Annotated in this window: 47 protein-coding genes and 1 pseudogene (2 of these 48 only partly in view); 25 read left to right on the top strand and 23 right to left on the bottom strand. The window is 68.8% G+C overall.

Going from position 1 to position 56,959, the window contains the following annotated elements:
• On the top strand, positions 1-694 hold the final stretch of the coding sequence (locus tag FOZ74_RS14635) for an ArnT family glycosyltransferase (RefSeq protein ID WP_146913745.1). The gene continues 884 nt to the left of window position 1, outside the view; only the last 694 of its 1,578 coding nucleotides appear in the window; the start codon falls outside the window, past its left edge; it ends in the stop codon at positions 692-694.
• Here FOZ74_RS14635 and FOZ74_RS14630 read toward each other — a convergent pair.
• On the bottom strand, positions 611-1,003 hold the full coding sequence (locus FOZ74_RS14630; RefSeq protein ID WP_146913744.1) for a GtrA family protein: 393 nt from the start codon (positions 1,001-1,003) through the stop codon (positions 611-613). The two genes, FOZ74_RS14635 and FOZ74_RS14630, sit on opposite strands and share 84 nt — an antisense overlap.
• Positions 1,000-1,983: a glycosyltransferase family 2 protein gene (locus tag FOZ74_RS14625; RefSeq protein ID WP_146913743.1), complete on the bottom strand. Its 984-nt coding sequence runs from the start codon at positions 1,981-1,983 to the stop codon at positions 1,000-1,002. Before FOZ74_RS14625 ends, FOZ74_RS14630 begins: the two co-directional genes overlap by 4 nt.
• Positions 1,984-2,527: 544 nt before the next feature.
• Here FOZ74_RS14625 and proV point away from each other — a divergent pair.
• The 6 genes from proV (at position 2,528) to FOZ74_RS14595 (ending at position 9,148) form a co-directional block, all read left to right on the top strand.
• Positions 2,528-3,817: a glycine betaine/L-proline ABC transporter ATP-binding protein ProV gene (gene proV, locus FOZ74_RS14620; RefSeq protein WP_146913742.1), complete on the top strand. Its 1,290-nt coding sequence runs from the start codon at positions 2,528-2,530 to the stop codon at positions 3,815-3,817.
• Positions 3,818-3,835: 18 nt separating this feature from the next.
• Positions 3,836-4,912, top strand: a complete 1,077-nt coding sequence (gene proW / locus FOZ74_RS14615) for a glycine betaine/L-proline ABC transporter permease ProW (RefSeq protein ID WP_146913741.1) — start codon at positions 3,836-3,838, stop codon at positions 4,910-4,912.
• 83 nt (positions 4,913-4,995) lie between these two features.
• Entirely contained in the window at positions 4,996-6,006 is a 1,011-nt protein-coding gene (gene proX / locus FOZ74_RS14610) for a glycine betaine/L-proline ABC transporter substrate-binding protein ProX (protein WP_146913740.1), read from the top strand.
• A 104-nt stretch (positions 6,007-6,110) separates the two neighbouring features.
• Positions 6,111-6,524 (top strand): SH3 domain-containing protein, encoded by a 414-nt coding sequence (locus FOZ74_RS14605; protein ID WP_146914222.1) that lies wholly within the window; start codon positions 6,111-6,113, stop codon positions 6,522-6,524.
• A gap of 123 nt (positions 6,525-6,647) precedes the next feature.
• On the top strand, positions 6,648-7,373 hold the full coding sequence (locus FOZ74_RS14600; protein ID WP_146913739.1) for a response regulator transcription factor: 726 nt from the start codon (positions 6,648-6,650) through the stop codon (positions 7,371-7,373).
• The gene (locus tag FOZ74_RS14595) at positions 7,370-9,148 is read left to right on the top strand and encodes an ATP-binding response regulator (protein WP_146913738.1); all 1,779 of its coding nucleotides are present in this window, start codon (positions 7,370-7,372) and stop codon (positions 9,146-9,148) included. The genes FOZ74_RS14600 and FOZ74_RS14595 overlap by 4 nt, the downstream gene beginning before the upstream one ends.
• A gap of 321 nt (positions 9,149-9,469) precedes the next feature.
• Here FOZ74_RS14595 and FOZ74_RS14590 read toward each other — a convergent pair whose 3' ends face one another.
• The 7 genes from FOZ74_RS14590 to FOZ74_RS14560 form a co-directional block, all read right to left on the bottom strand.
• Entirely contained in the window at positions 9,470-9,718 is a 249-nt protein-coding gene (locus FOZ74_RS14590) for a DUF2249 domain-containing protein (protein ID WP_146913737.1), read from the bottom strand.
• Positions 9,719-9,815: 97 nt separating this feature from the next.
• Positions 9,816-10,790 (bottom strand): patatin-like phospholipase family protein, encoded by a 975-nt coding sequence (locus FOZ74_RS14585; protein ID WP_146913736.1) that lies wholly within the window; start codon positions 10,788-10,790, stop codon positions 9,816-9,818.
• Positions 10,790-12,868 (bottom strand): NAD-dependent DNA ligase LigA, encoded by a 2,079-nt coding sequence (gene ligA, locus FOZ74_RS14580; protein WP_146913735.1) that lies wholly within the window; start codon positions 12,866-12,868, stop codon positions 10,790-10,792. Before ligA ends, FOZ74_RS14585 begins: the two co-directional genes overlap by 1 nt.
• On the bottom strand, positions 12,868-13,968 hold the full coding sequence (locus tag FOZ74_RS14575; RefSeq protein WP_146913734.1) for a cell division protein ZipA C-terminal FtsZ-binding domain-containing protein: 1,101 nt from the start codon (positions 13,966-13,968) through the stop codon (positions 12,868-12,870). The genes ligA and FOZ74_RS14575 overlap by 1 nt, the downstream gene beginning before the upstream one ends.
• Before the next feature lie 11 nt (positions 13,969-13,979).
• Positions 13,980-17,492, bottom strand: coding sequence for a chromosome segregation protein SMC (gene smc, locus FOZ74_RS14570; RefSeq protein ID WP_146913733.1), 3,513 nt, complete (start codon positions 17,490-17,492; stop codon positions 13,980-13,982).
• Positions 17,493-17,672: 180 nt separating this feature from the next.
• On the bottom strand, positions 17,673-20,822 hold the full coding sequence (locus FOZ74_RS14565; protein WP_146913732.1) for a bifunctional diguanylate cyclase/phosphodiesterase: 3,150 nt from the start codon (positions 20,820-20,822) through the stop codon (positions 17,673-17,675).
• Positions 20,823-20,921: 99 nt separating this feature from the next.
• The gene (locus FOZ74_RS14560) at positions 20,922-21,815 is read right to left on the bottom strand and encodes a LysR family transcriptional regulator (protein WP_146914221.1); all 894 of its coding nucleotides are present in this window, start codon (positions 21,813-21,815) and stop codon (positions 20,922-20,924) included.
• Between the two features lie 132 nt (positions 21,816-21,947).
• Between FOZ74_RS14560 and FOZ74_RS14555 the strand changes: the two genes are divergently transcribed.
• The 3 genes from FOZ74_RS14555 to mmsB all read left to right on the top strand — a co-directional run bounded on the left by FOZ74_RS14555 (position 21,948) and on the right by mmsB (position 25,934).
• Positions 21,948-23,468, top strand: coding sequence for a CoA-acylating methylmalonate-semialdehyde dehydrogenase (locus FOZ74_RS14555; RefSeq protein WP_146913731.1), 1,521 nt, complete (start codon positions 21,948-21,950; stop codon positions 23,466-23,468).
• A 254-nt stretch (positions 23,469-23,722) separates the two neighbouring features.
• A complete protein-coding gene (locus FOZ74_RS14550; protein ID WP_146913730.1) occupies positions 23,723-24,883 on the top strand; it encodes an acyl-CoA dehydrogenase family protein in 1,161 nt (386 codons plus the stop codon).
• Between the two features lie 154 nt (positions 24,884-25,037).
• Positions 25,038-25,934, top strand: coding sequence for a 3-hydroxyisobutyrate dehydrogenase (gene mmsB / locus FOZ74_RS14545; RefSeq protein ID WP_146913729.1), 897 nt, complete (start codon positions 25,038-25,040; stop codon positions 25,932-25,934).
• A gap of 51 nt (positions 25,935-25,985) precedes the next feature.
• On the opposite strand, the gene FOZ74_RS14540 is transcribed toward mmsB, so the two are convergent.
• From FOZ74_RS14540 to FOZ74_RS14530, 3 genes are all read right to left on the bottom strand, one after another.
• Positions 25,986-26,621, bottom strand: coding sequence for an ATPase (locus FOZ74_RS14540; protein ID WP_146913728.1), 636 nt, complete (start codon positions 26,619-26,621; stop codon positions 25,986-25,988).
• A 61-nt stretch (positions 26,622-26,682) separates the two neighbouring features.
• Positions 26,683-27,048 carry a type II toxin-antitoxin system Phd/YefM family antitoxin gene (locus FOZ74_RS14535; protein WP_186764610.1) on the bottom strand — a complete coding sequence of 122 codons (366 nt, stop codon included), beginning with the start codon at positions 27,046-27,048 and terminating at the stop codon, positions 26,683-26,685.
• A gap of 102 nt (positions 27,049-27,150) precedes the next feature.
• Positions 27,151-27,855 carry a uracil-DNA glycosylase family protein gene (locus FOZ74_RS14530; protein WP_222434172.1) on the bottom strand — a complete coding sequence of 235 codons (705 nt, stop codon included), beginning with the start codon at positions 27,853-27,855 and terminating at the stop codon, positions 27,151-27,153.
• Between the two features lie 184 nt (positions 27,856-28,039).
• Between FOZ74_RS14530 and FOZ74_RS14525 the strand changes: the two genes are divergently transcribed.
• The 7 genes and pseudogenes from FOZ74_RS14525 (at position 28,040) to FOZ74_RS14500 (ending at position 36,528) form a co-directional block, all read left to right on the top strand.
• On the top strand, positions 28,040-29,557 hold the full coding sequence (locus FOZ74_RS14525) for a TolC family protein (RefSeq protein WP_146913725.1): 1,518 nt from the start codon (positions 28,040-28,042) through the stop codon (positions 29,555-29,557).
• Positions 29,554-30,621: an HlyD family secretion protein gene (locus FOZ74_RS14520; protein WP_146913724.1), complete on the top strand. Its 1,068-nt coding sequence runs from the start codon at positions 29,554-29,556 to the stop codon at positions 30,619-30,621. Before FOZ74_RS14525 ends, FOZ74_RS14520 begins: the two co-directional genes overlap by 4 nt.
• 116 nt (positions 30,622-30,737) lie before the next feature.
• Positions 30,738-32,792 (top strand): annotated as a pseudogene (locus FOZ74_RS16415) (ABC transporter permease); the annotation flags it as partial.
• A 207-nt stretch (positions 32,793-32,999) separates the two neighbouring features.
• Positions 33,000-34,322 (top strand): fumarylacetoacetase, encoded by a 1,323-nt coding sequence (gene fahA / locus FOZ74_RS16410; protein WP_255437863.1) that lies wholly within the window; start codon positions 33,000-33,002, stop codon positions 34,320-34,322.
• A gap of 11 nt (positions 34,323-34,333) precedes the next feature.
• Complete coding sequence (gene maiA / locus FOZ74_RS14510; protein WP_146913722.1) at positions 34,334-34,981, top strand: maleylacetoacetate isomerase; 648 nt, start codon at positions 34,334-34,336, stop codon at positions 34,979-34,981.
• A 44-nt stretch (positions 34,982-35,025) separates the two neighbouring features.
• On the top strand, positions 35,026-36,054 hold the full coding sequence (gene hemH / locus FOZ74_RS14505) for a ferrochelatase (RefSeq protein ID WP_146913721.1): 1,029 nt from the start codon (positions 35,026-35,028) through the stop codon (positions 36,052-36,054).
• 42 nt (positions 36,055-36,096) lie between these two features.
• Positions 36,097-36,528, top strand: a complete 432-nt coding sequence (locus FOZ74_RS14500) for an RNA-binding S4 domain-containing protein (RefSeq protein WP_146913720.1) — start codon at positions 36,097-36,099, stop codon at positions 36,526-36,528.
• A 57-nt stretch (positions 36,529-36,585) separates the two neighbouring features.
• Here the strand turns inward: FOZ74_RS14500 and FOZ74_RS14495 are convergent, their stop codons facing one another.
• From FOZ74_RS14495 to FOZ74_RS14470, 6 genes are all read right to left on the bottom strand, one after another.
• On the bottom strand, positions 36,586-37,437 hold the full coding sequence (locus tag FOZ74_RS14495; RefSeq protein ID WP_146914220.1) for an alpha/beta fold hydrolase: 852 nt from the start codon (positions 37,435-37,437) through the stop codon (positions 36,586-36,588).
• A complete protein-coding gene (locus FOZ74_RS14490; RefSeq protein ID WP_146913719.1) occupies positions 37,437-38,528 on the bottom strand; it encodes a branched-chain amino acid ABC transporter permease in 1,092 nt (363 codons plus the stop codon). The genes FOZ74_RS14495 and FOZ74_RS14490 overlap by 1 nt, the downstream gene beginning before the upstream one ends.
• A 17-nt stretch (positions 38,529-38,545) precedes the next feature.
• Positions 38,546-39,529 (bottom strand): branched-chain amino acid ABC transporter permease, encoded by a 984-nt coding sequence (locus FOZ74_RS14485; RefSeq protein ID WP_146913718.1) that lies wholly within the window; start codon positions 39,527-39,529, stop codon positions 38,546-38,548.
• 70 nt (positions 39,530-39,599) lie between these two features.
• A complete protein-coding gene (locus FOZ74_RS14480) occupies positions 39,600-40,325 on the bottom strand; it encodes an ABC transporter ATP-binding protein (protein WP_146913717.1) in 726 nt (241 codons plus the stop codon).
• A gap of 118 nt (positions 40,326-40,443) precedes the next feature.
• Positions 40,444-41,217: an ABC transporter ATP-binding protein gene (locus FOZ74_RS14475; RefSeq protein WP_146913716.1), complete on the bottom strand. Its 774-nt coding sequence runs from the start codon at positions 41,215-41,217 to the stop codon at positions 40,444-40,446.
• 150 nt (positions 41,218-41,367) lie between these two features.
• Complete coding sequence (locus FOZ74_RS14470) at positions 41,368-42,558, bottom strand: substrate-binding domain-containing protein (RefSeq protein WP_146913715.1); 1,191 nt, start codon at positions 42,556-42,558, stop codon at positions 41,368-41,370.
• Between the two features lie 356 nt (positions 42,559-42,914).
• Between FOZ74_RS14470 and FOZ74_RS14465 the strand changes: the two genes are divergently transcribed.
• The gene (locus FOZ74_RS14465; protein ID WP_146913714.1) at positions 42,915-44,249 is read left to right on the top strand and encodes a glycoside hydrolase 5 family protein; all 1,335 of its coding nucleotides are present in this window, start codon (positions 42,915-42,917) and stop codon (positions 44,247-44,249) included.
• 192 nt (positions 44,250-44,441) lie between these two features.
• Here the strand turns inward: FOZ74_RS14465 and FOZ74_RS14460 are convergent, their stop codons facing one another.
• On the bottom strand, positions 44,442-45,998 hold the full coding sequence (locus FOZ74_RS14460) for a class I adenylate-forming enzyme family protein (protein WP_146913713.1): 1,557 nt from the start codon (positions 45,996-45,998) through the stop codon (positions 44,442-44,444).
• A 167-nt stretch (positions 45,999-46,165) separates the two neighbouring features.
• Positions 46,166-46,630 (bottom strand): MarR family winged helix-turn-helix transcriptional regulator, encoded by a 465-nt coding sequence (locus tag FOZ74_RS14455; RefSeq protein WP_146913712.1) that lies wholly within the window; start codon positions 46,628-46,630, stop codon positions 46,166-46,168.
• Positions 46,631-46,718: 88 nt separating this feature from the next.
• Between FOZ74_RS14455 and FOZ74_RS14450 the strand changes: the two genes are divergently transcribed.
• Entirely contained in the window at positions 46,719-47,681 is a 963-nt protein-coding gene (locus tag FOZ74_RS14450; protein WP_146913711.1) for an MDR/zinc-dependent alcohol dehydrogenase-like family protein, read from the top strand.
• A 53-nt stretch (positions 47,682-47,734) separates the two neighbouring features.
• On the opposite strand, the gene ahpF is transcribed toward FOZ74_RS14450, so the two are convergent.
• Together ahpF and ahpC are read right to left on the bottom strand one after the other, a co-directional pair.
• Complete coding sequence (gene ahpF / locus FOZ74_RS14445; RefSeq protein WP_146913710.1) at positions 47,735-49,297, bottom strand: alkyl hydroperoxide reductase subunit F; 1,563 nt, start codon at positions 49,295-49,297, stop codon at positions 47,735-47,737.
• A 96-nt stretch (positions 49,298-49,393) separates the two neighbouring features.
• On the bottom strand, positions 49,394-49,969 hold the full coding sequence (gene ahpC, locus FOZ74_RS14440) for an alkyl hydroperoxide reductase subunit C (protein ID WP_146913709.1): 576 nt from the start codon (positions 49,967-49,969) through the stop codon (positions 49,394-49,396).
• A 209-nt stretch (positions 49,970-50,178) separates the two neighbouring features.
• Here ahpC and bfr point away from each other — a divergent pair, with 209 nt between their 5' ends.
• From bfr to FOZ74_RS14410, 6 genes are all read left to right on the top strand, one after another.
• Positions 50,179-50,655 carry a bacterioferritin gene (bfr, locus tag FOZ74_RS14435; protein WP_146913708.1) on the top strand — a complete coding sequence of 159 codons (477 nt, stop codon included), beginning with the start codon at positions 50,179-50,181 and terminating at the stop codon, positions 50,653-50,655.
• Positions 50,656-50,796: 141 nt separating this feature from the next.
• Positions 50,797-51,342, top strand: a complete 546-nt coding sequence (gene phaR, locus FOZ74_RS14430) for a polyhydroxyalkanoate synthesis repressor PhaR (protein ID WP_146913707.1) — start codon at positions 50,797-50,799, stop codon at positions 51,340-51,342.
• 93 nt (positions 51,343-51,435) lie between these two features.
• Positions 51,436-53,580 carry a 5-histidylcysteine sulfoxide synthase gene (gene ovoA, locus FOZ74_RS14425; RefSeq protein ID WP_146913706.1) on the top strand — a complete coding sequence of 715 codons (2,145 nt, stop codon included), beginning with the start codon at positions 51,436-51,438 and terminating at the stop codon, positions 53,578-53,580.
• Positions 53,581-53,725: 145 nt separating this feature from the next.
• The gene (locus FOZ74_RS14420) at positions 53,726-54,649 is read left to right on the top strand and encodes a L,D-transpeptidase family protein (RefSeq protein WP_255437647.1); all 924 of its coding nucleotides are present in this window, start codon (positions 53,726-53,728) and stop codon (positions 54,647-54,649) included.
• Positions 54,650-54,726: 77 nt separating this feature from the next.
• Positions 54,727-55,809, top strand: coding sequence for an ADP-ribosylglycohydrolase family protein (locus tag FOZ74_RS14415; RefSeq protein WP_146913704.1), 1,083 nt, complete (start codon positions 54,727-54,729; stop codon positions 55,807-55,809).
• An 18-nt stretch (positions 55,810-55,827) separates the two neighbouring features.
• Positions 55,828-56,526: an FAD-dependent oxidoreductase gene (locus FOZ74_RS14410; protein ID WP_146913703.1), complete on the top strand. Its 699-nt coding sequence runs from the start codon at positions 55,828-55,830 to the stop codon at positions 56,524-56,526.
• A 244-nt stretch (positions 56,527-56,770) separates the two neighbouring features.
• Here the strand turns inward: FOZ74_RS14410 and FOZ74_RS14405 are convergent, their stop codons facing one another.
• Positions 56,771-56,959 carry the 3' portion of a hypothetical protein gene (locus tag FOZ74_RS14405; protein ID WP_146913702.1) on the bottom strand. Its footprint extends 48 nt past the window's final position, so the window shows 189 of its 237 coding nt (coding positions 49-237); its start codon lies off the right edge, out of view; its stop codon occupies positions 56,771-56,773.

Here is a 56,959-nt window from a genome sequence, read left to right as displayed (position 1 = left end):
GGATACGGGAGCAAACCAGCTGCGCGTGCTGTGCTGGATCTGGGTGGCGGTCATCGTCGTGTTCTTCTCGCTGCCGCGCTCCAAGCTCGCTGGCTACGTGCTGCCGGTCACCCCGGCGCTGGCGCTGCTGGCCGCGCTGGGCTGGCAGCGCACCATGGCCACGCGCCGCCATGGCGAGCGCTGGTTCGCGCTGCTGGCGCTGCTGCCGGCCGCGGCCGCCCTGGCGCTGACCCTGGGACCGGGGCGCGACACCAGGCGCCTGAGTACCGACGTCGCCCCCGCCCTGGCCGCCCGGCTGCAGCCGGGCGACGCCGTCTATGTCTGCGGCGGCTATCCCTACGACCTGCCCTTCCTCGCGCGGCTGCACGCTCCGCTCATCGTGGTGCAAGACTGGCCGCTGCTGCGCAGCCGCACCGGCGACAACTGGCGGCGCGAGCTGTTCGAGGCCGGCGACTTCGAGCCCGAAGCCGCCCGGCGCATCCTGCAGACGCCCGCGCAGTTCGCCGCCCGCGATCGCCACCAGCGCGCCTGGCTGCTGGCGCCCAGCGGCCAGGCGCCGCCCCCCGGCTGGCGCAGCGTGCGCGCGGGGCTGCGCTGGACGCTGCACGCCTCAGCGCCGGAAGGCCCAGTAGCGCCCGAGCACGAAAGTCTGCCCTGCGGCGACCAGCATGGCGGCAAGCAGCGCCAGCCATGAAGGCCAGTGCGCCAGGCGCAGCAGCGCGGAGAACACCAGCTCGTTGACCGCAAAGCCCGCGAGCGCCGTCAGCGCAAAGCGCAGCAGGCTCTGGCCCATGCCGGTGGCGGCATCGCGAAAGCTCAGCCAGCGGTGGCCGGCAAAGCTGACGAAGAACGCAACGATGAAACCCAGCGCGTTGGCCAGCTCGGCCAGCAGCGCGTGCTGCGCCAGCCAGAACACCGCCGCGTGCGTGGCGGCCGCGCCCGCGCCCACCGCGATGAACCAGGCGCCTTCGCGCGCCGGCGCGGGCAGCGGCTGCACCCTCATGCGCCGCCCTGCTCCCGAGTCGGCGGCGGCAGGCCGGCCCCGGCCTCGTCGGCCACGATGTAGAGCGGGCGCTGCTTGACCTCGTCGTAGATGCGCGCCACGTATTCGGACAGCAGGCCTATGGACATGAGCTGCACGCCGCTCAGGAACATCATGCCCACGACCAGCGTGGCATAGCCCGGCACGTTGATGCCGCGCAGGAAATACTCCCCTATCACCCACAGCCCGTAGCCGATGGACGACAGCGACAGCACGCCGCCGACCAGCCCGAGCAGGCGCAGCGGCACCGCGGTGAAGGCGAACAAGCCGGTGGTGCCCAGGCTGAGCGCGCCGCGCAGGCCGAAATGGCTCTCGCCGGCCTGGCGCGGCAGCGGCTCGTAGTCCAGCGCCACGCTGGGAAAGCCGACCCAGGCGTACAGGCCCTTCATGAAGCGGTGGCGCTCGGGCAGGCGCAAAAGCGCCTGCACCACGCGCCGGTCCATCAGGCGAAAGTCCCCGGCATTGCGCGGTATGCGCACCCGCCCGCCCCAGTTGACGACGCCGTAGAAGCCGGCCACCAGGCGCCGGTGCAGCGCCGACTGGTCGTCGCGCGTGCGCCGCACCGCATAGACCACATCCACGCCCTCGCGCCAGTGGCGCAGCATCTCGGGCAGCAGGCTGAGCGGGTGCTGGCCGTCGGCGTCCATCAGCACCACCACCTCGCCGCGCGCGGCGGCCAGGCCGGCGCTCAGCGCCGCCTCCTTGCCGAAATTGCGCGACAGCTGCACCAGGCGCAGCGCCGGCTCGCCGGCGCACAGCCCGCGCAACACCGCCTCGGTGTCGTCGCGGCTGCCGTCGTTGACCACCACCAGCTCCACGCGCGGCGACAGCGCACGCAGCGCCTGCAGCGTGCGGGCAATGAGCTCCGGCAAGCTGGCCGCTTCGTTGTAGGCCGGCATGACGCAGGAAATCGACGGTGGCGTGTCCGCTCTCTGGTGCATGGGATACCCTGGAAACAAAAGGCCTGCACGATGCGCGCAAGCCGCAGCCCGATTTTGGCCGAGCACGCGTGCCGCTGCCGGCCGGCATGCGACAAACCCGTGCTTTGACTGCGCTTCAGATTCGGTATTTATAATCACGACGTGTCTTACAACCTGCAACGCAGGTCGCTCATGCCCGTGGTGCCTTTTGCACGCCGGCATGGAACACGGTCAGGCGCCTTGCCCCACGGGCACTTGCCGCCAGCCACGGCCGAAGCCTCGGCCTCGATGCTCCGGATGGGCCTGCCTGGCGTCTGACGCCGCGCCCCCGTCCGCGCACCGGCTCTTGCGCACCCCTTTGCAGCGTGCCATTCGAGCCAACCGGCTACCCCGGAAGGTAGTCACTATCCCCGGCAGCGTTCTCCGTGTGCGTCCCGACAAGGGCATGCACTTTGGGCGATGTCATCGCATCGGGGTTGGGTGATTTTCATGCTTCGGCCCTTTCGTGCCCTGCGCCCACCAGCGTGCGCGGGGCGAGTTCAATCCACAAGAAAGAACCCACCAGGTGGCCAAGTCAATCACTATCGACAAGGTATTCAAGGTCTTCGGCGACGCGCCCGAACAGGCGCTGCGCCTGGCCCGCGCCGGTGTTTCCAAGCAGCAGATCCTGGAGCGCACCGGCCAGTCCATCGGCGTGTTCAACGCCAGCTTCGACATCGCCGCCGGCGAGATCTTCGTCGTCATGGGCCTGTCGGGCTCGGGCAAGTCCACGCTGGTGCGCATGCTCAACCGGCTGATCGAGCCCACCAGCGGGCGCATCCTCGTCGATGGCGAGAACATCAACGACTATGGCGACAAGCGCCTGCGCGAGCTGCGCCGCAAGGACATCTCCATGGTGTTCCAGTCGTTCGCACTGATGCCGCACCTGTCGGTGCTGGAAAACACCGCCTTCGGGCTGGAGCTGGCGGGCGTGCCGCGGGCCGAGCGCGAGCGCGCCGCCACGGAGGCACTGGCGCAAGTGGGCCTGGCGGGCTGGGAGGCGAGCTACCCGGACGAGCTCTCCGGCGGCATGCAGCAGCGCGTGGGCCTGGCCCGGGCGCTGGCGGCCGACCCTTCCATCCTGCTGATGGACGAGGCGTTCTCGGCGCTCGACCCCATCATCCGCACCGAGATGCAAAGCGAGCTGCTGCGCCTGCAGGAGAGCAAGCGCCGCACCATCGTCTTCATCTCGCACGACCTGGATGAGGCCATGCGCATCGGCGACCACATCGCCATCATGAAGGACGGCCACGTGGTGCAGGTGGGCACGCCCGACGAGATCCTGCGCGCGCCGGCCGACGACTACGTGCGCGACTTCGTGCGCGGGGTGGACGCCGCCGCCGTGTTCAAGGCCAGCGACATCGCGCGCCAGGCGCTTACCGTCATTTCCGAGCAGGGCGACCGCGGCTGCCGCGCGGCGCTGCGCATCCTGGAAGATTCCGACCGCGACGTGGCCTACGTGCTCAGCCCGCGCAAGCACTACCTGGGCACGGTGTCCTCGCAGTCGCTGCGCGAGGCGCTGCGCGGACACCAGGGCGCACTGGGGCTGAAAAACGCCTTCATGCGCGAGGTCGTGCCGCTGGAAGCCAACGCGCCCGTGGCCGAGCTCTACGGCGCCATGGTGCATGCGCCATGCCCGCTGCCGGTGATCGACGACGCCGGCCAGTACCTGGGCGTGGTCAGCCGCACCACGCTGATGCGCTTCCTCGACCGCGACACCCCCCCGGTGCTGCCCGAGCAGCCCGAAGTGGCCCCGCTGCAGCTCAACCCGCAGTTCCCGCACCAGGCGGCCGAGCCCATCGTGCGGGCCGCATGACAAGAAAAGGACAAGACCATGGCCGATGAAGCCACGACCGACCCCTGGAGCGCCGCCAGCGCGCCCCCCGCCACCCCCGCCGAACCCGACGCCTGGGGCAGCGCCATGGACGGCGCGCAAGGCGGCGCGGGCTGGCTGGACGCACCCGCCGGCGCCGCCGCGCCCGATGGCGGCGGCAGCCTGGCCACGCTCTGGCAGCAGATCAGCACCGACGGCCTGCCGGTGCAGGGCCCGATCAACGACGGCCTGGCCTGGGTGGTCAGCCACTTCAGGCCCTTCTTCCAGGCCGTGCGCACGCCGATCGACGCGATCCTCTCGGGCATCACCGACGGCCTGCTGGCCGTGCCCTGGCCGCTGATGGTGCTGCTGATCGCGCTCGTCGCCTGGCAGTTTGCCGGGCGCTGGCTGGCGCTGGGCACCGCGCTCTCGCTGCTGGCGGTGGCGCTGCTGGGCATCTGGGGCGACACCATGGTGACGCTGGCCCTGGTGTTCACCTCGCTGCTGTTTTGCGTGCTCATCGGCCTGCCGCTGGGCGTGCTGCTGGCGGCCAGCGACCGCGCGCAGCGCATCACCCGCCCGATTCTGGACGCGATGCAGACCACGCCGGCCTTCGTCTACCTGGTGCCCGTCGTCATGCTGTTCGGCATCGGCAACGTGCCGGGCGTGATCGTCACCATCGTCTTCGCGCTGCCGCCGCTGGTGCGCCTGACCAATCTGGGCATACGCCAGGTGCGCCCCGATCTGATCGAGGCCAGCCGCGCCTACGGCGCCTCGCCCGCGCAGCTGCTGCTGAAGGTGCAGTTGCCGCTGGCCATGCCCTCCATCATGGCCGGCATCAACCAGGCACTGATGCTGAGCCTGTCCATGGTGGTGATCGCCTCGATGATCGCCGTCGGGGGCCTGGGGCAGATGGTGCTGCGCGGCATCGGCCGCCTGGACATGGGCCTGGCGACCGTCGGCGGCCTCGGGATCGTGCTGCTGGCCATCGTGCTCGACCGCATCACCCAGGCCATGGGCGAGCCGCGGCGCGGCGGCCAGCGCTGGTACAGCGGCGGGCCGCTGGGCCTGTTGCAGCGCAAACCTTCAAAAACATAGCTGTCAGCGCTTGCCCAGCAAGCGTTTGAGCCCTGTTTCATTCATATTTTCATTTCCACTTTTCACCCAAGAAGGAGCATCCCATGTCCCGTCTCTCCCCTCTTCGCCGCCTGCTGGTGCTGGCCACCGCGGCCAGCACCTTCGCCATCGCCGCCAGCGCGGCCGACCTGCCCGGCAAGGGCGTCAAGGTCTTGCCGCTCAAGAGCTCGATCGCCGAGGAAACCTTCCAGACCCTGCTGGTGATGAAGGCGCTGGAAAAACTCGGCTACGAGGTGCAGCCCATCAAGGAGGTGGAATACCCCACCGCGCACATCGCCATCGGCAATGGCGACGCCACCTTCCTGGCCGACCACTGGAACCCGCTGCACGCCGACTATTACAAGAACGCCGGCGGCGACGCCAAGCTGTTTCGCGAGGGCATCTTCTCGCCCAACGCCGCCCAGGGCTATCTGATCGACAAGAAGACCGCCGACGCGCACAAGATCACCAACATCGCGCAGCTCAAGGACCCGGCGATCGCCAAGCTGTTCGACAGCGACGGCGACGGCAAGGCCGACCTCACCGGCTGCAACCCCGGCTGGGGCTGCGAGGCGGTGATCGAGCACCAGCTCACCGCGTTTGACCTGCGCAAGACCGTCACGCACCAGCAGGGCAGCTATTCGGCGCTGATCGCCGACACCATCACGCGCTACAAGGCCGGCAAGCCCATCCTCTACTACACCTGGACGCCCTACTGGGTGAGCAACGAGCTCAAGCCCGGCAAGGACGTGGTCTGGCTGGAAGTGCCGTTTTCCTCGCTGCCCGGTGAGCAGAAGGACATCGACACCAAGCTGCCCAACGGCAAGAACTACGGCTTCGTAGTGAACAATCAGCAGATCGTGGCCAACAAGGCCTGGTGCGACGCCAATCCGGCCGCGGCCAAGCTGTTTTCCATCATGCAGCTGCCGATTGCCGACATCAACGCGCAAAATTACCTGATGAGCCAGGGCCAGAACAAGGCCGCCGACATCGAGCGCCACACCGACCAGTGGATCAAGGCGCACCAGGAAACCTTTGACGGCTGGATCGCCCAGGCCCGCGCCGCCGCCCGCTGATGCCTGCCCCGCCGGCCCGTGGGCCGGCCGTGTTTCGCCCCCGACTGGAGTTTTGCCGCGTGCACCGCTTTCTTTCCGTCCTGCTTCACCTCTTCCTGGCGCTGATGCTCGGCGCCGCCACGCCGCTGGCCGCGCAGGCGGCGGAGTTCGTCAGCATCAAGGGCAACGCCGTCAACGTGCGCGCCCAGCCCAGTACCCGCGCGCCGGTGCAGTGGGAACTGGACCAGGGCTACCCGCTGCGCGTGCAGCAAAAGAAGGGCCGCTGGCTCAAGGTGGCGGACTTCGAGGCCACGCTGGGCTGGGTGTACGCACCGCTGACCGAGCACACGCCGCACCGCATCGTCACCGCCTCCAGGGCGCGGCTGCGCGCGGGCCCGGGCACGGGCCAGCGCATCCTGGCGACGCTTGCCGGCAACGAGATCGTGCGCACGCTGACCACGCGCGGCGGCTGGGTCCAGGTACAACGCAGCAACGGCCAGCGCGGCTGGGTGGCCAAGCGCCTGACCTGGGGCTGGTAGCGCCTGCCTGCGCCCGGCCGCTGCGGCGCGGCGCGGCCCATGACTTCAGGCACTGGACAAGCCGGCGTTTTTCGGGGCCAATTCAGGCACCCGGCCGTCCGCCCCCGCCCTGCCGCCACCGCCATGATCCGCTGCGCCGACACACCCACCTCCGACAACCCCGATCTGTCCGGCGCGGCACGGCCCGCGCGCGCCATTTTGCTGGTGGACGACCACGAGTTGGTGCGCCTGGGCTTTCGCGCCCTGGTGGCGGCCCGGAGCGGCGAAGCGGGTGAACCGCCGCTGTACGTGCTTGGCGCCACCACGCTGGCCGAGGCGCTGCAATGCTACGAGCAGCAGCGCGCCTGCATCGCCGTGGTGGTGCTGGACCTGAACCTGCCCGACACCGAGGGCCTGAGCGGCCTCATCCGCTTTCGCCAGGCCTGTCCGCAGGCGCCCGTCGTCGTGCTTTCGGGCACCGCCAGCGCGCAGATGGCACAGGACGCGCTGACGCTGGGCGCACTGGCCTTCTTCGAGAAGTCGGGCGACCTCGGCGCCATGCTGGGCTTCGTGCATGCCTGCGCGCATGCAGATGCGCCGCACCCGGGCGGCCCGCGCCCGCACCTTGCCCACCCGGGCAACGTGCACGGCACCGCGTTTGCCGGTGCCCATGCACGCCGCGACGCGCTGGCCCAGCTCACCACGCGCCAGCTGCAAATTCTGCAATGGGTACTCGAAGGCAAGAGCAACCGCGAGATCAGCGAGATTGCCCACCTGACCGAGGGAACCGTCAAGAACCACGTCTCCATGCTGCTGCTCACTTTCGGCGTGCGTTCGCGCACCCAGCTCATCATCAAGCTGCACGCATGAGCGCAAGCACCAGCGCGCCCGCCGCGCCGCCATCGCCTTACGCCGAAAAGGTGCTGCGCGAGCAGGTAGCCATGCTGTATTCCACCATCCGCACCGCCACGCTGGGCGACTTCCTGCTGGCGCTGGCTTTCGGCAGCGCGATGTACTGGCAAATGCGCGCCTGGCCCATCCTGGCCTGGATGCTGCTGCACCTGTACAACACCTCGCGCATGCCGCTGCTGACGGCCTACTTCAAGGACCCGCAGGCCGACCAGCGCCTGCAGCACTGGGCCGACACCTATTGCCGCGAACTGCGCCTGAACAGCCTGACCTGGGGCTTGGCCCCGCTGCTGTTCCTGCCCGACAGCCTGCCGCTGACGGCGCTGATGATGCTGGTCATGATGGGGCTGTGCGCCGCCGGCGTGTCGGCGGTGTCGCCGCTCGCGCGGGCCGCACGCCATTACCTCATTCCCATGCTGGTCTGCCTGATGCTGGCGCTGCTGATCCGCCCCAGCGCCATGCACGTTTTTCTGGCGGTGTGCTGCGCCATCTTCCTCGGCTCGATACTGCGCTTTGCGCGCGCGCAATCCGAGCTGCTGGTGCAGGCGCTGCACGCCCGCTTCGAAAAAGAGGCGCTGGCCGCGCAACTGGCACGCCAGATGCGCGCCACCGAGGAAGCCAGCCAACAGAAAACGCGGTTTCTCGCCTCGGCCAGCCACGACCTGCGCCAGCCGCTGCACGCCATCGCGCTGCTGGGCGCGGCGCTGCAAAAGCAGCTGGCCGGCCATGCGCAGGAGACCACCGCCGAGCGCCTGATGCAGGCCGTTGGCACACTCACCCATTCATTGGACGCGATGCTGGACGTCTCACGCCTGGACGCCGGCGTCGTCGCGGCCAAGCGCCGGCCGATCGCCCTGCAGGAGATCTTCCAGTCGCTGGGACAGAGCTTCGTCAACGCCGCCAGCGAAAAGGACATCACGCTGCGCCTGCGCGCCACCGAGCTGTGGGCCGACAGCGACCCGCAGCTGCTGCGCCGCCTGCTGTCCAACCTGCTGGACAACGCCATCAAGTACACCCGCGAGGGCGGCGTGCTGGTGCTGGCGCGCGGGCGGGCCACGCAGGTCTGGATCGAGGTCTACGACACCGGCATCGGCATCGCGCCCGAGCAGCAAGGCCGCGTCTACGAGGAGTTCTACCAGGTGGGCAACCCGGGGCGCGACCGCGCGCTGGGCCTGGGCATAGGCCTGTCCGTCGTCGCCAGGCTGGCGCGGCTGCTGGAGCATTCGCTGCAGCAGCGCTCCACGCTGGGCAGGGGCACCCGCTTTCGCCTGGTGCTGCCGCGTGCCACGCCGCTTCGCACCCGCGCGGGGCCCGCCCTGCCGCCCGCCACCGCATGGAGCGTAGCCGCCGGGACGCGGCCGCTGCCCCGGCGCGTGCTGCTGCTCGACGACGAGGCCGACGTGCGCAGCGCCATGACGCAGCTGCTGCAGGCTTACGACGTCGATGCCCACGCCGTGGCCGACGAGGCGCAGGCGCGTGCGCAGCTGATGCAGGCGCAGGCCGCGGGCAAGCCCTTCGCGCTGCTGATCTGCGACTTTCGCCTCGCCGGCGACGCCGACGGCCTGCAGGCGGGCGAAGCGCTGGCGCGCGAATTCGCGCCCCTGGCGCTGCTGCTGGTCACCGGCGAGACCGCACCCGAGCGCCTGCGCCACGTGCGCAGTGCCGGCGTGCCGGTGCTGTTCAAGCCGGTGGGGAGCGAGCAGCTGCTGCAGGCCATCGCGGACACCCGCGGCTGAGGCGCGGCGCGGCGCTGGCCCGGAACAGCGCCCATCCATGCATGACTTTGGTCACTGGTGGCGCCGCGCTGCAGCTGGCATGCTCGGACCCGCAGCGATACAAGAAGAGCGAGGGAGGGAGAAGAGCCGCCGCCGTGGCCATGTTCCTGGTGGGGAAGGTGGCTGGCAGACCCGGGGCCGGGCGCAGAGGCCCGGCCCCGGGTTTTGCGCCGGCCTCGGCTCGCGCCGGCGCCACCAGAGTCCGGAAAATGCCAAGGGCGCCGCCCGCTGCCGGGAGGGCGCCCTTTCCCTGTGCGGCTGCCGTCGGCGCCGCAGCGGCGACTACTGGCGCAGGAAATCGATCACGATCTCGCCGGGCTCGCGCTGGCGGTATTCGATGGCCACGCCCTCGCCGTAGCGCATCTCGATCTGGCTCAGCAGCGGCAGCGGGTCGTGGTCGTTCATGAAGCGCATGGTCTCGCCCGGGTGCAGCGCATCGAGCGCGCCGAAGATGGCCGAATGGCGAAAGCGCCGCGCAATGCCGCGGGCATCAAAGGGGTAGATCGCTTCAGCGCTGGTGTGGTCGTGCATGGAATTGAAGGTGCATTTGAAATGACACTTCAGTGTAGGCCGGCGCCCCGCCCGGCACCAGCCGTGGCCCTGTTGCAAATGCGGGCAAAGGCCGGCCTCACTGCATGAAGCGGCGCAGTTGCGGCAGGCCCGCGTGCGCGGCGCGCCGGCCCTCCTCGATCGCCTCGGCGGCGCGGTGAAAATCAAGCAGTCCCAGGTGCGCAAGGCTGGGTGCGATGACCACCTCGGGCGGATCGCCCGCCATGCGGCTGCGGGTGATGCGCATCTGCATGATGCTCACGCTGGTCATGACCACGTCCAGCACCGACGGTGGCTTGGCCCGCGCCGGCGCACCGCTGGCGTGCCATGCGGGCAGCCAGGCGCGCAGACGCTCGCGCCAGTGGGGTGGCGCCATTTCGGCCGGCACCGGGACTTCGGGCTCGGCCGGCCCGGGCTCGGGCTGCGTGGCTTGGGCTTCAGCCTCGGGCGCAGGCGCCATCACGGCCAGCGGCTGCATGTGCCGGTGCAGGATGTCGGCATTCAGGTCCACCGCGATCACGATGTCCGCGCCCATGGCGCGCGCCAGCGAGGTGGGCACGGGGTTGACGATGCCGCCGTCCACCAGCAGCCGCCCGTCGCTGCGCTGCACCGGCGTGAACAGCCCGGGCAGCGCGATCGAGGCGCGCACCGCGTCGGCGATCGAGCCTTCGCGCAGCCAGACCTCGGCGCCCGAATGCAGATCGGTGGCCACCGCGCCGAAACGCATGGGCGAGTCTTCGATGTTGAAGTCGGCAAAGTGGCTGCGCCAGAAATCGATCAGCCTCTCGCCCTTGAGCATGCCGCCCGAGAGGCGAAAGTCCATGAAGCCGAAGACCTCGCGCATGCCCAGGCTCTGCACCCAGTCGGCAAAGCGCTCCAGCTCGCCGGCCGCATAGGCCGCACCCACCAGCGCGCCGATCGAGGCGCCGCAGACCACGTCCGGGCGCACGCCCTCTTCCTGCAGCACCTGCAGCACGCCGATGTGCGCCCAGCCGCGCGCCGAGCCGCTGCCCAGCACCAGGCCCAGGCGCGGAGTGCGGCGCGCGAGCGCCATCAGAGCCTGCCTTCGAGCAGCGCGTGCAGGCCGGCCTCGTCCAGCACCGTGAGGCCCAGAGCCTGCGCCTTGACCAGCTTGCTGCCGGCGTCCTCGCCGGCGACGACGTAGCTGGTCTTCTTGCTGACCGAGCCCGCCACCCTGGCGCCCGCGGCCTCGAGCAGCGCGCCCGCCTGCTCGCGCGTGAGCGTGGGCAGCTGGCCGGTCAGCACCACCGTCTTGCCCGCCAGCGCCAGGCTGGCGGCGGGCGTGGGCTCGGCCTCCTGCGGCTGCACGCCGGCCGCCAGCAGCGCCTGCACCACCTCGCGGTTGTGCGGCTGGGCGAAGAAGGTGTGGATGGACTCGGCGACGATGGGGCCGACCTCGGGCACCTGCATGAGCCGGTCGGTATCGGCCTGCATCACGCGCGCGAGCTGGCCGAAGTGGCGCGCCAGGTCCTTGGCGGTGGCCTCGCCGACGTTGCGTATGCCCAGCGCGTAGAGGAAGCGCGCCAGGCTGGGATGGCGCGAGCGATCGAGCGCGGCACGCAGGTTCTGCGCCGACTTTTCGCCCATGCGCTCGAGCTGCGCGAGCTGCTCCGCGCCGAGCGCATACAGCTCGGCCAGGCCCTGGATGATGCCGCCGTCCACCAGCTGGTCCACCAGCTTCTCGCCCAGGCCCTCGATGTCCATGGCCTTGCGGCTGGCAAAGTGCAGCAGTGCCTGCTTGCGCTGCGCCGGGCAGAACAGGCCGCCGCTGCAGCGGTGGTCGGTCTGGCCCGGTTCGCGCACCACGGCCGAGCCGCAGACCGGGCAGCTGCGCGGCATGTGAAAGTTCGGCGTGTAGTGCGCGCGCGTGCCCGAGACCACGCCCACCACCTCGGGAATCACGTCGCCGGCGCGGCGCACGATCACCTGGTCGCCCACGCGCACGCGCTTGCGCCGCAGCTCGAAGAGGTTGTGCAGCGTGGCATTGGTCACGGTGGCGCCGCCCACGAACACCGGCGCCAGGCGCGCCACCGGCGTGAGCTTGCCGGTGCGCCCCACCTGCACGTCTATGCCCTGCACCGTGGTCACCATCTCCTGCGGCGGGTATTTGTGCGCCACGGCCCAGCGCGGCTCGCGCGTGACGAAGCCGAGCCGGTGCTGCAACTGCAGGCTGTTGAGCTTGTAGACCACGCCATCAATGCCATAGGCGAGCGCGGCGCGCGCCGTGCCCATGGTGGCGTGAAACGCCACCAGCTCGTCGGCGCCGCGGGCGACGCGCACCTGCGGGGCAACGGGAAAGCCCCAGGCCTTGAGCTGCTGCAGCAGCGCGTACTGCGTGGTCCATTGCGGCCCGCCCGCCTCGGGCGGCGTGGACTCGCCGGTGCCATAGGCGAAGAAGGACAGCGGGCGCTGCGCGGCGATGCGCGCGTCGAGCTGGCGCACCGAGCCGGCCGCGGCATTGCGCGGGTTGACGAAGCTCTTGTCGCCCGCATCCTGCTGGCGCGCGTTCAGCCGCTCGAAGTCGGCCCAGCGCATGTAGACCTCGCCGCGCACTTCAAGCAGGGCCGGCGCGTCTGCCGGCAGGCGCAGCGGGATCTGGCGAATGGTGCGGACGTTGTGCGTCACGTCCTCGCCCACCTCGCCATCGCCGCGCGTGGCGGCCTGCACCAGCTGGCGCTCTTCGTAGCGCAGGTTCATGGCCAGGCCGTCGAACTTGGGCTCGGCGCAGTATTCGACCGGCGCATCGCTCTCCTGCAGCCCGAGTTCGCGACGGATGCGCGCATCGAACGAGCGCGCGCCGCTCGCCTCGGTGTCGGTCTCGGTGCGTATGCTGAGCATGGGCAGTGCGTGGCGCACCGGCGCCAGACCCGGCAGCACGCTGCCCAGCACGCGCTGGGTGGGCGAGTCGGGCGTGGCCAACTCGGGGTACTGCGCCTCCAGCCGCTCCAGGCGCTGGTAGGCGCGGTCGTATTCGCCGTCGGGCACGCTCGGCGCATCGAGCACGTAGTACGCGTGCGCCCAGCGGCGCAGCTGGGCCTTGAGCGCATCGATTTCAATAGCTGCTTGCGCTTGACTGGCGGGCGTTTGCACCGAAAAAGTCTCTGGATTCATCAACTGAACACGCGCCGCGCAAGCAGGGAGCCGGCCGAGAGTTCGCGCTCGTCAAGCTGGTCGTAGAGCTGCTCCAGATCGGCCGCGATCGGCTCCATCGCCATCACCGGCAAGGGCTGGCCCTCGGGGTCGCAGAGCACGCCGTCCATGTTCCGGCACAGCTGCGCGGCCACTTCGCGCAGGCGGGCGAAGGGCTGTTCCTGGCGCGGCACCTGGGGCACGTCCAGCGCCAGGCTGATCTCGCGCAGCGCCGAGCGTTCGGGCTCGTCGGACATTGCGGCCTGGGCGTCGTAGCCCAGCGTGAGCAGCGGCGGTGAGCCGGGCTGTGCGGCAGGCAGCACCAGGCGCCCCGGCATGGTGCCGATGACAAAGCCCAGCGGCGCCGCGCTCTGCTGGATGTAACCCGGGCTCCAGGCGGCCTGGCGCGCGCGCAGCGTGAAGGTGAGCTGCGCGTCGTGGCTGCTGGCGAACTGGTCGAGCTCGCGCGCGCGCGCCACCTCGTGCAGCATGTCGGGGAATTCCGGTGCGGCGTTGATGGCGTCGGCAAAGGCCTGGCTCTTGGCGACGAATTCCGAGAACTCGATCTCGTTGAGCGCGCCCAGCCGGTTGGCCAGTTGCACGCCGGCCTGGAACTGCCGGTAGCGCTGGCCGGGGCGCGGTTTTTCCCATTGCTGGGTGGTCTCGTTCAGGCCTTCGACGGCAAAGGGCTTGCTGCCGACGCGCCGCGTGTGCGGCAGCGCGGCCAGCGCCGCGTCGCCCGAGACTTGCTGCTCGGCGGTGATGGGCACGATCACGTCCACCAGCGCATCGAGCGCGCCGCGCTGCGCCGCTGGCGCGCCCTCCAGGCCCGGCAGCGGCGCCGGGTCGATCTGCAGCTCCTGCCAGTCGTGGGCAGCCTCTTCGCCGTCTGGCGCAAGCGCGGGCGCGCCGGCGTCCAGCAGCGGTTCGCGCCGCCCGGGCTCGGGCGCGGCATGGCCCGCTCCCACCGGCGCACGCGCACGGCGCGGTGCGTGCCGGCGGGTGTTCCAGGCGTTGTAGGCGACGACGGCGATCAGGACGATCGCGCCGATGATGACCAGGGACGTCTGAAAGGAGCTCATGGCGGTGGTGTTCAGGCTTGGGCCATCGTCAAGGCGTTGGCCATGTCCACGGCAACGATACGCGAAACGCCTTGCTCCTGCATGGTTACGCCGATGAGCTGCTCGGCCATTTCCATCGCGATCTTGTTGTGGCTGATGAAGAGGAACTGCGTGCCCCGCGACATGCTGGCGACGAGCTTGGCATAGCGCTCGGTGTTGGCGTCGTCCAGCGGCGCATCCACCTCGTCGAGCAGGCAGAACGGCGCGGGGTTGAGCTGGAAGATGGCAAACACCAGCGCAATCGCGGTGAGGGCTTTCTCGCCGCCCGAAAGCAGGTGGATGGTCTGGTTCTTCTTGCCCGGCGGCTGGGCCATGACCTGCACGCCGGCGTCCAGGATCTCGTCGCCCGTCATGATGAGCTGGGCGCGCCCGCCGCCGAAGAGCTCAGGGAACATGGTGGAAAAGTGCTGGTTCACCGTCTCGAAGGTGCCCGACAGCAGGGTGCGGGTTTCCGCGTCGATGCGCCGGATGGCGTCCTCCAGCGTGCTCATGGCCAGCTGCAGGTCTTCGTCCTGCGCCTGCAGGAAACCGTGGCGCTCGCGCGCCAGCTCCAGCTCCTGCAAGGCGGCGAGGTTGACCGGGCCAAGCTGCTCGATGGCGCGCTGCCATTGCTCGATCTGCGCCTGCAGACCCTCGGGCTGCACGCCGCCCTGGGCAATGGAGAGCTCCAGCGCGGCCAGGTCGGCGTCGGCCTCGGTCAGCAGGGTTTCGTACTGCTGCAGCGCCAGGCGCGCGGCCTGCTCTTGGAGCTGCAGTTCGGTGATGCGCGCGCGCTGGGGCTCCAGCTGGCGCTCGGTCTGCATGCGCAGCTCGTCACTGGCGCGCAGGCGGGCCGTGAGCGCGTCGTAGTCGCTGCGCTGGCTGGCCAGGGCTTGTTCAAATTCCAGCTTGGTTTGCAGCGCCTGCTGCAGGCCGCCCTGGGCGGCGGCGTCGGACAGGCGGGCAAGCTCCTCGCGGGCGCGCTCGCTCTCTTGCGCCAGCGCCTGGCTTTGCTGCTCGGCCATGGAGACTGCGCGCTCCAGCTCGCCGCGGCGCGCCTGCAGGCTGCGCTGGGCAAATTGCGCCTCTTGCGCGCGCCGCTCCAGCTGGCGCTGCTGCTCGCGCCACTGGGTCAGCTGCTGCTCGGCGGCGATGACCTGGTCTTGCAGCTGGGCCTCGCGCTCCTGGCTGTCGGCCAGTTGCATGTCCAGCTCTTCAAAGCGGCCTTCGGCGGTGGCGGCGCGCTCTTGCAGTTCTTCCAGCCGGGCCTGCACCTCCTGCAGGTCGCTTTCCAGCTGGCGTCCGCGCTCGCGCGCCTGCTCCACGGCCTGGGTCAGGCGCAGCAGCTCCACTTGCTCGGCATGGGCCTGAGTCTGGGCTTCGGCGGCTTCGCGGCGGGTGGTGAGCAGCTGGGCGTTGGCCTGCTGGTAGCTGCTTTCAGCGCGCAGCAGGGCGCTACGGGCTTCTTCGGCCATCAGGCTCTGGGCGCGCAGCTCCTTTTCCAGGTGCTCGATCTCCTGCGCGCGGGCCAGCAGGCCGGCCTGCTCGGAATCGGGCGCGTGAAAGTCCACCGCATGGGCGGTGACGGCGTGACCCTCGCGGGTGTAGATCACCTCGCCCGGCTGCAGCTGACCACGGCGCGCCAGGGCTTCATCCAGCGAGGCGGCGGTATGGCAGCCGTGCAGCCAGTCGGCCAGCACGGCGTGCAGGGCGGCGTCATCGGTGCGTACCAGATCCACCAAGCGGCCGGAGCCCGGGGGGGCCGCCGGTGCATCGGTGCGGCTGTAAAAGCTCAGGCGCGCGGGGGGCGTGCCGCCAGCGCTGGCAAAGCCGCGCACGCGCTCGAGCTGCCCCACGGGCAAGGCCCCCAGGCGCTCGCGCAGCGCGGCTTCAAGGGCGGACTCCCAGCCAGGCTCCATGCGCAAGTGCGTCCACAGGCCTTGCAGGCCATCCAGGCCTTGCTCGGCCAGCCAGGGGGCCAGCTTGCCGTCGGTTTTCAGGCGCTCTTGCAAGTCCTTGAGCGCGCCCAGGCGGGCGGTGAGCTGCGCGTGGCGCGCGCTCTCGTCGTTGACGGTCTGCTGGCAGACACGGCGCGCTTCGTCGCGCTCCGGCAGCTCCTGCTGCAATTGCTCCAGCCGCGCCTGCATTTCCTCGGCCAGCTCGGCAGCGGCGCTGCTGCTGGTCTGCAGCTGGGCCAGGCGGGTTTCGTCGGGCAGGCTGAGCGCACCCTGGTCGGCGCGCAGGCGCTGCAGGCGCGATTCGTGCTGGCGCTGCTGCTCCTGCATGCTGCGCTGCTCGGCGGCCAGCACCTGAATCTGCTGCTGCACCTGGGCCACCTGCTGGCGCTGGGCTTCGCTCTTGGCGCGCGCCTGGTGCAGCGCGTCTTCCAGCTCGGGCAGCTCCCCGGCCTGCTCTTCGGCCTGGGCGGCCAGCAGTTCGGCCTGCTCCTGGGCGTCGTCGCCACCGGCGGCCAGGCTCTCCAGCTCGGTGCGCGCGTCGCTCTGGCGGGTGCTCCATTCCTCGATCTGCGTGGCCAGCTGCACCAGGCGCTGCTGCACGCGCTCGCGCCCCTGCACCACGTAGCGGATTTCGGCCTCCAGCCGCCCGACTTCGGCGGTGGCTTCATAGACCTTGCCCTGGGCCTGGTTGACCGCATCGCCCGCGGCGTAATGGGCCTGGCGCACGGCCTCCAGCTCGGCCTGCACGCGGCGCAGGTCAGCCATGCGCGATTCGAGATCGTTGACGGCCTGCAGGCCCAGGGTGCGCACCTGCTCCAGCTCTTGCGCCGCGCTCTGGCGCTTGAAGAACCAGCTTTGCTGCTGGGCAAGCTGGGCCTGCGCCTGCAGGCGGTGGTAGCGCTCGGCCACCTCGGCCTGCTTTTCGAGCTTGCTCAGGTTGCCCGAGAGCTCGCGCAGGATGTCCTGCACGCGGGTGAGGTTCTCGCGCGTGTCGGCCAGGCGGTTTTCCGTCTCGCGCCGACGCTCCTTGTACTTGGAAACGCCCGCCGCCTCTTCCAGGAACAGGCGCAGCTCCTCGGGCCGGCTTTCGATGATGCGCGAGATGGTGCCCTGGCCAATGATGGCGTAGGCGCGCGGGCCCAGGCCCGTGCCGAGGAACACGTCGTGCACGTCGCGCCGGCGCACCGGCTGGTTGTTGATGTAGTAGCTGCTGCCGCCGTCGCGCGTGAGCACGCGCTTGACGGCGATTTCGGCAAACTGGTTCCACTGCCCGCCCGCGCGGTGGCTGGCGTTGTCAAACGCCAGCTCGACGCTCGCGCGGCTCGCGGGTTTGCGGCTGGTGGTGCCGTTGAAGATCACGTCCTGCATGGACTCGCCGCGCAATTCGCTCGCACGCGACTCGCCCAGCACCCAGCGCACCGCGTCCATGATGTTGGACTTGCCGCAGCCGTTGGGCCCGACCACGCCCACGAGCTGGCCCGGCAGCTGCAGCTGCGTGGGCTCGGCAAAGGACTTGAAGCCGGAGAGTTTGATCGAGGTCAGGCGCACGGCGGGCGGTGCAGGGCGAGCACGAGGGCAGGCAAGGCGGCAATCATACCGTGGGCGCCGCGCCTGTATGTTTCAATAAAATACGGTCCTAGCCCTTGCCGCGCCTGCGCTGCAAGCTATCAAATACGGAGTTTGATCCCTGGACGCGCATGCCGCGGACAGACTTGGCCCTGCGCGTGCTCAAGGCTCGGCGCCCGGCGCCGGAGTCCTGGCATGCACCAGCGCCTCGAATGCCGCCAGCGACACCGGCTTGCTCAGCAGATAGCCCTGCCACATGTCGCAGCCGTTGCGCTCCAGGAACACGCGCTGCTCTTCGGTCTCCACGCCTTCTGCGATCACCTCCAGATCCAGGCTCGCGCCCAGCGCGATGATGGTGCGGGCGATCGCCGCCTCGTTGGGGTCGGTGAGCACGTGGCGCACGAAGCTCTGGTCGATCTTGATCTCGTCCAGCGGCAGGCGCTTGAGGTAGGACAGCGAGGAATAGCCGGTACCGAAGTCGTCGAGCGAGAAGCGCACGCCATAACCCCTGAGTTGCCCCATCTTGGTGATGGTGGCCTCGATGTCGCCGATCAGCATGCTTTCGGTCAGCTCGAACTTCAGCAGCCGCGTCGGCGCTCCGGTGGTCGCGAGCGTGGCCAGCACCTGCTGCGCGAACTCGGGCTGGCGAAACTGCAGCGCGCTGACGTTGACGGAAACGCTCAGGTGCCCGAGCACCGGGTGCGTGCTCCAGCGCGCCAGCTGCTCGCAGGCGCTCTTCATGACCCATTCGCCCAGCGGCAGGATCAGGCCCGACTCTTCGGCCAGCGGCACGAACTGCAGCGGCGACACCAGCCCGCGCTCGGGGTGGTTCCAGCGCACCAGCGCCTCGGCGCCGATGATGCGTCCCTGCTGCACCTTGGGCTGGTAGTAGAGCTCGAACTGCCCGGCCTCGATGCCGCTGCGCATGTCGCTTTCCAGCTGCACGCGCTCGGCCACCGCCACCTGCATCGCCGGGTCGAAGAAGCGCAGCAGCCCGCGCCCCGCCGCCTTGGCCGCGTACATCGCCATGTCGCTGCGCTTGAGCAGTTCTTCAGCGGTCACGGCCTCGCGCCCGAAGCGCGCCACGCCCACGCTCAAGCTGGCCTGCAGCGGCCGGCCCTGGCCTATCTTGTAGGGCTCGGCCACGGCTTCGAGCAGCCGGTCGGCCAGGTTCTGCACCGCCAGCGCCGCTTCCTCCGCACTGCCCGCCAGGTCGCCGAGGACGACGACGAACACGTCCCCGCCATGGCGCGCCACCGTGTCCTGCGCGGGCACGCGCCCGCTCAGGCGCCGGGCCACCAGCGCCAGCAGGCGGTCGCCGACCTCGTGGCCGAAGGTCTCGTTGATGGTCTTGAAGCGGTCTATGCCCAGCATCAGCACCGCGCCGTACTGGCCGCTGCGCTCGGCGCGCTCCACCGCCTGCTGCAGGCGTTCGAGCAGCACCCGGCGATTCACCAGGCCGGTAAGCACGTCGGTACGCGCCAGATAGGCAATCTCCTGCTCGGCACGCTTGCGCTGGCTCTCGTCCACCAGCACCACGATGTGGCCCGTGTCCGCGGCCATGCCCGAGAGCTCCACCTCGCGGCGCGTGCCGCCCTTGGCGGTGAGCACGAAGTTGACCGGACGTATCGTGCCATCCACCTCGAACTGGGCCGCGTCGCGCGCGGCCTGCCAGGCGGCGCGCGCACGCTCGCGCTCCTGCTCGTCGGGCACGACGCAGCGCCACCACTCGTCGATGTCCGCCACGTCGTTCATCGAATAGCCGCAGATCTGCACGTGCCTGTCGTTGAGGTAGAGGATCTGGCCCTGGTCCACGTGCGCCACGCCCACCGGCATGTGGTTGAAGATGTCGCGGTAGCGCTCCTCGCTGCGCGCGAGCTCCAGCTCCATGCGCTTGCGCGCGCTGATGTCCTGGGCGATCACCAGGTGCGAGGCGGTCTCGTCGCCGGCGGCCTTCATCAGCGTGGCCGAGATGTCCACCCACACCACCCCGCCGTCCTTGCGCCGGTAGCGCTTTTCCAGTCGCGAGCCTTCGGTCTGCTGGTTCACCAGCTGGCTGAAGGCGTCCCAGCTCAGCTGCATGTCGTCGGCGACGGTGTAGTCGGAAAAGCGCATCTGCTGCAGTTGCGCCTGCGAATAGCCCAGCAGGTCGCAGAAATACCGGTTGGCACGCAGCACCTTGCCGGTCTCGGGGTGCAGCTGCACGATGCCGACCGAGGCCTGGTTGAACACCGCCTGGAAGCGGTTTTCCGAGCTCTGCTGGCGCGCCAGCGCCGCGTCCGCATCCTGCAGCGCGTGCAGGCGGCGCAGCGCCAGCACCGCCACCAGCGCGGCCAGCAACAGGGTGATGAGCACGCCCGCGCCGGCAGCGGTGGCGGGGCGGTAGCGCTCCACTTCCGAGAGCAGCTGCGGCTCGGGCATGAAGCGCAGCTGCCAGCGCCGCCCGCCCACGGGCAGATCGATCTCGCGGCCGCTGGCCGCGTCCCAGGGCGTCTGCGTGATGGCGGCCATGGAGCGCGGCTCGGACGGCTGCGACGCCGCGACCAGCCCCCGGTCGGACAGCTCCAGCGACAAGCCATCGGTTTCACTGTTCCGCCGCAGGATTTCGAGCAGCCGCGGCACGTTCACGGTCAGGCCTATGGTGCCGATGAAGCCCTGCTCCATGCTCAGGTCCTGGGTGTGGTCGAACACCGGCAAATTCAGCGTCACTCCCACCGCGCCGTGCTGCATGAAGGGCGCCGAGGCCGCGAGCTGGCCTGTGCGCCGGGCGCGCGAATAGGCTTCGAGCGCCACCGGTTGCGAGTGCAGCTCCAGCCCCAGGCGGGCCTCGTTGCCCGACACCGGCCAGGTGAAGTCCACCACGAAGTACTCGGGCAGGGTCTGCGCCGGATGCACCTTGAAGCCCAGTGGCGGGCGCCCGCTCAGATGGGGCTGGCCCAGCGCCAGTTCTTCAAAGCCCGCACGCTCCTGCGCCGGCACCTGGCGCACGAAGTCGATGTGCTCCACGCTCGGGTGCGTGCGCATGACGTCGAGCTGCCCCAGCGCCCACTCGAAGTCGCGCCGGCTCAGGTGCGGCTCCACGCTCATCAGGTTGCGCAGGCCCGACAGCAGATCCACCTGCAGCTCCACCTGCTGCTGCAGCGCCGCGGTGACGTTGGCCACCTTGGCCTCGAAGCGCTCGCGCACCAGTTCCTTGGTCAGGGTGCTCTGGTAGCGCCATAGTCCGTAGCTGCCCAGCAGCCCCAGGGCGAGCACCAGCGCCACGGGCAGCCAGTGCCAGGGGAAATGCTGTGAAGGGCGGCTTGGATGCACTTCGGACGGTGCGGTTGATGCAAAAAGCGTGCAGCATAACGGATGGCGATGCTTCTGAACACCGTTTACAAGTAGCTTTACAGACCCCGTGCCGGCCGCTCAGGGGCGCAGCCGCGCGGCCTGCGCCTGCCCCACCTGCTTGAGAAATTCCCATACCGCCTGGATGCGCGCCTGGTGCTTGCCCTCGGCCGGCATGCTCATCCAGAAGGTGCGGGTAAAGCGTGCCAGCGCGGGCAGCACGCGGGTGAGCGAGGTGTCGCGGTCGGCCAGGAAGGCGGGCAGCACCGCCAGGCCCGCACCCGCGCGCACCGCCTGGTACTGCGCCATGATGCTGGTGGAGCGCAGCGTGAAACGCTCGGGCGGAAACACGTCTTCGAGGAACTGCAGCTCCTTGGAAAACAGCAGGTCGTCCACGTAGTTGACGAACTCGTGCTGGCGCAGGTCTTCCAGGCGCGTGATGAGCGCGCGGCGCGCGAGGTATTCACGCTGGCCGTAGACCATCAGCGTGTAGTCGGCCAGGCGCGTGACGATGACCGAGCCCTGCTTGGGGCGTTCCAGCGAGATCACGATGTCCGCCTCGCGCCGCGACAGGTGCAGCATGCGCGGCACCGCCAGCAGGTCGATGGACAGGTGCGGATGCTGGCGCGTGAGCTGCGCCAGCTGCGGCGCCAGGATCAGCGTGCCGAATCCTTCGGTCGCGCCCACGCGCACCAGGCCGGCGGGCCCGCTGCTGGAGGCGCCCCGGGCCGCCACGCGCTCCACGCCCAGCGCGGCGGTCTCCATCGCCTCCACCGAAGGCAGCAGCTGGCGCCCCGCCTCGGTCAGGCGGTGCCCCGCCGCCTCGCGCACGAACAGCGGCGCGCCCATGCGCTTTTCCAGCTGCTGGATGCGCCGCGCCACCGTGGTGTGCTCCACGCCGGTGCGCCGCGCGGCGGCGGCCAGCGTGCCGCTGCGCGCCAGCTCCAGGAAGTAGCGCAGATTGTCCCAATCCAGCGAGGAGAGTTTTTTCATGTGCGAAATTGCAAAGCGAAAGTGCAGTATTGTCTATTGCATATTCAAATTTGCACAACTAACATGGTGCCGATCCGCTTTCGATCACCCCCGTTTTCACAGGAGACATCTGCCATGGACGCATCCACCTCACAGGGCGTACTCGCCCCCACCGTCAAGCTCTTGATCGGCGGCAAGCTCGTCGAATCCAAGACCACCCAGTGGCACGAGGTCATCAACCCCGCCACCCAGCAGGTATTGGCGCGCGTGCCCGAATCCACGCCGGAAGAAATCGCCGCCGCGGTTGCCAGCGCCAAGGAAGCCTTCAAGACCTGGCGCAAGACCTCGCTGATGGCGCGCGGGCGCATCTTCCTGAAGTACCAGGAACTGATCCGCGCGCACATGAAGGAGCTGGCCGCCATCCTCACGGCCGAACAGGGCAAGACCCTGCCGGATGCCGAGGGCGACGTGTTCCGCGGCCTGGAGATCGTCGAGCACGCGGCCAGCATAGGCACGCTGCAACTGGGCGAGGTGGGCAACAACATCGCCACCGGCGTCGATACCTTCACCATGCTGCAGCCGCTGGGCGTGTGCGCCGGCATCACGCCGTTCAACTTCCCGGCGATGATCCCGCTGTGGATGTTCCCGATGGCGATCGCCTGCGGCAACACCTTCGTGCTCAAGCCCTCGCAGCAAGACCCGATGGTGACCATGCGCCTGTGCGAACTGGCGATCGAAGCGGGCGTGCCCGCGGGCGTGCTCAACGTCGTCCACGGCACGGCCGACGCGGTCAACGCGATCTGCGACCACCCGGACATCAAGGCCATCTCCTTCGTCGGCTCGACCAAGGTGGGCACCCACGTCTACCACCGCGCCAGCCTCGCCGGCAAGCGCGTGCAGTGCATGATGGGCGCGAAGAACCACGCCATCGTGATGCCCGACGCGAACAAGGAACAGGCGCTGAACGCGCTGATCGGCGCGTCGTTTGGCGCCGCCGGCCAGCGCTGCATGGCCATCTCCGTCATGGTGCTGGTGGGCGATGCGCAGAAGTGGATTCCGGACATCGTCGCCAAGGCCAAGGACCTGAAGGTGAACGTCGGCACGGCCGACGGCACGGACCTGGGCCCGCTGATCACCTGCGCCGCGCGCGACCGCGTGGAAGGCCTGATCGAGCAAGGCGTCAAGGAAGGTGCCAAGCTGGAGCTCGACGGCCGCAACCCGACGGTCAAGGGCTACGAGAAGGGCAACTTCGTCGGCCCGACCATCTTCAGCGGCGTCAAGCCCGGCATGACGATCTACGACCAGGAAGTCTTCGGCCCGGTGCTGTGCATCGTGCAGGCCGACAACTTGGACGAAGCGATCGAGTTCATCAACGCCAACCCCAACGGCAACGGCACCGCCATCTTCACCCGCTCGGGCGCGGCGGCACGCCAATTCAAGGAGGACGTGGACGTCGGCCAGGTGGGCGTGAACCTGCCGGTGCCGGTGCCCGTCTCGCTGTTCTCCTTCACCGGCAGCCGCGGCTCCAAGCTCGGCGACCTGGGCCCCTACGGCAAGCAGGTGGTGCTGTTCTACACCCAGACCAAGACCGTGACCGAGCGCTGGTTTGACGAGGCGGAACACCACGCGATGAACACCACCATCAGCCTGAAGTAATGTGCGGCTGCCCCCCGCCGGGGAAGGCGCCCTCCTGGCTCCCTCCCCCCGCTGGGGGCCCCTCTTGGCTCCCCCCCCTCTGGGGGAGGGCAGGGGTGGGGGCCAGCGGCCTTGGCATGAGCACGATGCCTGGTCAAACACCCCAAGCCCCCACCCTACCCTCCCCCAAAGGGGGAGGATGAATACAAGCAAAATCGGGCTCCAGCCCTTGCCCATCAAGCGCCAACAGCTATAAAAAACAGGAGACGCCCCGCATGGATTTCGAACTCTCCGAAGACCAGCGCGCCTTTGCCGAAACCGCACGCCAGTTTGCCCAGAGCGAGCTGGCCCCGCACGCGGCCCAGTGGGACGAGGAAGCCATCTTCCCGGTTGATGCGATTGCCAAGGCCGGCGAGCTGGGCTTCTGCGGCCTGTACGCGCCCGAGAACGCCGGTGGTCTGGCTCTGCCGCGCCTTGATACCACGCTGGTCTTCGAGGAACTTGCGGCCGTCGATCCCTCGACCACGGCCTTCATCTCCATCCACAACATGGCCACCTGGATGCTGGGCACCTGGGCCACGGACGAGGTGCGGGACGCCTGGGGGCCGCAGCTGACCAGCGGCCAGAAGCTCGCCAGCTACTGCCTGACGGAACCGGGCAGCGGCTCGGACGCCGCCAGCATCAAGACCCGCGCCGAACTGCAGGGCAACGAATACGTGATCAACGGCGGCAAGGCCTTCATCAGCGGCGCCGGCTCCACCGACCTGCTGGTGCTGATGGCGCGCAGCGGCGACGCGGGCGCGGGCGGCATCTCCGCCTTTGCCGTGCCCGCTCAGCTTCCCGGCATCGGCTACGGCAAGAAGGAACACAAGATGGGCTGGAACAGCCAGCCCACGCGCACCATCAGCTTCGACAACGTGCGCATCCCGGCCAGCCACCTGCTGGGCCGCGAGGGCGAAGGCTTCAAGATCGCCATGAAGGGCCTGGACGGCGGGCGCATCAACATCGCCACCTGCTCGGTGGGCGCGGCGCAAGGGGCGCTCACGCACGCGCAGCGCTACATCCAGGAGCGCAAGCAGTTCGGCAAGCAGCTTTCCAGCTTTCAGGCGCTGCAATTCAAGCTGGCGGACATGGCCACCGAGCTCGTCGCCGCGCGCCAAATGGTGCGCCTGGCCGCCAGCAAGCTGGACGCCGGCGCGCGTGATGCAACGACGTACTGCGCCATGGCCAAGCGCTTTGCCACCGACACCTGTTTCGACGTGATCAACGAGGCCCTGCAACTGCACGGCGGCTACGGCTACCTGCGCGACTTTCCGCTGGAGCGCCTGCTGCGCGACGCGCGCGTGCACCAGATCCTGGAAGGCACGAACGAGATCATGCGCGTGATCGTCGGGCGCAGGATGCTCGACGGCGATGCGCCCGATGCCATCCGCTGACGTGACAGAGAGCTCCCTCCCCCTTTGGGGGAGGGTTGGGGTGGGGGCCAGCGGCGCCAGCACAAAGCCCGCCCCCATCCCCACCTTCCCCCAAAGGGGGAAGGAGTAAAAACCCGAACCCGACAACTCTTACCACCCCACAGGAGACAACACCATGCAAATCGCTTTCATCGGCCTGGGCCACATGGGCGGCCCCATGGCCATCAACCTGCACAAGGCCGGTCACAAGGTGCAGGCCTTCGACCTCGCCACTGCCGCCTGCGAGCACGTCAAGGCCGCGGGCGTCCAGATTGCCGCCAGCGGCGAAGCGGCGGTCAAGGGCGCCGAAGTCGTCATCAGCATGCTGCCCGCCAGCCAGCACGTCGAGGGCCTGTACCTGGGCCGTGACGGCAGCGGCGGCCTGCTCGCGCACATCGCCAAGGGCACGCTGGTGATCGACAGCTCCACCATTGCCGCCGCCACCAGCCAGAAGGTGGCCAAGGCGGCGCAGGCCGCGGGCCTCGCCTTCATCGACGCGCCGGTTTCCGGCGGCGTGGGCGGCGCGGTGGCCGGCACGCTCACCTTCATGGTGGGCGGCTCGGACGCCGACCTGGAGCGCGCCCGCCCGGTGCTGGAAAAGATGGGCGCCAACATCTTCCACGCCGGTGCCATCGGCGCGGGCCAGACCGCCAAGATCTGCAACAACATGCTGCTGGCGGTGCTGATGATAGGCACCAGCGAGGCCATGAGCCTGGGCGTGGCCAACGGCCTGGACCCCAAGGTGCTGGCCGAGATCATGCGCCGCAGCTCGGGCGGCAACTGGGCGCTGGAAAAGTACAACCCCTACCCCGGCGTGCATGAGAACGCCCCGGCCAGCAAGGGCTACGCCGGCGGCTTCGGCACCGACCTGATGCTCAAGGACCTGGGCCTGTCGCAGGAAAACGCCACCGCCATGCGCGCCTCCACGCCGCTGGGGGGGCTGGCGCGCGCGCTGTATGCCGCGCACAGCCTGGCCGGGCATGGCGCCGAGGACTTCTCCAGCATCATCAAGATGGTGCAGAAGAAGGGCTGAGCGCGCGAGCTTCGTGCCCAGGGTGTTGCCGGCGAAGGCAACACCCTTTTTTCATGCCAGGCCCGCCTCCAGCACCGGCTTGGCCCAGTCGGGCGTGCGCGCCAGTTGCTTCAGGTCGCCCGGCACCGGCCAGACCAGCCGCCCCTCGCGAAACACCGCCACGGGCAGCGGGTCGGGCACGGGCTCACCCGCCGCGACGCTGGCACTGTTGTCGAACAGGCGCGCTTCGAGCAGGTGCGGCAGCAACGCGATCAGGTGGGTGATGGCGCTGGTCCAGCGTTCGCGGATCTTGGCTTCGGGGATGTCGTGGCCGCCCGCGGCCACGCGCTCGCGCACGCGCTGCAGGTGCAGCTCGGGGCTGGCCAGGCCGCAGAACCAGACCAGCACGTCGTGCGTGCGGCAGGCGCCGCGCAGCCGCGCGGTCACGCTCTCGCCCCCGAGCGTAGTTTCCAGGGCGTGGTTGCGCCCCTGCGCGACGGCTTCATCCAGGCGGCGCATGCCTTCGCTCCAGGCGGCGGCGTTGGCCTGGGTTTGCTCGCCCATGCCGGCGGCCATCAGCTCCCGGGCATAGCTGTCGGGGTTGAACCAGGCCAGGCCGGCGCGACTGAGGAAATGCCCGCCTATCGAGCTTTTGCCCGCGCCATTGACCCCGGCCAGAACATAGATGACGGGGCGGGAAATCAGCATGAAAAACGGCCTCAGCGCCCGTGTATCAAGCGCTGCAAGCTATCAAAAGAGTTGAATCGGATCAGCAGGTCTGCCCTGCGCGCACCTGCCCCGCCAGCGACAGGGGCTGCGCCAGCAGGCCACGCAGGCGATCAGCGGCGTCGGGCGCCTGCAGGCTGGCCAGGCGCTCGTCAAAACGTTCGCGCAGCGCCTGCAAGGCATCTTGCTGGATGGCGCGCGCGGCCTCGGCGGCCTTGAGCAGGCGCTGGTATTCGGTGGTGGACAGGATCACCGCCTCCGGGCGGTCGTGGTTGGTGACCAGCACCGCGCCCTGCTCGCCCACCACGCGCATCACGCCGCGCCAACCGAGCTTCTTGACATCGGACGCCGGCGTGTGCGCCAAGGCGGAAAACGCGGGGACTGCGAGTGCAGCGGCAGCAGCGGACATGGCCCATCTCCTTGCAAAAGGCATTCTGGGTATTTTACCCATAATTGGAAAATTTCCCTCTTCGCCGTGCCGCCCATGCATCCACGCAAGCGCAGGCACGCTTCAGCCCGGCACGGCGGGCAGGGCCGGGAGCCAGGGTGCCAACACCTGTTCGGCATGCTGCGCCCAACTGCGGTTGGCTACCGGGTTGGCGGGGCTGGGGTGCAGCAGGTAGTGCACCGGCACCGCGTCCCCCAGCACGGTCTGCAGCTGCTTTTGGGCATAGCGCCCGAAGGCGACCACCGCCTGCGGCTGCAGCCGGCGTACCACCTGCACCAGCGCGGCATTGCACGGCGCTTCCAGCGCGCGCTGCTCCGGCGACTTGAGTTGGGACGGAATCAGGTTGTGCCCCTGGCCCAGGAAGAGCAGCGGGCAGTAGTTCCAGACGAAGAAGCGCGCGAAGAATGCCTCGGGCGTGCCCACGCGCTGCGCCGCCCAACCCCACAGGCGTTTGCCGCTGCCTTCGTCGCGCTGGCACTGCATGCCCAGCAGCGGGTAGCGAGGGTGCTGCGGCGGCAAGACACGCGCCAGTCGCGGCTGCATGCCAAACCAGTCGCGCACCGCGCCCACGCTGCCAAAGGGCACGCCGGTCTGGGCCATGCCCCAGGGGCCGGGGTTCATGCCCACCAGCAGCACGCGCCCGCTGCCCGCGCTAAAGCGCTGCAGGTATTGGCGGTGGCCGTCCCAGGCGTAGATCAGCGGGTTGTAGACGTGGCTGGGCGTGTGCCAGCTCAGATGATCCAGGTCGCGCGCCAGGGTGCGCGCCACACGTTCAAGGGAAGCGCCAGAAGCCATGGCCCCATGTTAAGGCGAAGCCCGACCCCGACACCGCGAATGTATCCGGCGTGCGCAAGCGGGCCGCCTGGATGCAGTTGCGCACCCCAAACCCCGCCGGCACCGACAGCCGGAGCCCGCATGCCGGCTCGCAGTGGCGCTTCTACACTTCGCACCCATGAAAGCCGCCCCGTCATCCCGTCGGCTGCGCCAGGCACTGCTGTGCGCAACCCTGCTGCCCCTGGGCCTTGCAGGCCACGCCTGGCAGAGCCAGGCCGGCACGCCCGCATTGCCGCTGAGCTACGAACAGTCCGCCCTGCTGCTGACCGAGCGCTCCGACGCCCTGCTGGGCGCCAGCCGCAGCACCGAGGCCGCGCGCCAGCAGGCCGAGGCGCTCAAGGCGCTGGCCATGCCGCGCATCCACTTCGACATGCAGGGCCTGTACTACCAGAAGACGGTGACCGTGTCGCTGGGTGATCTGCGCGAGCGCGCCCAGGGCGCTGCCGGAACCGTTCTGGGCCAGATGGCCGACCGCGGCCTGCCGAGCATCGACCCGGGGGCGGTCAGCCAGGTCATTGATCAGGTGCAGGCAGCCTTGCCGAGCATGTTCCGCCCCATCCCGGACGAGATCAGCGCGCGCAGCCGCCAGAGCCTGTGGCACCCCACGCTGTCCACCGTCGTGCCGCTGTACACCGGCGGCGCCATCACCGCCGCCAGGGCCGCCGCGCGCTCGGGCGTGGACGTGGCCCAGGCCGCGGGCGACGGCCTGCACGAGGCCCAGCGCTTTGCCCTGGCCAAGGCCTACTTCGGCCAGGTGCTGGCCGAGCAGGTGCTGGTCGTAACGCGCGACACCCTGGCGGGTTTTGACGAGCATCTGGGCAACGCCCGCAAGATGCAGGCCCAGGGCGTGCTGAGCCAGGCCCGCGTGCTGCAGGTGCAAGTGGCGCGCGACAGCGCCGAACGCGGCATGCAGCGCGCCCAGGGCGAACACGCCGCCGCCGTGCAGACCCTGCAGCAGCTGCTGCGCAGCGAACAGCCGGTGGCACCCACCAATGCGCTCTTCCTGCAAACCCGGCCACTGCCTGCGGTGGACACCTTCCTGGCTGCCGCGCAGGACGGCCACCCCGGCCTGCGCCAGGCCCGCGCCGCCCAGCAGGTGGCCCACCAGGGCACGGCACTGGCCCAGGCAGCCAGATACCCCACGGTCTATGCCTTTGGCAGCGTGAACCTGAACCGGCGCAACGCCTTGCTGACCGAGCCGGACTGGATCGTTGGCGTGGGCCTGCGCTACACCCTGTGGCCGCAGGTGGACCGCAGCAGCAACGAAGCCGCCGCGCAAGCCCGCGAGGAAGCCGCCCAGGCCGCCACGCGCGAAGCCTGGACGCAGATCCAGATGGCCATACACCAGAGCTGGCAGGTAACGGAGGCGGCGCGACGCGAATACCTGTCGCTGGCTTCCAGCATCGCCTCGGCCACCGAATCGCTGCGCGTGCAGGAGGTCTCGTTTCGCGAAGGCGTGGGCACCATGAGCGAGCTGATCGACGCGCGCAACGCCCTGGCCCAGGCCCGCACCGAACGCGCCGCCGCGGCGTACAAATACGATCTGGCCCTGGCCTCGCTGCTGCTGGCCAGCGGCCAAGGTGAGCAGTTCCAGGACTACCTGCTGCGCGCCGATGAGCATCTGAGCACCCCATGAACACACACACCGCCCCCGCTCCGGCAACCCCCGTATCGCCCCCTGCACCGGCACCGGCGTCCGCCGCCCCCAAGGCCGGCAAGCTGCGCACCCTGGCCACCGCACTGGTGCTGCTGGGCTTCGTCATCTTCATCGCCTGGGGCCTGTGGCAGGCCAGCCGCCCCGCGCCCCAGCAACTGCAGGGCATGGTGGACACCAGCCAGATCAACGCCGCCACGCGCATGACCGGGCGGGTGCTGGAGGTACTGGTGCACGAGGGCGAAGCGGTCACCGCCGGCCAGCTGCTGGCGCGCCTGGAAAACCCGGAAATCCGCGCCCAGGAAGACCAGGCCCAGGCGTCCCTGGCCAGCGCCGAGGCCTTGCGCGAGCGCACCGACACCGGCCGACGCGAGGAGGACGTGGCCTCGCTCAAGGCCACCTGGCAAAGCGCCCAGGCCCAGGCCGACCTGGCGGCCGTCACGGCCCGGCGCATGCAGACCCTGTTTGCCGAGCAGGTCATCTCCGCGCAGCGGCGCGACGACGCCGTGGCCGCGCAGAAGGCCAGCGAGGAAATGGCCCGCGCCGCCCATCTGCAATACCTCAAGGCCCTGGAAGGCACGCGCGCCGAAGACAAAAAAGTGGCCGCCAGCCAGGTGGCCGGAGCCCAGGCCCGGCTGCGCGGTGCCCAGGCCATCAGCGCCGAGATGCAGCTGCTGGCCCCCGCCAGCGGCGAGGTGGACAAGATCTTTGCCCACCCCGGCGAAATCGCCCTGCCCGGCGTGCCCGTCATCACCCTGGTGGACCTGAGCAAACTGTGGGTGGCCTTGAACGTGCGCGAAGACCAGTTTGCCGGCATCGCCATGGGGCGGCAGCTGCGCGCCAGCATCCCGGCGCTGGGCCTGCAGGACGTGGCCTTCAAGGTCAGCCACATCCGCTCCCAGGGCGACTTTGCCACCTGGCGCGCCACGCGCCAGTCCAGCGGCTACGACGTCAAGAGCTTTGAAGTGCGCGCGGTGCCGGTGCAGCCCGTGGAGGGTCTGCGCCCGGGCATGAGCGTGCTGTTCGCGTGGCCGCAGGCAGACTGAGCTGGCTGCAGGCCGCCGCCGCGCTGCGCCGCGAGCTGGGGCTGCTGGCAGGCAGCCGGTGGGACCAGTTTCTGCTGCTCGGCCTGCCGCTGCTGGCCGTCGTCACGCTGGCGGTGATGTTCCTGCCCGGCAGCTTCAACCAGGTACCGATCGCGGTGGTGGACGCCGACCACTCCGCCCTGAGCCGCGCCGCCGTGCGCCACCTGCAGGCCACGCCCAAGCTGCAGGTGGCCGCCAGCCCCGTGGACCTGCCCCAAGCCATGGGGCTGATGCGCGCGGACCGGGTGTATGCGGTAGTCTATCTGCCGCCCGGCCTGCAGGAGCGCCACGCGCGGCGCGAGGACGAGCGCGCCATCATCTACTTCAACGCCGCCTTCCAGACCGTGGCCACGCAGGCGGCGGATGCCGCCCAGGCGGCGCTGGGCCAGGCGCTGCGCCCCAGCCTGGTCGCCGAGGTGGCGCAGCTCGCGCACATCCAGCCGCCGCGCATCCAGGTCAACATCGTCGGCAACCCGCAGGCCAGTTTCGAGCTCTTCCTGCAAAGCCTGGCCACGCCCCTGGTGCTGGCCATGCTGCTGGGCTGCGCGGCGGTGTATGCCGTGGGCCGCGAATGGGCCGACGCCAGCCTGGCCGACTGGCTGGCGCACAGCGACGGGCGCCTGCTGGCCGCGCTGCTGGGCAAGCTCGCGCCCTATGTGCTGGTGTTCTGGCTCTGGAGCGTGGTCTTCACGCTCTACCTGGCCGGCGCGCGCGGCTGGCAGGTAGCGGGCTCGCTGCCGCTGCTGCTGCTGGCGCAACTGCTCTTCTACGCCGGGGTGGGGGCGGTTTCCGCCCTGCTCGTGGCGCTGCTGCGCGACCTGGACACGGCGCTGTCGGTGTCGGCCTTCTATCTGGGTTCGGGCCTGTCCTTTGCCGGTGCCACGCTCACGCTCAACGGCGGCTCCTGGTTCGTGCGTGCCTGGTCGGCGGTGCTGCCCAGCACCAGCTACGTGCAAATCCAGGAGCAGCAATGGGTGATGGGCTCGCCCCTGGCCAGCAGCGCCATGCCGCTGGCCGTGCTGCTGGCCTTCATCGTGCTGCCTCTGGCGCTGGCCTTGCCCCTGCTGGCGCGCATGGCGCAACCGGGCGCGCGCCAGCCCCGCCTGCATGCGCCGCCCACACCCGGCGGCTGGCTGGCGGCGGCCACCCACACGCTGCGCACCGCGGCACTGAACCGCCCCATCGTGCTCACCGCGGTGGCGGCGGTGGTGCTCTACGGCTTCTACTACCCCTCGGCCTACACCATGCAGACGGTGATCAAGGTACCGGTGGCCGTGGTGGACCTGGACCGCAGTCCGCTCAGCCGCAGCCTGCTGCGCAAGCTGGACGCCACGCGCGAGGTACGCCTGGCGGCCCAGCCCGACTCCATCGCCGAAGGCCAGGCGCTGCTGCAGGCAGACAAGGTGGACGGCCTGATCGTGCTCACCGGCGACCTGCAGGCCGGCGTGCTCAAGGGCGCACCCGGCGGCGTGAGCGTGTACCTGAAAGGGGCCTACCTGGTGCGCGCGCGCTTCATCGGCGAGGCGCTGCGCGGCGCCATCGGCGCGGCGGTGCAGGAAAGCATCCACCCGCTGGCCGCGCTGCTGCCCCCCGGCCACGTGGGGGTGCAGCAGCGCGCGCTGTTCAACCCGGACAACGGCTACGGCAGCTACGTGGTGCCGGGCGTGGCCTCCATCATCCTGCAGGCCACGCTGCTGTTTGCCGTGGCCATGTTCATGGGCCTGAAGCGCGAAAGCGGCGACTGGCGCATGGGCCACCGGGGCTTCCTCGGCACCTGGAGCGCCTTCACCCTGCTGGGCAGCCTGATGGGCTGGTTCTTCTTCGGCTTCATCTTCTGGTGGCAGGACTACCCGCGCGGGGGCAACCTCGTCGGCCTGCTGCTGGCCGTGCCGCTGTTTGCCGCCAGCGTCTCGGCGCTCGGCCTGCTGGTGGGCTCGCTGTTCGAACGCCACGAGCGCAGCATGCAGATCCTGGCGGGCACGTCCATTCCGGTGTTCTTCCTCTCGGGTCTGTCCTGGCCCTTTCTGGCCATGCCGGCGCTGATGGTGGCGCTGGCCAAACTGATTCCCTCCACCACGGCGGTGCTGATGTTCGTGCAGCTCAACGCCATGGGCGCAACGCTGGCGGAGATCGCCCCCAGGCTGGCGACCCTGGCCGCGTTGGCGCTGCTGTACGGCGCCGCAGCCTGGCTGCGCCTGACCCGGCCGCGGCGCGTGCGGGCAACCGCACCCGCCAAGCGGCTTTGCACGCCCGCGCCGCGGCCAGCGCAGGCGGCTGATAAGCTCGGCAATCATTCCCATTCGCAGCCTCTCGCCAGGCCGCCACTACAGGGCACCACCATGAGCACCTTGAACGAAACCCACGACCCCGCGCTGCGCAGCTGGCTTGCATCCGCCCATGCCGAAGGCACGGACTTCCCCATCCAGAACCTGCCGTTCGCGGTGTTTCGCCGCAGGGGCAGCACCGAGCCCGCGCGCGGCGGCGTGGCCATAGGCGACCAGATCATCGACCTGGCCGAACTGCACCAGGCCAAGCCCTTCAGCGGCCGCGCCGCCGAGGCGCTCGCCGCCGGCAGCCAGAGCACGCTCAACGCGCTGATGGCGCTCACCCCCGCGCACTGGAGCGCGCTGCGCCTGGCGCTCTCGCGTGCGCTGCGCGAAGGCGCGCACGAGCAGGCCGTAGTGCAAATCTGCCTGGTGCCCCAGGCCCAGGTGGAATACCTGCTGCCCGCGCGCATTGGCGACTACACCGACTTCTACACCTCGATCCATCACGCCACCAACGTCGGGCGCCTGTTCCGCCCGGACAACCCCCTGATGCCCAACTACAAGTGGGTGCCCATCGGCTACCACGGGCGCGCCTCCAGCGTGGTCGTCTCGGGCCAGAACTTTGCCCGCCCCTGCGGCCAGCTCAAGGCGCCAGAGAGCAGCGCCCCGGTCCTGGGTGCAAGCCAGCGCCTGGACATCGAGCTGGAACTCGGCGTGTTCCTCGGCCAGGCCAATGCCCTGGGCGAAGCCGTGCCGATCACCGAGGCGGAAGACCACGTGTTCGGCCTGTGCCTGCTCAACGACTGGTCCGCGCGCGACATCCAGGCCTGGGAATACCAGCCGCTGGGGCCCTTCCTGGCCAAGAACTTCGCCACCAGCATCTCGCCCTGGGTGGTGACCCTGGAGGCGCTCGCACCCTTTCGCACCGCGCCCGAGCGCCCGGCGGGTGACCCCCAGCCCCTGCCCTACCTGGACAGCGAGCACAACCGAAGCGCCGGCGCACTGGACGTGCAGATGCAGGTCACGCTGCAAACCCCGGCCATGCGCGCGCAAGACCCGGCCAGCGGCGCCGTCATTTGCACCACCAGCTACCGCCACGCCTACTGGACGCTGGCGCAAATGGTGGCGCACCACAGCGTCAACGGCTGCAATCTGCAACCGGGCGACCTGCTGGGCACGGGCACGCTCTCCGGCCCCACGCTGGACCAGGCGGGTGCGCTGCTGGAGCTCACGGCCGGTGGCAAGAACCCCATCAAGCTGCCCAATGGCGAGCAGCGCGCCTTCCTGGAAGACGGCGACACGGTGGTGTTTCGTGCCTGGTGCGACAAACCCGGCCAGGCCCGCATCGGCTTTGGCGAATGCCGCGGCCAGGTGCTGCCCGCGCGCAGCCTGTGAGAGCGCGCGCGATGAAGCTCTACAACTACTTTCGCAGCGGCACCTCGCACCGCACGCGCATTGCCATGGCGCTCAAGGGCGTGCAGGCACAGTACGTGGCGGTCGATTTGCTGCACGAGGCGCACCTGCACGGCGATTTCCACGAGCTGAACCCGCAGGCGCTGGTGCCCGCGCTGGTGCTCGATGACGGCACGGTGCTCACCCAGTCGCCCGCCATCCTCGAATGGCTGGAAGAGACCCATCCCGAGCCGCCGCTGCTGCCCGCCGAGCCCCGGGCCCGCGCCCATGTGCGGGCGCTGGCCGCCCTCATCGGCTGCGACATCCATCCGATCAACAACCGGCGCATCCTGCAATACCTCAAGCACCAGTTCGGCGCCGACAAGGCCGCCATCGAGCGCTGGTGCGGCGAATGGATCAGCACCGGCTTTGACGCCTACGAAAAACTCCTGGGGGCCGACGGCGAGCGGGGCGACTTCAGCTGGGGCGGGCGCCCGACGCTGGCGGACTGCTACCTGATTCCGCAGGTGGCCAGCGCCCGGCGCTTCAACGTGGACATGGGGCGCTGGCCCTTGATCAGCGCCATCGACGCCGCTTGCGCCAGGCTGCCCGCCTTCGAGCAAGCCGCCCCTGCCAACCAGCCGGACGCCCCCAGAGACTGAGCCACATGCAGCCAGAGCGCGCGGCAGCCTGAGACAATCGCCGCATGGCCGACAACGCTCCCACTACCGCCGTCCTGCTGTGCAATCTGGGCACGCCGCAGGCACCCACTACCGCCGCGCTGCGCAGCTACCTGGCCGAATTCCTGAGCGACCCGCGCGTGGTGGAAATCCCGCGCGCCGCCTGGTGGCCCATCCTGCACGGCATCATCCTGCGCACCCGCCCGGCCAGGTCCGCTGCCAAATACCGCAGCATCTGGACGGCCGAAGGCTCACCCCTGCTGCTGTGGACGCAAAAGCAGGCACTGATGCTGCAGGGCTGGCTGGCCCAGGCGGGCCTGCCCACCACCGTGCTGCCCGCCATGCGCTACGGCCAGCCCGCCATCGCCGCGCAGCTGCAGGCGCTGATGGCCCAGGGCGTGCAGCGCGTGCTGGTGCTGCCGCTGTACCCGCAGTATTCGGCCACCACCATTGCCAGCGTGAACGACGCCGTCAACCAGTGGAGCACCGGCGTGCGCGCCCTGCCCGAGCTGCGCTTCGTCAACGGCTACCACGACCAGAGCGACTACATCGCCGCGCTGGCGCAGAGCGTGCGCCAGCACTGGCAGCGCGAGGGCGGACGCGCCGAGAAGCTGCTGATCAGCTTTCACGGCATCCCGCAGCGCAACGTGCGCCTGGGCGACCCCTATGCCGAGCAATGCCACGCCACCACCGAACTGCTGGCCCGCGAGCTGCAGCTCAACAGCGGCGAATACCAGCTCAGCTTCCAGTCGCGCTTTGGCCGCGCCGAATGGCTGCAGCCCTACACCGAGCCCACGGCAATCGCCCTGGCCCAGGGCGGCACGCGCAGCCTGGACGTGATCTGCCCCGGCTTCACCAGCGACTGCCTGGAGACGCTGGAAGAAATCAACCAGGAAGTGCGCGACGCCTTCCTGAAGGCCGGTGGCCAGAGCTTTCGCTACATCCCCTGCCTGAACGACAGCCACGCCTGGATCACCGCGCTCTCGCGCATCGCCCAGCAGCACCTGGCGGGCTGGCCGGTGGCAGACAAGAATACCAGTCAAATCGCCGCCTAGCCCTTGCCCAGCAAGCGCCAGCAGCTCTTCTTTTCATAGACCATGGCCGTCCCACCCGAAACCATGCGCCTGGACAAATGGCTGTGGTGCGCCCGCTTCTGCAAGACCCGCGCCCTGGCGGTGCAGGAGATAGACAAGGGCCGCGTGCAGGTCAACGGTGCCAACGCCAAGCCCGCGCGTGAGCTGCGCCCGGGCGACACCGTGGCCCTGCGCCAGGGGCCGGTGGCGCGCACCGTGGTAGTGCGCGCGCTCAGCGCGATGCGCGGGCCCGCGCCGGTGGCGCAGCTGTTGTACGAGGAAACCGCCGAGAGCCTGCTTGCGCGCACGCGCGCTGCCGAGGCCCGGCGCCTGGCGCCCGAGCCGGCCGACACGCTGCGCCAGGGCCGCCCCACCAAGCGCGACCGGCGCACGCTCGACGACACCCGCCGGCGCGGCTGGGGCGAGCGCTGGAGCGCGTCGCTGGACGACGAATAGGCGCTGCTCGAGCTCTGCGCAGACCCTGACCCCGACGATGGCCGGCGCCGCCGGCGTTCAGCGCGCGAAGAAGCGCTCGACCCAGCCCAGCTGATCGGGCACATTGAGCGCCGGCGCGTGGCCGCAATCGGGCACCTCGATGACCTGCAGCCGGCCACGCGCACCGGGGCCGCGCTGCTTCATCCGCGCGATCGTCCCGGGCAGCACCAGGTCGGACTCCACGCCATGCAGGCAGAGCACGGGAACGTCCAGCCCGTCGTAGACGGCCCACTGGTCGTAGTCGCGCGGGTGCACGGTGAACTGGCGCACCATGGCCGGGTCGTAGTGCGGCGTCACGCGCCCGTCGGGCAGGCGCCGGGTGCTGGTCTCGGTCAGGCGACGCCACTGCGCATCGCTCAGCCAGCCGTAGGGCGCATAGACCTGGCGGAAGAAGGCTTCGAGCTCGGTCACGGTATCGAAGGCGGGCGGCTGGCCGGCATAGGCCTTGATGCGCTGCACGGCGGCGCCGGCCAGCTCGGGTGCGATGTCGTTGAGCGCCAGGTGCGTGATGCGCCCGGCCAGCACGCCGCCGGCCGCCGCCATGCCGATGGCGCCGCCCATCGAGGTGCCTATCCAGCGCACCTGCGCGACGCCAAGCTGGTCCAGCAGTTGCGTGGCCAGACGGGTGTAGAAGGCCAGGCAGTATTCCTCGTCCGGCGCGCGGCTCCACTGGCTCAGGCCGCGGCCCAGGGTGTCCGGGCAGAGCACGCGGTAGCCGCAGCGCGCCAGGTGCCCGGCGAGCTCGTCCATGTCGCGCCCGGTACGCGCCAGGCCGTGCCAGGCCAGCACCACGGGGGCCTCGGGTTCGCCCCAGTCCATGAAGTGGATCTCGTAGCCCGCCAGGCGGGCGTAACGGGAAGCGCATGCAATCATCGCGAGGCCTCGGCAAGGGGACGCGGCGCGCGCCGCGCCGCGCGCAGCCTGCCCACCACGCCCGTGGGAAAGTAATAGACGGAGAGCACGAAGAGCAGCCCCAGCCAGAGCAGCCAGCGGTCGGGCGAGAGCAGCGCCGAGAGCCAGGGCAGCGCGCCCACCGCCTCGCTCGCCAGGCGCAGCAGGTCCTGCAGATAGCTTTGCGCCACCATGAAGAGCACCGCGCCGATGGCCGCGCCGTAGACCGTGCCCATGCCGCCGATCACGACGATGAGCAGCACGTCCATCATGATCTCGAAGGACAGTGAAGTCTCCGGCCCGTTGTAGCGCAGCCAGAGCGCCAGCATGCAGCCCGCCAGCGTCGCGAACAGCGCCGAGATGACGCTGGAGAGCGTGCGATAGACCACCACGCGGTAGCCTATGGCTTCGGCGCGGAATTCGTTTTCGCGTATCGCCTGCAGCACGCGCCCGAAGGGCGAATTGACCACGCGCAGCATCGCCAGGATCAGTACCACCGCGCAGACGAAGAGCAGGTAGTAGCAGAAGATCTTGCCGTCGATGTCCACGCCGAGGAAGGGGTTCTCGAGCGGCTCGAAGCTCGGCGAGAGCACCTCGGGGACCTTGAAGCTCAATCCGTCCTCGCCCCCGGTGAAATCCGACAGCTGCGAGGCCAGCGTCTGGAAGGCCGCCGCCACCGCCAGCGTGATCATGGCGAAGAAGATCGCCCGCACGCGCAGCGAAAACAGCCCGATCAGCAGCGACAGCACCAGCGACACCGCCAGCGCCGCCAGCGTGCCCACGGCCAGCGCCCCCCAGGTGGGCCCCAGGCGCGTGGTGGCGATCGCGATGCCGTAGGCGCCGATGCCGAAGAACATGGTGTGGGCAAAACTCACGATGCCGGTGTAGCCCAGCAGCAGGTCAAAACTTGCCACCAGCACGGCAAACACCAGCACCTTGGCCGCGACGTTGAGCGCCTTCACGCCCGGAAACAGGAAGGGCGCAAGCAGCAGCCCGACCAGCACCACCGCCAGAATCACCGCCAGCACGCGGCTGCGCGGCAGGTCGCCCGAGAGGATGCGTTGCAACATGGCCCTCTGCTCCTTCCTCAGCGCTCGGTCAGCGGGTAGACGCCGCGCGGGCGCCACAGCAGGATGGCGACCATCAGCGCGATGTTGGAAAACAGCGCCACCTTCGGCAGCAGAAAGCCGGTGTAGTTGGCCATCAGCCCCACCAGCAGCGCCCCGATCAGCGCCCCCGAGGTAGAGCCCAGGCCACCGATGATGAGCACGATGAAGATCAATATCGTCACCTCGTTGCCCATCTGCGGCACCACGCTCTGCTGGTACAGGCCCCACATCACGCCGCCCAGGCCGGCCAGCGCGCTGCCCGCGACGAACACGCCGACGAACAGGCGGCGGATGCGGTAGCCCAGCGCCTCCACCATCTCGCCGTCCTGCACCCCGGCGCGTATCAGCAGGCCCACCTTGGTGCGCGCCAGCACCCAGACCAGCGCGGCAAAGACGACGAGGCCCACCACCACCGCCACCAGCCGGTACTTCTCTATCGCCGCATCGCCAATGAGGATGGAGCCGCGCATGCCCATGGGCAGCGGCAACGGAATCTGCTGCGGCCCCCAGATGACCTTGATCAGCTCCTCGCCGATGATCATGCCGCCCATGGTGATGAGAATCTGCTTGAGGTGGTCGCCATACACCGGGCGCACCAGAAAGCGCTCGAAGGCGATGCCCACGGCCCCCGCCACCAGCATGGCCACGACCATTGCGGGCAGCACCGCCAGCAGGTTGCGCCAGAGCTCGCCCGAGCCGGTCCAGTCGCCCATCAGCCCGAGCACGCTGGTGGCCACGAAGGCCCCGAGCGCGATGAACACGCCGTGGCCGAAGTTGAGCACGTCCATCAGGCCGAAGATCAGCGTCAGGCCGGAGGCGATGATGAAGATGATCATCCCCATGGCCAGGCCCGCCACCGTGAGCGTCAGCCAGGTGGAAGGCGAGGCTATCAGCGGCAGCACCCCGAGCGCCAGCAGCGGCACCAGCGCGAGCGGCTTCCAGTCCAGGTCGCCCAGCTTCATGCGCACCCTCCGGTATTGATAGCTGTCAGCGCTTGCTGCACAAGGGCTGGAGCCGTATTTGACTCATATTTCATAGCGACAGCCCCAGCAGCGAACGCTGCAGCGCCTCGTCCTGCGCGAGCTGGGCCATCGGCCCCGCATGCACCACGCGGCCGTTGTCCATCACCGCCACGCCGTCGCCCAGCCGCTGCGCGAAGCGGATGTTCTGCTCCACCAGCAGGATGGTCACGCCGCCGCGCTTGAGCTGCTCGAAGGCGGCGATCATGTTGTTGACGATGGCCGGCGCCAGGCCCTTGCTGGGCTCGTCCACGATGAGCAGATCGCGCGGCTCGACGATGGCGCGCGCCACCGCCACCATCTGCTTTTGCCCGCCCGAGAGCTTGCCCGCGGCCTGGTTCCAGAACTTTTGCACCGCCGGGAACAGGCCGAAGATCCACTGCAGGCGCTCGCCGTCCATCTGCGCCGCGTTCGCCGCGCTGCGCGCGGCCAGCAACAGGTTTTCCTTGACGGTGAGGTCCGCGAAAATGCCCATGTTCTCGGGTACGTAGGCGATGCTGCGCTGCGCGATGCGCGGGGTGTCGAGCCGCGTGATGTCCTCCCCGCCCAGGCGGATGCTGCCCTGCGACGCATGCCACAGGCCCATGATGGTGCGCAGCGTCGTCGTCTTGCCCGCGCCGTTGCGCCCGAGCAGCAGCGTGACCTGCCCGCGTGGCACCACCAGGTCCACGCCGTGCAGGATGTGGTAGGCCCCGATGTGCGTGTGCACGCCCGAGAGTTCCAGCAGCGCGTCGCTCATGGCTGCTCCTCCCTCCCCCGCTGGGGGAGGGCCGGGGTGGGGGCCAGCGGGGCCGTGGACGCCGCGCCGGCCCCCATCCCTGCCTTCCCCCAAAGGGGGAAGGAGCCGATATCTGCGCTCATGCAGCCTCCTCCCCGTCGGCGCCCACGCCCAGGTAGGCCTGCTGCACCACGGGCGAGGCAATCACCTCGGCCGGCTCGCCGTCGGCCACGAGCTGGCCATTGGTCAGCACGATGATGCGGTCGGCCAGCTCGCGCACCACGTCCATCTTGTGCTCCACCAGCAGGATGGTCTTGCTCTTGTCCTTTTTCAGCTCGCGGATCAGGTTCAGGATCACCGGCGCCTCGTCGTGGCCCATGCCGGCCGTGGGTTCGTCGAACATGTAGACCTGCGGCTCCAGCGCCATCAGCAGCGCCACCTCCAGCTTGCGCTGGTCGCCGTGCGGCAGGCTGGCGGCGGCATCGTCGCGCCGCTCCCACAGCGCCACGGTGCGCAGGATGTCTTCGGCGCGCGCGGTGAGCTGGCGGTGGTCGCTCCAGATGCTCCACAGGTTCAGCCCGCGGCGGTGCGCCCCGGGGCGCATGGCCTGCACCGCCAGGCGCACGTTCTCCAGCACCGGCAGCTTGGGAAACAAGTTGGTCAGCTGGAAGGCGCGGCCCAGGCCGGCGCGGGCGCGCTCGGCAGCGGGCAGGCCGCCGAGCTCGCGCCCGTTCAGGTGCACGCTGCCGCTGCTGGCCTTGAGCTGGCCCGAGATCAGGTTGAAATAGGTCGTCTTGCCCGCGCCATTGGGTCCGACGATGGCCGTAAGCGTGCCCGGCGCGAACGCGCAGCTCACCGCGTTGACGGCCACATGGCCGCCAAAGCGGATGGTGAGGTCTTGGGTTTCGAGCATGAAAGGCAGCAGGACAGTGGACTCCTTCCCCCGCTGGGGGAAGGTTGGGATGGGGGCGTTCGGCCGGTCGGCGCGGTGACGTGGCGGGATGCAGAGAGGCGCGGCTGCCCCCACCCCGGCCCTCCCCCCGAAGGGGGAGAGAGCAAGGCATCAGCGCTTGTTGCGGATGGGCACCTGCATCTCTTCAGGCTTGATCTCGCGCACCAGCTCGGGCACGCCCCAGGCGAAGGCCGGGTCGTCCTTGATGCGGAAGTGGTACATGCTCTGCATGGCCTGGTGGTCTTCGCGCCGGAAGGTCATGGTGCCCTTGGGCGTCTCGAAGCTCATGCCTTCCATGGTCTTGATGAGCTTGTTGGTAGCGGTGTCGCCGCCGGTCTTCTTCAGCGCGGTGACGATGGCCATGGCGGCCGAGAAACCGCCGGCGGTGAAGAAGTCCGGCGGGCTCTTGAATTCCTTGTAGTGCATGGCGACCATGGCGTCGTTCACCGGGTTCTTCGGGATGCCGAAGTAGTAGTAGGTCGCACCCTCCATGCCCGGGAAGTTCTTGTAGGCGGCCATGGCCGGCAGGATGTTGCCGCCGGTGAACACCTCGATGCCGTAGCGCTTCTTCAGGTCCTGCGCGGCCAGGGCGTTGAAGGGCGGCGTGCCGCCGGCCCAGATCACCTCGATGGCCTTGCGCCCCGGCTTGTCCTTGAGCACGTCCACCAGGCGCTGGATGCCGGCGGTGAAGTCGGTGGTGGTCTGCGGCAGGTATTCCTCATGCACTATTTTTGCGTGCTTGAGCGCGTCCTTGAAGGCCTTCACGCCGTCGCGCCCAAAGGCGTAGTCCTGCGCCAGCGTGGCCACCGACACGCCGTCCTTGTCCATCGCCACCGCGTTGCTGATCGCGTCCTGGCTGGAGTTGCGCCCGGTGCGGAAGATGTACTTGTTCCACTTGTCGCCGGTGATGGCGTCGGCCACGGCGGGCTCGACCAGCAGGATCTTCTTGTATTCCTCGGCCACCGGCAGCATGGCCAGCGCCACGCCCGAGCTCGTCGGGCCCACGGCCAGGTCCACCTTGTCATCGGCGTAGGCCGCGGCCAGCAGACTCTTGCCCACGTCAGGCTTGCCCTGGTCGTCCTTCTCGATGACCACGATCTTGCGCCCGTCTATGCTCATGCTGCCCTGCGTGGCGTAGTTCAAGCCCATCATCAACCCGGTTTGCGTCTGCTTGCCATAGGCCTCCAGCGGGCCGGTCTTGCTGTAGACATGCGCTATGCGGATGTCCTTGGACTGGCTGAATGCCGGCAGACCGACGGCGGTGGCAAGTGCGGCCAGGGCGACCAGGGTACGACGTTGCATGAGGGAGCCTCCTGTATGGAATGCCCATGTGCATGCACAAGCCATGCCAAGCCCGAAGCGCCGCAATAACGACAGTTCCAGCACAAAATGCCTTGAAAACAGACGTTTATTGCCCAATAATCAGACAATTGTCTTTTAAAAAGACAATCCTCGTGCCCCATCCCGGCTTGGCCGGACTACCGTCCCGCCTCTGCGTTTTCACCTTCGTGGCGCAGAGTTTTGCCGGGCCTATGGCGATGGACACGAGGCGCCGGGACGCCACGAGCACAGTTGGGACGCTGCGTCAAAAGACAGGCCAGACGCCAGCCCAGCCCCCACCTACACTGAGCGACGGACCACAAGAACAGGAGCATTCCATGGGCGCCAACACACTACCCCACCGGCTGGAGCGCCGCCAGCTGCTGAAATACGGCGCGGCGGCACTGGGCACCCATTTGCTGGCTGGCTGCGGCGGTGGCGACGACGCTTTGCCCGATTGCCAGCCGCTTTACGATGAGACCGGCCAGTGGGTCAGCGATACCTGCTCGCACGGCAGCGGCGAGCCGGCACCAGGGTATTTCTCGGTGGAGGGTCGGCAAATCCTCAAGGATGGCGTGCCCTTCTTTGCGCAGGGCGTGTGCTACGCACCGCAACCCGTGGGTGCGAGTTTCGCTTCCCTGCCCTGGGGTGATTTCTTTATCGATTTCTGGGACCAACTCTTCATGCGCGACCTGCCCATGATGAAAAAAATGGGCATCAACACCGTCAGACTCTATTCGACGCTGCCATTCAGCGACATCAACGCCGTGTCGGGTGCGGCGCAAAGCCACAAGAAATTCCTCGACGCCTGCCTGGACAACGGAATTTGCGCCTGGGTGGGCTACCCCATCGATGGCGGGGTTTATCTCAATCCGCAGGTCAAGGCCAGAGTGGAAACAGGGGTGAAGGAGATTGCGCGGCAGATAGGGTCGCACCCCGCGGTGATGGGGTTCGTCATGGGCAACGAGGCCAATTTGTCCAGCGGCTTTTCAGCCGCCGAGGGCCGGCAGGTTCCCATCAAGAGCGCACCCGGTTTCTGGGCATGGATAGACAAGCTGGGAGAAGTGACGAAACAACAGGCGCCGGAGAAGTTGACGATGACCTGCCTGATCGACGATTCCATGGAAAGCGTGGACTACGCGATGCAGTTCGGCGGGCTTCCCCACATCGACGTCATCGGCATCAATTCTTACCGCGGCAATGTCACCAATGGGTTCGACAACCTGTTTTCCCGCTTTGAAGAATCGACCCGCGCCCACCCGCATGCCTTGCTGATCACCGAATTCGGATGCCCCGCTTCCACGCGCAATGGCACGGTCGCGGTGGAACTGCCAAACCATGCCCAGGAGCAGGCGGATTACATCAGCGTGCATTGGCAGGACATCGTGAAGAACAAGGCAGTGGCATCGGGCGGCTATGTGTTTGCATGGTCCGATGAATGGTGGAAGGCCGACGATCGGACGGTGCACAACGTCAGGCCCGGCGCGGACAGAATAGACCAATTCCCGGGGCATTATTGGGATGAGGAGTGGTTTGGCATTTACTCCATCGAGCCAGACCCACGCCGCGACCCTGCAAATCCGGTCAATCCGGGCGGGAGCTACTACCCGGACATCCTGACGCCCCGCGCCGCCGTGGCCGAACTGACCAAGCTGTGGACCGCGCCGCAGTAGGGGCCAGGGCAACGCCGAACACGAACTTGTCCGTCAATTGTTTGGCGCCCCAAACCAAAGGGCTGTGCTCTTTTCGGGCGGGCCGCGAGACGCAGCGCGCGGACATGGTCGCAGCCATGGCGAGCATCTGCAACGACGCGTACCGCCCGAGCCAGGAATACGCCGCGCACGTGTGACTTGGTCAGCGTCGTCCTAAGCGGCGCCCTCGCGCATGCGCTTTTCGAGTTCGTGGCGCATGATCTTGCCGGTAGTGCTGCGCGGCAGGAAATCATCCTGCACGAAGTGCACCTCCTTGGGCAGCTTGTAGCCGGCGATGTGGGCGCGGCACAGCTCGATCAGCGCCTGCCCGCTGAGCGTCGCATCCTTGCGCACCACGTAGGCGACCGGCACCTCGCCCCACCTGGCGTCGGGGCGGCGGATCACCACCGCGTCGGCCACGCGCGGCTCGGTGAGCAGCACGCGCTCGATCTCGGCCGGGTAGATGTTCTCGCCGCCGGACTTGATCAGGTACTTGCACCGGTCCACGAAGGAGAGCGTGCCGTCCGGGTTGCGCACGAACACGTCGCCCATGTGAAACCAGCCGCCGCGAAAGTCCTCGGCATTCGCCTCGGGGTTGTTCCAGTAGCCTGAAAACAGCGTCGGCCCGCGCATTGCCAGCTCGCCCGGCTCGCCGTCGGCCACCTCGCGGTCGTCGGCGTCCACCAGCTTGATGCGGCAAAAGCTGCTCTGGACCTTGTTCAGGCTGGCGGGCACCTGGCCCACCGCGATGGTGTGGCGCGTGGCCGGCGGCAGCCCGGTCTCGGTCGAGCCAAAGGTGTTCAGATAGGGCGCGCCCACGAGGCGCGTGACCTCGGCGATCTGCTCGCGCGGCACCAGGTCGGCCATCACGCCCACCCAGCGCATGCCGGCCACCGGCTGGCCAGTGGCGCGCAGGGCGTCCAGAAAGGGCGTGATCATGCCGGGCATGAGCGTGAAGCGCGCCAGGCGCTCGCGCACCGCGATCCGCGCCAGCGCGGGTGCGTCAAAACCGTCGGTGACGATCACCTTCGCGCCTTGGATCAGCGTCATGAACACCGTGTCGGTGGAGACCATGTGAAACAGCGGCGCCCAGGCAACGAAGTGCTCGTCGGGCGTGCTCGGCAGGTCGATCATCTGGTTCTGCGCCCGCGCGATCTCGGCGCGCTGGCTGATCAGCGCCCCCTTGGGCATGCCGGTGGTGCCGCTGGTGTAGAGGATGACCACGCCATCCTCGGGTTCGCACGCATCGGGCACCGCGGCGGCGCTCTGCCCGGCCAGCGCAGCCTCGTAGTCAGCGCCGAAGCTCAAGCCGGGCGCCAGCCCGGCGTAGCGCGCGGCAATGTCGGCGTGGCGCGCCGAGGCGTGGATCAACTTGGGCGTCACCAGGCTCAGGCAGTGGTACAGCTCGCGCTCGGCCAGGCGCCAGTTCTGGCAAGCGGCAATCACCCCGAGCTTGGCCGCCGCCACCAGCACCTCCACGTACTCCATGCAGTTTTCCGCCAGCACCGCCACCCGGTCGCCCCGCGCTATGCCGCGCGACATCCAGTAGCGGCACAGGCGGTTGCTGCGCTCGTCCAACTCGGCATAGCTCAGCTGGCGCTCGCCCTGCTGCAGCGCGATGCGTCCGGGGCCCAGGCGCACGCTCAGGGCAAAGAGCGCACCCAGCGTCAAGCCCGAGGCCTGGCGCGCAAGTTCGAAATCCACGGGCGACACGGCATGCTGCTGGGGCATCTCTTCCTCTCACAATCAACCTTGACGCCCCGGATCATGCGCCAAAACATGCGCGCACCGAAGCCCTGCCCGGCGCGTGGCGCGCTCCGCAGCACCGCCTGGCGCCCGGGCAATTCGTCGGGGCGGTGTGCGGGGTGGTGGCTTACGCTGGCAGCCGGCCCGTGCCGTCAATGCCCGTGGTCTGCGAGCATGCACTCGAGCAAGGCCTGCAGCTGCTGCTGGTCCTCGGCGCACAGCTTCTGAATGCGCGGCAGCAGGGCCTGGTGCGCCTGCTTGCGCAGCCGCTGGACGAGTTCGGCTCCCTCGCTGGTCAGAAACACCTCCATGGCGCGGCGGTCGTCGGCGTTGGGCGCGCGCGCCACCAGGCCCCGCTTCTGCGCCCGGGCGATCAGGCCCGACATCGTCTGCTTCTCCAGGCCCAAGTGCTCGGCGAGCTCGCTCATGCGCGGGCGTCGGTCCCAGAGGATGCCCAGGACGCGCACCAGCGAGAGAGACAGATCGTGCTCGGCACCGATCCGGTTGATGGCAGCCATGGTGACGAAGGAGGCCGTCACCAGCGCGTCGACGACGCCCTCATCGGCGGACGAAGAGCGGGAATCCGGGGACTGGCTTCTCGGGACTTGTCTTTTCATCGCATCGATCTTGACATGGTTCGTATGACGAATCAATAATTGGTTCGTAACAAGTACTTTCTATTCCACCATTCTGAAGGAAAAACCGATGAAAGCCGCCGTCATCTCCAGCTCTGGCCAGGCCCCGCATTACCGGGACATCGACGAGCCCCTCGCCGTCAAGCCCGGGGAAATGCAGATACAGGTTCTCGCCGCCGGGCTGCACCACCTGACGCGCGGCATGGCCGCTGGCGCGCACTATTCCAGCCGCGGCCACGCGCCGCTCGTCGCCGGCATGGACGGCGTGGGGCGCGGCAGCGACGGCAAACTGCGCTACTTCGTCCAGGGGCCGGGACAGCCCGGCACCATGGCCGAGCGCACGGTCATCGAGCTCCACCACAGCATCACGCTGCCCGACGACTGCGACCCGGTCCTCATCGCGGGCACCATGAACCCCGCGATGGCATCGTGGATGGCCTTGCGCTGCCGCCTGCCCTCCTTCCGGGCGCGCCTGCCGCTGCAAAGGGGCAAGCGCGTGCTCATCCTGGGCGCAACCGGCTGCTCCGGCCGCCTGGCGGTGCAGATCGCCCGGCATCTGGGCGCATCACAGGTGCTTGCCGCGGGGCGCAATGCGGCCAGGCTCGCGGCGCTTCCCGCGCTGGGTGCGACGGGCACGGTGACGCTCGGCGCAGCCGAGCTGGGACACCTGGCCAGCGAGGTGGACGTCGTGCTCGATTTCGTCTGGGGCGAGTGCTGCGTGCGGACGATGGAAGCCATACTCCGGCAACGCAGCAACCGCAGCCAGCCCCTGGACTGGCTGCATGTGGGCTCGATGGCCGGCGACGTCGCGCCGATTCCCGGCGCTTTCCTGCGCTCGGCCAGGCTGCAGGTCATGGGCAGCGGGCTGGGGGCGATTTCAGGCCGCGAAATGCTCGCCGAATTGCCGGAACTGGTGCGCACGATTGCCCGCGGCACCTTCAAGACCGAGGTGCGCGCCCTGCCGCTGAGCGAAGTGGAGCGCGCGTGGAGCGACGATGACGCCCCTGCTGGCCGCATCGTCTTCACGCCCTGAAGCGCGGAGCCGGCTGCCCTGGCCCGCCGCCCCGCGCCACCGCCAGAGGGCTGTCAGGCCCCCGCGCGGATCAGATGGTCAAACGCCGCCAGCGCCGCCGTCGCGCCCGCCCCCGCAGCGATCACGATCTGCTTGAACGCCACCGTGGTGCAGTCGCCCGCGGCGAACACGCCCGGCACATTGGTCTGGCCGCGCGCATCAACCATGATCTCGCCGGTATGGGACAGCTCCACCGTGCCCTTGAGCCAGTCGGTGTTGGGCAGCAGCCCGATCTGCACGAAAACACCCTCCACCTCCAGACGCTGCTGCACGCCGCTGATGCGGTCCTTCCAGGCCAGGGCATTGACCTTGCCGCCCTCGCCCAGCACCTCGGTGGTCTGGGCGTTCAGGATCACGTCGACGTTGGGCAGGCTCTTGAGCTTCTTCTGCAGCACCGCGTCGGCCTTGAGCTCGGGCATGAACTCCAGCACCGTCACATGCGCCACCACCCCGGCCAGGTCGATCGCCGCCTCGATGCCGGAATTGCCGCCACCGATCACCGCCACGCGCTTGCCCTTGTACAGCGGGCCGTCGCAGCTCGGGCAGTAGGCCACGCCCTTGGTGCGGTATTCGTCTTCGCCGGGCACGCCCATGTTGCGCCAGCGCGCACCGGTGGACAGCACCACGGACCTCGCCTTGAGCACGCCGCCGTTTTCCAGCTCGACCTCGATCAGACCGCCGGGTGCCGCCGCGGGTCGCAGCGCCCTGGCGCGCTGCAGGTTCATCACGTCCACCTCGTACTCGCGCACGTGCTGCAGCAGCGCCGAGGAGAACTGCGGCCCCTCGGTGTGCGGCACCGAAATGTAGTTGTCGATATCGAGCGTGTCGTTCACCTGCCCGCCAAAACGCTCGGCCACCAGGCCGGTGCGTATGCCCTTGCGCGCCGCGTACACCGCCGCTGCCGCACCTGCCGGGCCGCCGCCGACGATGAGCATGTCGAACGCCTCCCTGGCCGAAAGCTTTTCGGCATCGCGCCGGGCCGCGCCGGTATCGAGCTTGGCGACGAACTGCGCCAGCTCCATGTGCCCCGCGGAAAACATCTCGCCATTGAGGTAGACCGTGGGTACGGCCATGATCTCGCGCTCGCTCACTTCCTTCTGGAAGGCACCGCCCTCGATCACCGTGGTCCTGATCTTCGGGTTCAGGATGGCCATGAGCGAGAGCGCCTGCACCACGTCGGGACAGCTGTGGCAGGTGAGGCTCATGTAGACCTCGAAGTTCAGCTCGCCGTCGAGCTGCCTGACCTGCTCCAGCAGATCGGCCTCTTCCTTGGGCGGGTGTCCGCCCGACCACAGCAGGGCCAGCACCAGCGAGGTGAATTCATGCCCCAGCGGCAATCCGGCAAAGCGCAGCCGCCCCTCGTCGCCCTCGCGCACCAGCGTGAACGAAGGCTTGCGCGCGTCCTGCCCGTCCTCGCGCAGCGTGATCATGTCGGGGCGCATGCCGGCAATGGTCTGCAGCATCTCGCGCATCTCGGTCGAGGTGGCGTCGTCGCCCAGCGAGGCCACCAGCGTGAACGGACGCACCACGCGCTGCAGATAGGCGGCGAGCTGGGTTTTCAGTTGGTCATCAAACATGTTTCTTCTCCTTCACGGGGTGGTTCTGGGCATGAAAAAGCCGGACGGCAAGGCGCACGCGCGCCCTGCATCCGTCCGGCAGGCGGCGGGTGTCGATCAGATCTTGCCGACCAGATCCAGCGAGGGCGTCAGCGTCTTCTCGCCTTCCTTCCACTTGGCCGGGCACACCTGGTCGGGGTGGGCGGCGGTGAACTGGGCGGCCTTGAGCTTGCGCAGCGTCTCGGTCACGTCGCGCGCGATTTCGTTGGAATGCACTTCCATGGTCTTGATCACGCCATCGGGGTTGATCACGAAGGTGCCGCGCAGCGCCAGGCCTTCTTCGGGGATGTGCACGCCAAAGGCGTTGGTCAGCTGGTGCGTGGGGTCGCCCACCAGCGGGAACTTGGCCTTGCCCACGGCGTCCGACGTCTCGTGCCAGACCTTGTGCGAGAAGTGCGTGTCGGTGGTCACCGCATAGACTTCGGCGCCGGCCTTCTGGAATTCGGCGTAGTGCTCGGCCGCATCCTCGATCTCGGTCGGGCAGTTGAAGGTGAAGGCTGCCGGCATGAAGATCAGCACCGACCATTTGCCCTTGAGCGTTTCATCGGTCACTTCGATGAACTCGCCCTTGCCGCCACGGTTGACGTAGGCGTTGACCTTGAAGGGCTGAACCTGGGTGTTGATGAGAGACATGCATTACTCCTTGTGAAATGGGCTAAGTACAAACCCTAGAATAAGGCCGAAGCTCGATTTGTCAATTTGATATAGCCAATTCTCATGATTGGTTTGTTCAATTTTCGCGGCGCGCCAGCCGCCATTTCACCTTGGTCGGCGCGCTTGTCATCACATCACCGCACACCCACAATCGCGTGTGCCCACCGGACCGAAACCAAGGAGCCATCATGCAAGGGGACCCTCAAGTCATCCACTGGCTGCAGGCGCAGCTCAAGAACGAACTCACTGCCACCAACCAGTACTTCATGCACTACCGCCTGCTCAAGCACTGGGGGTTCGATCGCCTGGCCAAGAAGGAACGTGAAGAGTCGATAGGCGAGATGAAGCACGCCGACCGGCTGATGGACCGCATCCTGATGCTCGACGGCCTGCCCAATCTGCAGGACCTGGGCAAGCTGCAGATCGGTGAAGACGTGCCCGAGATCCTGCAGTGCGACCTGCGCCTGGAGCGCGCCGCGCAGGACACGGTCAAGCAGGGCATGGCCCATTGCGAGAGCGTGCGCGACTACGCCTCGCGCGATCTGCTCGGCGACATCCTGCGCGACACCGAAGAGCACATCGACTTTCTGGAAACCCAGATCGAGGTGCTGGCCAGGGTGGGCGTGCAGAACTACCTGCAGTCGCAGATGGGCAGCGTGGATTGAGGCCGGCGCGCCTGCGTCGCTGCCTGTGCCGATGCCGGTGCAGCGCCGGCGGCGCGACGCTCTAGAATCGGTTGGTGTTGCAGCGCACAAATACCGGCGGCCCGCGCCGCTCCGCAACGCACCCGCACGAAGGAGACGCCAGTGCCAGACAAGACCACCGAGCAGCAGACGCCGCCAGCCGGCGAGCCGCGCACCATCAAGAAGTACCCCAACCGGCGCCTCTACGACACCTCCACCTCTACCTACATCACGCTGGCCGAGGTGCGCCAGCTCGTGATCGACGGCGTGCAGGTGCAGGTGCGCGATGCCAAGTCGGGCGAAGACCTCACGCGCTCCATCCTGCTGCAGATCATCCTCGAAGAGGAAGCGGGCGGCACGCCGATGTTCACCGAAGCCGTGCTGGCCAACATCATCCGCTTCTACGGCCACGCCATGCAGGGCTTCATGGGTGCCTATCTGGAAAAGAACGTGCAGATGTTCACCGAGGTACAGGCCCGTCTGGCCGAGCAGGCCAAGACCATCACGCCGGAGATGTGGAGCCAGTTCATGAACCTGCAGTCCCCGATGATGCAAAACCTCATGGGCAGCTACATCGAGCAGTCACACAACGTGTTCCAGCACATGCAGGAGCAGATGAACAAGCAGACCGAGCAGATGCTGGGCGCCTTCGGCATCAAGAAGCGCTGAGCGCGGGCCGGAGGCGGCAAAGAGCCGACTGGCACTGCGGAAATTGCTTGGTGTTACGCTTTTTGCCCGTTCGAACCCACCCAGCGCACCGCCATGAACCGCACCGACACCGCCGTGCTCCAAACACCGCCCCGCCCTGTTTCCCTGCCACGGCGGCTGGCGCTGGACGCGGGCGACCCGCAGGCGTTTCGCCGGGCGCTGCGCAGCTATTTCAGCGAAACCTTCGACTGCACCGAGTCGCTGTTTCGCACCCTGGACTGCGACGAGGCCTGGTACCAGCGCCCGATCACGCTGCGCCACCCGCTGATCTTCTACTACGGGCACGTCGCGACCTTCTTCGTCAACAAGCTCATGCTCACGCGCATGATCGGCGAGCGCCTGGACCCGCACCTGGAGTCGATCTTCGCCGTCGGCGTGGACGAGATGAGCTGGGACGATCTGGACGACGCGCACTACGACTGGCCAGCCGTTGAGCGGGTGCAGCACTACCGCGACCGGGTGCGCTCTCTGGTGCTCGAGCTGATCGACCACGCGCCGCTAGCCCTGCCGATGGACTGGGAAAACCCCTGGTGGGCCATCGTCATGGGCGTGGAGCACGAGCGCATTCACATCGAGACCTCTTCGGTGCTGATCCGCCAGCAGCGCCTTGAGTGGGTGCGCTCGCGACCCGAATGGCCGGCCTGCCCCGACAGCAGCCCGGCACCGCAGAATTCGCTGGTCGAAGTGCCTGCAGGCCATGTGCGCCTGGGCAAGCCCTTTGACAGCCCGCGCTACGGCTGGGACAACGAATACGGCCACCACGAAGCCGACATCCCCGCCTTCGAGGCCGCCCGCCTGCTGGTGAGCAATGGAGAGTTCCTCGATTTCGTCAAGGCCGGCGGCTATGGCAACGACGCCTTCTGGGACGAGGAAGGCCTGCGCTGGCGCGACTTCGCCCAGGCCGAGCACCCCAGCTTCTGGGTACGCAAGGGCGCGCAGTGGCACCTGCGCCTGATGACGCAGGAAGTGCCCATGCCCTGGAACTGGCCGGCCGAGGTCAACTGCCTGGAGGCGCGCGCCTTCTGCCGCTGGAAGTCCCAGGAAAGCGGGCTCACCGTGCGCCTGCCGACGGAAGACGAATGGCAGCGCATCCTCGCCACCAGCGACTGGCAGCTCAACGAGGAGCTGCCGGCCAACGCCAATCTCTATCTGGAGCACTGGGCCTCGCCCTGCCCGGTCGATCGCTTCGAACAGGGCGCTTTCTGCGACGTGGTCGGCAATGTCTGGCAGTGGACGGAAACGCCCACCTACCCCTTCGAGGGTTTCAAGACCCACCCGATCTACGACGACTTCACCACGCCCACCTTCGACGAGCGCCACAACCTCATCAAGGGCGGCTCCTGGGTGTCGACCGGCAACGAGGCCGAGCCCGATTCGCGCTACGCCTTCCGGCGCCACTTCTTCCAGCACGCGGGCCTGCGCTACGTGGTGAGCGATGCGCCCATCGTCTCGGAGGCTTCGCACTACGAGACCGACGAGCTCGTCACCCAGTACATGGAGTTCCATTACGGCGCCGAATACTGGGACACGGCCAACTTTCCCAAGGCGCTGGCACGGCTTGCGATAGCGGCCATGGGCGAAGGCCCGCGGCGCAGCGCCATGGACCTGGGCTGCGCCGTGGGGCGCAGCGTGTTCGAGCTGGCGCGCCACTTCGAGCAGGTGGTGGGCGTAGACTTTTCCGCACGCTTCATCGACCAGGGCGTGGCGCTGGCGCGCGGCGACACGGTGCGCTACACCGTCACCGACGAGGGCGAGCTGGTGGAGTACAAGGCAGCGAAGCTTGCCGACCTGGGCCTGGCGGACACCGCCGCGCGCGTGCAGTTCTGGCAGGGCGACGCCTGCAACCTCCAGCCCCGGTTCACCGGCTACGACCTGATCCTCGCGGCCAACCTGATCGACCGGCTGTACGACCCGGCGCGCTTCCTGCACATGGTGCACGAGCGTCTGAACGCCGGTGGCCTGCTCGTGCTGGCTTCGCCCTACACCTGGCTTGCCGAGCACACGCCGCGCGACAAATGGCTGGGCGGCTTCAAGAAGGACGGCGAGAGCTGGCGCACGCTCGATGCGCTCAAGGCACTGCTGGGCGCCCATTTCGAAATGGCCGGCGCGCCACGCGAGGTGCCCTTCGTGATACGCGAAACGCGGCACAAATTCCAGCATTCGCTGTCCGAAGTGACGCTCTGGAAGCGCGTGCGCTGAGGCGCGGCAAAGCACTGCACGCCTTTCCCTGTCCATGCGGCGCCTTCCGTTTTGCCCTGGCCTGGCGAGTGCTCTGGCGCTGCTTGTTTGCGCCGCCGGCACGGCGGGCGGCGCGCGGGCCGGCACGCAGCCGCCTTCGGCGGCGATGCTGCGCCCCCACAGCGCTGCCGCGCCGCTGGCGCGCGAGCTGCGCCTCAAGGCGACAGGCCCCGAAGTGCGCGAACTGCAAATCCGCCTGCGCCACGCCAGGTACCTTGCCACCTACGACGCCCACGACAAGTTCGACGGCAGGACGCGCGCCGCGGTGGAGAATTTCCAGCGCGAGCACGGCCTGCGCCCCACCGGCGTCGTCAACCAGGCCACCTGGGAGCTGCTGCGCCAGAAGTCGCACGAGCCGACGGCGGCCGAGCTCAGCAACACCGACGTCGGCCCCTGGTTCACCGGCCCGCGCCATGCGGCCTTCGTCATGGAGCTGCAGTCGCGCCTGAAACAGGCAGGCAGCTACCGCGGACCGATCAGCGGCGAGCTCGACCGCGCCACGCTCGACGCCATCGCCGCGTTCAGGATGAAGGTGGGCCTGCCCGCTGCCGAGGTCATGGACGAGCGCACCTGGGCGCGGCTGCTGCCGCTCACGCGCAACCCCGGCTACAAGCAGCTTTTTGATGCCCCGCCCCAGGGCAATGCGGACCAGCAGCTCGATCCGCGCTGCACCAGCGGCAAGGTGGTGTGCATATCCAAGGGGCAGAAGAAGCTCTCCTACGTGGTCGACGGACAGATCAGGTTCACCCGCGAGGCGCGCTTTTCCCGCCCCGGCTGGGACAGCCCCGAAGGTGAATTTCGCATCTGGTACATGAACCGCGACACGGTCTCGTCGATCTTCGGCGAGCGCACGCCCATGCCCTACGCCATCTTCTACGACGGCAACGTGGCCATCCATTTTTCCGACGATTTCGCCGACAACGGCTACGCCAGCGGCTCGCACGGCTGCACCCAGATGCGCGACTACCAGGCGGCCAAGTGGCTCTACGAACAGGTCAGGGTGGGCGACCGCGTCGTGGTCTACCCCTGAGGCAACGCTGCCATCGCGCCACCCGCCTGCAGACAGCGCGCGCGGGCAGTACCCTTGCCTGACAAAGGAGTACAGGCATGGCACGGACACAATGGCAGGAGCGCGCCGCGGGCGCATTGATGGGCGCGCTCGTCGGCGAAGCGCTGGCGGTGGGGCCGCATTGGTATTACGACCTGGATGCGCTGCGCGCGGCCTTCGGACCCTGGATCAGCGACTACGCCGCGCCCAAGCCCGGGCACTACCACCACGGGCTCAAGGCGGGCGAGTCCTCGCAAGCCGGGCTGCTGCTGGAGCTGACCATGCGCTCGCTGGCCGACTGCGGCCGCTACGACGAGGCCGATTTCTGCCAGCGCCTGGACCGCGATTTCTTCCCGCTGATCGACGGCACCCCCAACCACGGGCCGGGCGGCTACACCAGCCAGTCCATGCGCGAAACCTGGCGCCTGCGCGTAGGCCTGGGCAAACCCTGGGGCCAGGTGGCCGGTTGGGCGGACACCACGGAAGCGGCCGAGCGCGTGCTGGCCATCGCGGTGCGCAACGCCCGCGACCCGCTGGCCCTGGCGCGCGACGCAAGCAGCAACACCGCACTCACGCAGCAGGACGCAAGCGTCGCTGCCATGACCACCGCCTATGCGCTCGCGCTGGGGCAGCTGGTGCAGGGCGCTCGCTTCGACAGCCAGATCAGCGAGCGGCTGATGGCGCTGGTGCGCGATGGCAAGCTGCCGTTTCACAGCGTCACCCGCCCGGACGGGGATGGCGTGCCGGACGGCCCGGAGCGCCCGCGCCAGGCGGGGCAGTTCCCCTCGCCGGACGCCCTCATAGGCATGGGCTACATCGCCGGCGCGGCGCTGGATGCGGGCGTGCGCATCGAGCCGGCCTGGAAGGTCTCGCAGGTCTATGGCATGCCCTGCGCGGTCTACCACCAGTTCCCGGCGGTCTACCACCTGGCCGCGCGCTTTGCCGACGATTTTGAAAGCGCGGTGCTGCATGCGGTCAACGGCGGCGGGCAGAACCAGGCCCGCGCGATGCTGACCGGCGCGCTGGTCGGCGCCATGGTGGGCGTGCAGGGGATACCCGAGCGCTTCATCAGCGGGCTGGACCGCCACGAAGAGCGCCTGCAGCTGGCGCGGCGCATCGCGGCGCAGTCCGAAGCGGCCTGAGACGACAGGGAGCAAGACATGGTGACCCGCTACGAGGTGAAGCTGCTGCACAGGCGGCAGGTGGCCGAACACACGATGGAATTCACGCTGGAAAAACCCGGGGGCTTCGAGTACCGCGCCGGGCAGTTTGGCGACCTGGTGCTGCCCGCGGGCAGCGGGCTGGACGAGAGCCACGCCAAGCACGGCTTTTCCTTCGTGAGCGCGCCGTTCGAGGACACGCTGCGCATGGCCACGCGCATGCGCGAGAGCAGCGCCTTCAAGCAGGCGGCAGCCAGGCTGCCCGAGGGCAGCAGGGTGGCGCTGCTTGCGCTGTGGGGCAGCTTCACCCTGCACAAGAACACCCGCACCCCGGCGCTGTTTCTGACCGGCGGCATAGGCATCACGCCGGTACGCAGCATCATCTGCCAGGCCTTGCACGAAGACAGCGGGCATGAGATCTCGCTGATCTACTCCAACCGCAGCCCCGAGCAGGCGGCCTACCACGCCGAGCTGCAGCAGCTCAGCCGCGAGCACCCGCGCTTTCATTACCTGCCGGTATTCACCGCCAGCCAGGGCCACGTGAGTGCGCAGACGCTGCGCGAGCACGGCGGCGACATCGCGCGTTCGATCTGCTATCTGTCCGGCCCCATGGGCATGGTCAAGGACATGCGCGCGCTCCTCGTGGAAGCCGGCGCGGACGAGGACCACATCCGCACCGAGGAGTTCGAGGGCTATTGAACGGCCCCCACGCCCCGCCGCATTCCGCGCGCTGGCAGCCCGCGGCACCGTTCGGCGGCCGGCAGAAACTACTGGAAGAATAGCTACTCCCGCTTTGCCGGCGGGCGTTACAAGGCAATTTGACCATTATTTCTCGAAGATCCGCCGCGGCCCCGCTCCCGGCAGGCGCGCCGCGAACCGGCGGTCACTGGCATTTGTCCGAGGGAGACAAGGCAAGCCTTCCCCCCTCGATTCCCGCTGCACCTCAGGCGAAGCCCACCGAAGCCCCGGCGACTTTGGCGCTGCGGGCGGCGTAACGGATGAACCACGGCACGCCCTCGTCGGGCGCCCCAGGCGTGGCGGTCATGTGCAGCACGCAGCGAGCCGGCGTCAGGGCGGCGCTGGCGATGCGGTGGACGGCGTCGAGCCAGGCCAGGGGCTGGCCCCGGGCGGC

Origin of the sequence: Comamonas flocculans, assembly GCF_007954405.1 — a bacterium.
In the GTDB taxonomy this organism is placed as follows: domain Bacteria; phylum Pseudomonadota; class Gammaproteobacteria; order Burkholderiales; family Burkholderiaceae_C; genus Comamonas_C; species Comamonas_C flocculans.
Note: the sequence above shows the minus strand (reverse complement) of the source record. Positions and strands in the feature narration are given on the sequence as shown.

Coding starts and splice junctions, on each gene's coding strand:
- FOZ74_RS14630 (WP_146913744.1), bottom strand. CDS start 1,003: ATGAGGGTGCAGCCGCTGCCCGCGCCGGCGCGCGAAGGCGCCTGGTTC.
- FOZ74_RS14625 (WP_146913743.1), bottom strand. CDS start 1,983: ATGCACCAGAGAGCGGACACGCCACCGTCGATTTCCTGCGTCATGCCG.
- proW (WP_146913741.1), top strand. CDS start 3,836: ATGGCCGATGAAGCCACGACCGACCCCTGGAGCGCCGCCAGCGCGCCC.
- proX (WP_146913740.1), top strand. CDS start 4,996: ATGTCCCGTCTCTCCCCTCTTCGCCGCCTGCTGGTGCTGGCCACCGCG.
- FOZ74_RS14605 (WP_146914222.1), top strand. CDS start 6,111: ATGCTCGGCGCCGCCACGCCGCTGGCCGCGCAGGCGGCGGAGTTCGTC.
- FOZ74_RS14600 (WP_146913739.1), top strand. CDS start 6,648: ATGATCCGCTGCGCCGACACACCCACCTCCGACAACCCCGATCTGTCC.
- FOZ74_RS14595 (WP_146913738.1), top strand. CDS start 7,370: ATGAGCGCAAGCACCAGCGCGCCCGCCGCGCCGCCATCGCCTTACGCC.
- FOZ74_RS14590 (WP_146913737.1), bottom strand. CDS start 9,718: ATGCACGACCACACCAGCGCTGAAGCGATCTACCCCTTTGATGCCCGC.
- FOZ74_RS14585 (WP_146913736.1), bottom strand. CDS start 10,790: ATGGCGCTCGCGCGCCGCACTCCGCGCCTGGGCCTGGTGCTGGGCAGC.
- ligA (WP_146913735.1), bottom strand. CDS start 12,868: ATGAATCCAGAGACTTTTTCGGTGCAAACGCCCGCCAGTCAAGCGCAA.
- FOZ74_RS14575 (WP_146913734.1), bottom strand. CDS start 13,968: ATGAGCTCCTTTCAGACGTCCCTGGTCATCATCGGCGCGATCGTCCTG.
- FOZ74_RS14555 (WP_146913731.1), top strand. CDS start 21,948: ATGGACGCATCCACCTCACAGGGCGTACTCGCCCCCACCGTCAAGCTC.
- FOZ74_RS14550 (WP_146913730.1), top strand. CDS start 23,723: ATGGATTTCGAACTCTCCGAAGACCAGCGCGCCTTTGCCGAAACCGCA.
- mmsB (WP_146913729.1), top strand. CDS start 25,038: ATGCAAATCGCTTTCATCGGCCTGGGCCACATGGGCGGCCCCATGGCC.
- FOZ74_RS14540 (WP_146913728.1), bottom strand. CDS start 26,621: ATGCTGATTTCCCGCCCCGTCATCTATGTTCTGGCCGGGGTCAATGGC.
- FOZ74_RS14535 (WP_186764610.1), bottom strand. CDS start 27,048: ATGTCCGCTGCTGCCGCTGCACTCGCAGTCCCCGCGTTTTCCGCCTTG.
- FOZ74_RS14525 (WP_146913725.1), top strand. CDS start 28,040: ATGAAAGCCGCCCCGTCATCCCGTCGGCTGCGCCAGGCACTGCTGTGC.
- FOZ74_RS14520 (WP_146913724.1), top strand. CDS start 29,554: ATGAACACACACACCGCCCCCGCTCCGGCAACCCCCGTATCGCCCCCT.
- fahA (WP_255437863.1), top strand. CDS start 33,000: ATGAGCACCTTGAACGAAACCCACGACCCCGCGCTGCGCAGCTGGCTT.
- maiA (WP_146913722.1), top strand. CDS start 34,334: ATGAAGCTCTACAACTACTTTCGCAGCGGCACCTCGCACCGCACGCGC.
- hemH (WP_146913721.1), top strand. CDS start 35,026: ATGGCCGACAACGCTCCCACTACCGCCGTCCTGCTGTGCAATCTGGGC.
- FOZ74_RS14500 (WP_146913720.1), top strand. CDS start 36,097: ATGGCCGTCCCACCCGAAACCATGCGCCTGGACAAATGGCTGTGGTGC.
- FOZ74_RS14490 (WP_146913719.1), bottom strand. CDS start 38,528: ATGTTGCAACGCATCCTCTCGGGCGACCTGCCGCGCAGCCGCGTGCTG.
- FOZ74_RS14485 (WP_146913718.1), bottom strand. CDS start 39,529: ATGAAGCTGGGCGACCTGGACTGGAAGCCGCTCGCGCTGGTGCCGCTG.
- FOZ74_RS14480 (WP_146913717.1), bottom strand. CDS start 40,325: ATGAGCGACGCGCTGCTGGAACTCTCGGGCGTGCACACGCACATCGGG.
- FOZ74_RS14475 (WP_146913716.1), bottom strand. CDS start 41,217: ATGCTCGAAACCCAAGACCTCACCATCCGCTTTGGCGGCCATGTGGCC.
- FOZ74_RS14470 (WP_146913715.1), bottom strand. CDS start 42,558: ATGCAACGTCGTACCCTGGTCGCCCTGGCCGCACTTGCCACCGCCGTC.
- FOZ74_RS14465 (WP_146913714.1), top strand. CDS start 42,915: ATGGGCGCCAACACACTACCCCACCGGCTGGAGCGCCGCCAGCTGCTG.
- FOZ74_RS14460 (WP_146913713.1), bottom strand. CDS start 45,998: ATGCCCCAGCAGCATGCCGTGTCGCCCGTGGATTTCGAACTTGCGCGC.
- FOZ74_RS14455 (WP_146913712.1), bottom strand. CDS start 46,630: ATGAAAAGACAAGTCCCGAGAAGCCAGTCCCCGGATTCCCGCTCTTCG.
- FOZ74_RS14450 (WP_146913711.1), top strand. CDS start 46,719: ATGAAAGCCGCCGTCATCTCCAGCTCTGGCCAGGCCCCGCATTACCGG.
- ahpF (WP_146913710.1), bottom strand. CDS start 49,297: ATGTTTGATGACCAACTGAAAACCCAGCTCGCCGCCTATCTGCAGCGC.
- ahpC (WP_146913709.1), bottom strand. CDS start 49,969: ATGTCTCTCATCAACACCCAGGTTCAGCCCTTCAAGGTCAACGCCTAC.
- bfr (WP_146913708.1), top strand. CDS start 50,179: ATGCAAGGGGACCCTCAAGTCATCCACTGGCTGCAGGCGCAGCTCAAG.
- ovoA (WP_146913706.1), top strand. CDS start 51,436: ATGAACCGCACCGACACCGCCGTGCTCCAAACACCGCCCCGCCCTGTT.
- FOZ74_RS14420 (WP_255437647.1), top strand. CDS start 53,726: ATGCTGCGCCCCCACAGCGCTGCCGCGCCGCTGGCGCGCGAGCTGCGC.
- FOZ74_RS14415 (WP_146913704.1), top strand. CDS start 54,727: ATGGCACGGACACAATGGCAGGAGCGCGCCGCGGGCGCATTGATGGGC.
- FOZ74_RS14410 (WP_146913703.1), top strand. CDS start 55,828: ATGGTGACCCGCTACGAGGTGAAGCTGCTGCACAGGCGGCAGGTGGCC.